This window comes from Streptococcus sp. CCH8-C6, assembly GCF_001557225.1.
GTDB lineage: Bacteria > Bacillota > Bacilli > Lactobacillales > Streptococcaceae > Streptococcus > Streptococcus sanguinis_C.
The window spans coordinates 1-57671 of sequence record NZ_LSJN01000081.1; the positions used below are offsets into that span (position 1 = coordinate 1).

Genomic DNA, 57671 nt, shown 5'->3' on the forward strand with positions numbered 1-57671 from the left:
ATCCAGTAACTGTTAAACGTGTGGATAAGAATGGCACACCAGTTACGGCGACTTATAGCCCAGAGTTTACTAAGGTGACTCCTACTGGTAATGATGCTTCTTCTGCAAATATTAAAGGTATGGTTCAAACTGGCACCCCAATCTTTGAAGCAGGACATCCATTAGTTCCAATCGATGAGACTGTCTTACCAACATTTGATGATGGTAGCGTTAAGAAGGTTATTCCTGGTGAAGGTGTGTATGAACTTGATGATAAGGGAGTTGTAACTTTCACTCCAGAGTCTGATTTTGTAGGTAAAGGGACTGGTGTAATCATTATTCGTAAGGATAAGAACGGAACTTCAGTAACGGCTACTTATCTTCCAACAGTTGTGGATCCATCTACTGGACGAGATAAAACCTCTACAGGAGCCAAAGGTCAAACACAAGTAGCAACGCCAGTGTTTGAAGGACATATCGATAGTACAGTTCCACCAACCTTTGAGGATGGTAATACGACACTGGTCGTTCCAGGTGAAGGAACCTATACTATTGATAAAGATGGTAAGATTACGTTTACACCAGAACCAGACTTTGTTGGAACTGCTAAAGGGGTAGTTATAAAACGTCTAGATATTTATGGAAATGTTGTTACTGCTATCTATACTCCAACAGTTATTGGACAAACACGAGTTGAGAATGCAACATCAGAAGGTCTCAAAGGTCAAACGCAGACTGGTAAGCCGATTTTTGATGGAGATATTGACTTATCAGTAGCTCCAACATTTGAAGACGGTTCCACTGAAAGAGTTGTTCCTGGAGAAGGAACCTACACTATTTCATCTGATGGTACTGTAACATTTGTTCCTGAATCCAATTTTGTAGGTCAGGCAAAAGGAGTAGTTGTAATTCGTAAGGATCGTAATGGTAACACCATTACTGCATCCTACGTTCCTACTGTGACAGAGCTTCCTGTTCCAGTACAGCCTGTACCACCTGTTCTCTCTAGACGTGAAGCATCTAAAACTCTTCCTAAGACTGGTACTGAGCAAACCTCATACTTGACTGCAAGTTTACTTGCTGGAGTATCTGGTTTAGGACTGTTTGGTTTATCGAAGAGAAAGAAAAAGTCTGAGGACTAACATAGGCTTGAAGAAATTCTATTAATGAACTAGAAGAATTTTGGAAGAGCGCAAAAACAGGTAGAACATAAGTTCTACCTGTTTTTTATAAAAAATTATTGGAGTTGATGGAGATAATAGACAGCTTCAGCTGGCTAATGGCCGTCATGCTCCTGAGTCTGTTTCATAGTTAAAAAGGATATTTTTACATCTTCATGCTTTTAATTTTCTCTTCATCTGGTGTGACGCGCAGGGTTTTCTGGCCTGTATAGGTTACAAATCCTGGCTTGCCACCAGTTGGTTTATTGAGTTTTCTAGTCTCAATCATATCTACTTGGACCAGATTGGAGAGTCTGGCCTTGGAGAAGTAGGCCGCTAGCTCGGCAGCGTCAGTCTTGACTTCATCGCTGGGCTGAAGATTGCCTGTGATGACCACATGACTACCTGGAATATCCTTGGCGTGAAACCAAAGCTCGTCCTTCTTGGCCATCTTAAACGTCAGCTCGTCATTTTGTAGATTGTTACGTCCAACCAGGATAATGGTTTGGCCATCTGTTGCCAAATATTTCTCCGGTTTCTGTCTTTTCTGGATTTTCTCTCTTTGGCGTCGGCGAATAAAGCCAGTCTGGATTAGTTCCTCCCGAATTTCCGCAATTTCAGTCAGGCTGGCCTGAGCAAGGGCTGTTTCCACGCTCTCTAGGTAGAGAATCGTAGCCCGAGTCTCCTCAATCAAGCTGGTCAGATGTTTGACGGCTTCCTTGAGCTTCTGGTAACGTTTGAAATAGCGCTGGGCATTTTGGTTGGGGGTTAGAGCCTTGTCAAGCGAGATGATAATCTTCTCACCTGTGTAGTAATTGTCCAGCTCTACCTGATCTTGGTCGTTTGGCACCTGATGGAGAAAGGTAGTCAAAAGTTCCCCTTTTTGACGGAATTCCTCTGCATTCTCCGTTGCTAGAAGTTCTTCCTCTTGCTTGACCAGCTTTTTTCGGTTCTTTTCCAACTCATTTTCTACTCGGCGAATCAGTTCGCTAGCCTGCTGGTTGACTCGATCTCGCTCAGCCTTGTCCTTATAGAAAGTGTCCAAAAGCTCGGATAGCGTGGACATTTGGGCCTTGCTATCGGAAAATAGCAGAGCAGAGAAGGATTTTTCGGTCAGGCTAGGCTGGGTCGGACTGGAAAAAAATGCACGGAAAGTTTTGAGCTTGTCAGCTGCCAGACGGCCACTGAGTTCAGTAGCTGTATCTCGACCCAATCCTTGAAAAATTTGCTGCAGGCGTTTGGGCTCTAAGTCTTCAGTATGTAAGATTTCAAAGAGCTTTTCATCACCCACAGTGAAAGGATTGAGGCTGCCTGTCTGAGGTGGTGCGACATAGGTTGAGCCAGGCAGGATCGTTCGATAGCTATTTTGTGAAAATCCGACATGTTTGATGGCCTCAATAATCTTGTCGCTAGCCTTGTCCAAGAGAATGATATTGCTGTGCTTGCCCATGATTTCGATGACTAGAGTCACAGCCACGCTATCTCCGATTTCGTTCTTATTGGAGACGCTGATTTCCAAAATCCGGTCATTCTCTACTTGCTGGATCGATTCAATGACGGCGCCTTGCAGGTATTTGCGCATGACCATGATAAAGGTATTGGGAACAGCTGGATTTTCAAACGTGGTATCTGTCAGCTGGACGCGCCCAAAGACCGAGTGGGCTGACAGGAGCAGCTTGTGGCTTTTACGGTTGCTGCGAATCTGTAAAACTAGCTCCTGTTCAAAGGGCTGATTAATTTTCTGAATGCGGCCGCCCAGCAATTCGCGGCGCAGCTCCTCTGTCATGTGGTGTAAAAAAAATCCGTCGAAAGACATGCTTTTCTCCTTGAAAGTTGCTACAGAAAATTATAACAAAAAACCAAGCTAAAAGCTTCTAAAGCCTCACAAAAAAGCAATTTAATTTTTTCCTAGAACTGCCTCTATAAATCAAATCCGAACATTTTATAAAAATTTTCAAAAAGGTCTTGACATCCTTTCAGGAAAAACTTAAAATATAGGAAATTAGAAAAGTAGTAGATGCATTTGTTTTTAGCGAGCTTGTGGTTGGTGGAAATGAGCAGCAAATCTTTACAAAATTGGGCTAATTGATAAAATGAATTTGAAACAATAAGAATTCGGTAGGCACACCTTACAGTGCAGCTTGTTTGATGACAAGACAGAGATATGGGGAATATTAGCTATTTTCCATAATTGAGGTGGCACCGCGATTTACGCCCTCACACAGAGTAGTTGTGTGAGGATTTTTTGTTGTTTATTATAAAAAATGAGGAGAATTGCCTATGTTTAAACGATGGCGTCCCTAGGGATTAAACAGAAAAAATATAAAACATAGAAATGGAGAAAGAACATGAAAAACAAACGATTAATCACTATCTTAGGCCTTCTGGCCGTTTTGGCAATCGGTGGGATTGTCTATTCCAGCTTGAACAGCAAAGGCAACACCACTAAGACTAGTGGTGACAGTCAGACAGTCAAGATCGGCGTTCTGCAGTATGTCAGCCACCCTTCGCTGGATTTGATTTACAAGGGGATTCAGGATGGTTTGGCTGAGGAAGGCTATAAGGGAGACAAGATTAAGATTGACTTTATGAATGCTGAGGGCGATCAGAGTAAGGTCTCTACTATGAGTAAGCAGCTAGTCTCCAATGACAATGATGTGCTGATTGGGATTGCGACTCCGTCTGCTCAAGGACTGGCTGCAGCTACTAAGGACAAGCCTATTGTCATGGGAGCTATCACAGATCCAGTCGGAGCAAACCTAGTGAAAAATCTGGACAAGCCAGGTGGCAATATCACTGGTGTCTCTGACCGCAATCCAGCTAAGCAACAGTTAGAGCTGATAAAAAAATTGACTCCAGATGTAAAAACTATCGGTGCGCTCTACTCTAGCAGTGAAGACAACTCCAAAGCTCAGGTAGAAGAGTTCAAAAAATTGGCTGAAGAAGCAGGCTACAAGGTAGAGGAATACTCTGTTCCTTCGACCAATGAAATTGCTTCAACCATGAATGTCATGACTGGCAAGGTTGATGCTATCTGGATTCCAATTGACAATACCATTGCGTCAGCTTTTGCGACAGTTGTGTCCAGCAATAAAGAATCTAAGAAACCGATTTATCCAAGTGCAACAGCCATGGTAGAAGAAGGTGGTCTTGCCTCTGTCGTTGTAGACCAGTATGACCTAGGTGTTGCGACTGGTAAAATGGCTGCTAAAGTCCTTAAAGGTGCTAAACCTGCTGATACTGCAGTAGATATTTTCGATACTGGTAAATCTGTTATCAATACCAAAAATGCGAAAGAACTTGGCATTACTGTGCCAGAAGATGTTTTGAAAGAAGCAGGACAAGTGATTAAATAGAAAGAAAGGGAGTCTGTTGTTTGACAGACTTCTTTTTCTCGATTGTCTCTTCTTGTAAATTCTTTAACTGAGCTTGCGAAATGTTTAGAAATCTGTTAGAATGAAATATAACTGAATAGCAATCCGCAAGACCAGTAACCTAGGGGAAGTTTAACAGGGAGGGGAGCCATCGACTGAAAGCTCTCTAGATGAAAGCTAGGCGAATTCACTTGCTCTAGGATTGATAAGTAAGGTCTGGCTTGCCAGATAAAAAACGGATGGTACCGCGTGTCAACGCTCCGCTTATGGAGATTGGCGCGCTTTTTATTTTGGAGGGAAAATGACGAAAACGATTGAAGAACAACTAAAAAGCCTGCGTGAAGAGACTCTATCTTCTCTCAAGCAGCTCAAGGCGGAGAATCAAAAGGAACTGCAGGACTTGCGTGTAGCTGTCTTGGGTAAGAAAGGTTCGCTGACTGAAGTCCTGAAAGGGATGAAGGATATTTCAGCTGAAATGCGGCCGATTATCGGGAAGCACGTCAATGAAGCGCGTGATATTCTGACAGCAGCCTTTGAAAAGACTGCTCAAGAGATGGAAGAGCAATTAGTAGCTCTGAAACTGGCTGAGGAATCCTTGGATGTGACCTTGCCAGGCCGTCAAATTCCAGTAGGGAACCGTCATATTCTTAGCCAGACTAGTGAAGAAATTGAAGATATTTTCATCGGAATGGGCTATCAGGTCGTTGACGGCTTTGAAGTGGAGAAGGACTATTACAACTTTGAGCGGATGAATCTGCCTAAGGACCACCCAGCACGGGATATGCAGGACACTTTCTACATTACAGAGGAAATCTTGCTCAGAACCCACACCAGTCCGGTACAGGCTCGAGCTATGGATGCTCATGACTTTTCTAAAGGGCCACTCAAGATGATCTCACCGGGGCGCGTTTTCCGACGGGATACCGATGATGCGACTCACTCCCATCAGTTCCATCAGATTGAAGGCTTGGTGGTTGGAGAAAATATTTCCATGGCAAACTTGCAAGGAACGCTGCAGCTGATTGTCCAAAAGATGTTCGGCCAAGACCGCAGTATCCGTCTGCGTCCGTCATACTTCCCATTCACAGAGCCGTCTGTTGAAGTGGATGTTTCCTGCTTCAAGTGTGGCGGTGCCGGCTGTAATGTCTGCAAGAAGACCGGCTGGATTGAGATTATGGGAGCGGGTATGGTGCATCCGCGCGTATTGGAAATGAGCGGTATTGATGCAGAGAAATACTCCGGATTTGCCTTTGGTCTTGGTCAAGAGCGGGTAGCTATGCTCCGCTACGGTATCAATGACATTCGTGGATTCTACCAAGGAGATATTCGTTTTTCTCAGCAGTTTAAGTAGAAACCTGTATTCATAGATGCAGCTTTTCTGAGAAAGGAGTGCAGTATGCTAGTCAGAGTCAAAAAAGAAGAAGCGAGTCTCTTACGAGAGTTGGAGGTCGCGACTTATCAAGAAACCTTTGGTCCATTTATCAAGGAAGCTGATATGGCTCATTATTTTGACAATGAGCTGTCGCTTGCGACCATCGAAAAGGAACTGACAGACTCTGAGTCAGAGACTTATTTTGTTGTCAAAGACGGTGAAATTGCTGGTTTTCTCAAGTTTAACTGGGGACATGCTCAAACGGAGCAAGAACTACCACAAGCCTTTGAGGTTCAGCGAATCTATGTTTTGAAAGCTTATCATGGTCAAGGTTTGGGCAAGGAAATGTTTGAATTCGCCTTAGATGAAGCCGAGAAACGAGGCTTTGACTGGGTCTGGCTGGGCGTCTGGGAAAAGAATTTTAGAGCCCAAGATTTTTACTTCAAATACGGCTTTGAAAAATTCAGCCAGCACGACTATATCACTGGTGAGACAGTAGACACAGACTGGCTGCTGCGCAAGAAATTAAAATAAACAAGAAAATTTAAAGAGAGGAAATGAATACGATCTAAAAGCTCGAAATTTAGATGATTTGTCTCAGGAATCAGGATTTCAGACAAATCCCTAAAATTTGGTCGGTCAAGTTCCTTAGCGATAGAATAGAGAAAGGAATTGAACCAGGGCTAAAAACTCGGAAAAAAGATAGGTTTGTGATCGTTCGTCGAATGTTTAGCAAATCTCCTATTTTTCAGTCGTTTTTGACGCCCTTGGTATCTTAAATATGCTAGTAAGTTATAAGTGGTTAAAAGAGTTAGTAAACATTGATGTTGCGAGCGCTGAGCTAGCTGAGAAAATGTCTACGACAGGAATTGAAGTGGAAGGTGTGACATCACCAGCTGCTGGCCTGTCTAAAATTGTTGTTGGTGAGGTGGTATCGTGTGAGGACATTCCTGATACCCACCTGAATGTTTGTCAAGTCAATGTCGGAGAAGAGGAGAACCGTCAGATTGTCTGCGGTGCTCCAAATGTTCGCGCCGGCATCAAGGTCATGGTGGCTCTGCCAGGTGCTCGCATTGCGGATAATTATAAGATTAAAAAAGGGAAAATCCGTGGCTTGGAGTCACTGGGCATGATTTGCTCTCTTGGTGAGCTGGGCATTTCTGATTCTGTGGTACCAAAGGAATTTGCGGATGGCATTCAAATCCTGCCTGAAGAAGCAGTGCTAGGTGAGGAAGTCTTCTCTTATCTGGACTTGGACGATGAGATTATCGAGCTTTCTATCACACCAAACCGGGCAGATGCTCTGTCTATGCGTGGGGTGGCTCATGAAGTGGCTGCCATCTATGACAAGTCAGTACAGTTCAAGGATTTCCCGTTGGAGGAAAATGAAAAGCAGGCAGCTGACAGCCTTTCAGTAGTCCTTGAGACAGAGAAAGCCCCTTATTACGCGGCTCGTATCTTGGAAAATGTCACCGTCTCCCCAAGTCCTCAGTGGCTGCAAAATCTCCTCATGAACGAAGGAATCCGTCCGATTAACAATGTAGTGGACGTGACCAACTACATCCTGCTCTACTTTGGTCAGCCTATGCATGCCTTTGATCTGGATACTTTTGAGGGTGACCAGATTGTTGTGCGGGAAGCGCGTGCAGGTGAAAAACTGGTGACGCTGGACGGAGAAGAGCGGGAGCTTGAAGTTAGCGACCTAGTCATCACTGTGGCGGATAAGCCAGTTGCACTGGCTGGTGTTATGGGTGGTCAAGCAACAGAAATCTCTGGCCAGTCCACTCGTGTTGTTCTGGAGGCAGCTGTTTTTGATGGAAAATCAATTCGCAAGACCAGCGGTCGCCTTAACCTGCGCTCAGAATCATCTTCCCGCTTTGAAAAAGGTATCAATGTGGCAACTGTTAATGAAGCTTTGGATGCAGCAGCAAGCATGATTGCGGACTTGGCAGGTGCAACTGTTCAGGCTGATATCGTATCCGCTGGTAGCTTAGACACTAGTGATGTAGAAGTAGTGTCTAGTCTCGCGGATGTCAACCGAGTTTTGGGAACAGACTTGCTTTATACTGATATTGTGGATGTCTTCCGCAGACTTGGCTTTGGCTTGTCAGGAAGTGCTGAACAGTTCACTGTCAGTGTCCCTCGCCGTCGCTGGGATATTTCAATCGAAGCGGATCTCTATGAAGAAATTGCTCGTATTTATGGCTATGACAAATTGCCAGCTAGCCTGCCAAAAGATGACGGGACTGCTGGTGAATTGACTGCAACGCAGCAACTGCGCCGTCAAGTACGGACCTTAGCAGAGGGAGCTGGACTGACAGAAATCATCACCTACGCTTTGACGACTCCAGAAAAGGCGATTGAGTTCACTCTCAATCCTAGCAACTTGACTGAGCTCATGTGGCCAATGACAGTGGAGCGCTCTGTTCTTCGTCAGAACATGGTTTCTGGCATTTTGGACTCCCTAGCCTACAATGTAGCTCGTAAAAATAAGAATCTAGCCCTCTATGAGATTGGCAAAATTTTTGAGCAAACCGGCAATCCTAAGGAAGAGCTGCCAAATGAAATCAATAGTTTTGCCTTTGCTTTGACAGGTTTGGTTAATGAAAAAGATTTCCAGACCAAGCCAGTGGCAGTTGATTTCTTCTATGCTAAGGGTGTAGTGGAAGCACTCTTTGCTAAGTTGGGCTTGACAGCTGAATACGCGGCTAGCAGCCAGATTAAGAGTTTGCATCCTGGTCGGACTGCTTTGATCTCTATCAATGGCCAGCCTGTCGGCTTTGTCGGCCAAGTCCATCCTGCGACAGCCAAGGCTTACGATATTCCTGAAACTTATGTGGCTGAGCTCAATCTGTCTGCTATCGAAGAGCAGCTCCAGCCAGCACAGCCATTTACGGAAATCACTAAATTCCCAGCTGTCAGCCGGGATGTGGCCCTCTTGCTCAAAGCAGAAATCACTCACCAAGAGGTTCTTGATGCAATCCAAGCAGCTGGTATCAAGCGCTTGACCGATATTAAGCTCTTTGATATCTTCTCTGGTGACAAGCTGGGTGTCGGCCTCAAATCCATGGCCTACAGCCTGACTTTCCAAAATCCAGAAGCTAGCCTGACTGACGAGGAAGTGGCTAAATACATGGAAAAAATCGAAAAATCCCTGACCGAAAAACTCGGCGCAGAGGTGCGTTAATGAACTATTCCCCAGTCATGTGATTGGGGATTTTGATTAATACTCTTCGTAATCCTATTCCAATCATACTTGATTTGCTTTCTATCTTGGCAAACTTATTACTGGGATGCGATCAAAGATGTAGACGAAACGAGAAGTATTCGAAATTGAAAATCAGTAGGAAAAGTAATCATGGAAAATTCAAACCAAATCTCCCAATGTCAGACTCTTTGGCCTAGAAATAAATATCTGGTTCTCAGTCATTCCAGTAAGATCTATCTGGAAATCCGCCAATATCTAAAAAGCGACTCGGTGGAAGCAGCACATGTTCAAGGCTTGATTGATCAGGCGATAGCCCTGCCTGAAAATCGCGGTCAGGTCTGCAATGCCTTTCAGCATGTTTGGGGCTATTTTAAGAAGAAAGCCAGCTCAGCTGAAAAAGAAGATTTTATGCATCTTTTGCTTCGTTACCAATCCGGTCAGGCTGAGCAGAAAGACTTGGTAACAGCTGTAAGGAACCTGCTAGTCAAGTATCCTAATCCTTATCTGCAAAAATCGACTTTGTTATTTGGAGACGAGGCATGAAGCTCTGAAATCAAGGTGAAAAATTGTTACTTTAGTAGCTTTGAGGGGTGTAGATGATAAGAATAATTTGTTAGGCTCATAAACAATATTATTTTGATTAGTTTCGATAAAGGATCCACCTCGAGCAAAACGTGTCTTTAAGGTATGATTGGAGAAAAAATGTTTTTTACTTATCAGGGAAATAAATTATATTATAAAGTGATTGGTCAAGGAAAGCCAGTCTTGGCAATTCATGGTTTGGGCTGTTCATCTGAATTGATGGAAGGATGTTTGGAACCTATTTTTGAGAAACATGCTGACTATAAAAGGATTTATTTAGATTTACCTGGCATGGGTAGGTCTGATGCCAATCCTGCTTTTGCAAGTGCGGATGCGATTTTAGAGATGCTCTTGAACTTTATAGAGACTGTAATCGGCGGACACAGCTTTCTCTTAGCTGGAGAGTCTTATGGTGGCTATCTTGCTAGAGGAATTTTGGCTAAGAAAAGGTCAGAGATTGATGGTTTGCTGCTTATTTGTCCAGTAGTTGTACCCAATCCGCAAGAAAGAATTCTGCCAAAAGACAGCCTGCTAATTAGAGAGGTAGGTTTTGATATAGCAGGCAAAAGCGAAGCTTTCGTTGATTTAGCGATTTTACAGACTAAAGAAACTTATCAACGGTTTGAAAAAGAAATCCTAGTAGGGCTTCAGATGATGAATGCTCCCTTTGTCCAAAAGCTGCAAGAAAACTATTCTTTTTCGTTTGAAGTGGATCAAGAGATACTGGAAAAGGGCTATGACGAGCCCAGCCTTTTTATAGCAGGAAAGCAGGACCAAGTCGTGGGCTTCCAGCAGTTAGCGCAACTGTCTCGCTATTATCCAAGGGCAACTCATGCTGTAATGGATCTTGCTGGCCACAATGCACAGATAGATCAAGAGGCTCTCTTTACGGCCTTGGTCGAAAATTGGCTCAAGCGAATTGAAATTTCTTGATACTACAAGATTTAATATGTTGAACAGATGTAGATGAAACTGGAGTTCATCAAAGAAATCTAATTCAGCCCCAAATTGATTTTAAGAGCATAGAAAAAAGCGGTCACACCGCTTTTTTTTGCTTATTCTCCCCAGAATTTCTGGGCGATTTCTTGGCCTTGTTTGATTTTGGCCCACTGTTGCTCAATGGTGAGTTCGTTTCCAGAGTCACAAGAGGCGAAGCCGCATTGGTGGGAGAGCAGGAGACGCTCTTTCGGTAGAACTGTTGCTGCTTTCTCGAGGAGGTCTAGGACACGCTTTTCATCATCCAAGCCTGTCGTCTTACTAGAGAGCAGTCCTAAAACGACTTCTGCATCCTTGTCTTTCAAAGCTGCTAGGGCTGATATATCACCAGCTACATCGCTGTCCCATTCTAGGAAGTAGCGATCATAGTGTTGGTCGCGCAGGAATTTTTCCGCGATAGCTTCGTAGGTACCTTCAGCAGCAGAGCGGCTTTCGTAGTTACCACGGCAGTTGTGGGTCCAGACAGTCAGTCCAAGCTCATGAGCGTAGTCTACGACTTTGTTATTAATAGCGACAAACTCGTCTGCCAGGTCAGCCAGACTAGCATTGCCCTCCGCAAAGAAGCTAGCAGGATTGGATTCGTCAAAGAGTTCCCAGAGACAGTCGTCAAACTGGATAATCTGTCCGCCAGCAGCCTTATAGTCGTCCAAAAATTCCTTATAAGCTTGAATCAAGCCTTTTTTCAAATCTTCATTGGTCTCATAAATTTGTCCTGGTCCAGCCAAGCGGTCAAAGACAGCTAACTCAGTATAAGCATGGGCAGGTCCCCAGACAGTCAGCTTGGTATCTTCACCAGCAGCCTCTTCCTTGACTAGCTTATAAATCTCGATAAAGTGATGATTTTTTCCAGAGAGTGGCGCTGTGATGCGGATACCAATATCCTTACGGGTCTCGTATTGCCCGCCGTCGTGGTCCTTGAAGGTATAGCCGTGGTCAGCAATGTAACGCTCAATTCCCTTAAGTCCCCAGACAAAGTCCAGATGCCACATAGACTTGGAGTATTCTCCATCCGTCAGGATGTCAATACCCTTAGCCTTTTGCTCAGCGATAATCTCCTTGATGTCAGCTGTCTCCGTCTCATGGTAGCCTGGGAAGCTTTCGTAGAAGGGGTATTGAATATCATCGCGGTGCTCAATTTCTGTCTTATACTGGCGCAGATTTTCTGGGCGCAGAAGAGATCCAACCAGTTGAAATTTTGATTTTGTCATAAGATTTCTCACTTTCATTACCTATTACTATCTATTGTATCGAAAATTTCTCGGCAAATAAAATAGTTAATTCTGCTGGTAGGGTATATCCGAAAACTATTGCTAGCGCTTCCTAAAATTTGTCTTTCAAGATCAAAGTATCTTCTCCATCACTGTTTCCTGAGCCTGAAGCGCTAATCGCTCATAGAAACGCAGGGCTCCGACATTGTCGTTCCAAACATTGAGAGTCAGATTATAGCAGCCGATTTCCCGAGCATAGTCTTCCGCAAAGCGGTAAAGCTGCTCGCCAACCTTTTGCCCTCTGGCTTTCTCATCTACACATAAATCCTCGATAAAAAGTGTCTTGATGGGATTGAGTACAGGACTGACAGGTTCCTTGATGGAGCAGAAGAGGTGACCGAGGATTTCTCCGGATTCACTTTCAAAGACGAAAATAGGGGTGGACTCTTGTCCTAGAATCTTCTCTAATTCTTCATTGCTAAACTTGCTGCCCTTGGCCTTGAAAATGTCCGGCCGAGCTTGATGGTGGACAAGCAGGACTTGCTGAAGGAGTCCTTGTAATGTAGGAATATCACTGACTTGGGCTTTTCTGATTGACATAATTTTCTCCTTTTATCTTTTATAGAAATATTATACGACTGGGAACTATTTTGTCAAGAGAACTCGGGAAGACTTAGAGAACAAGCAGCGTCTGAATAGCAAAGTTCAGTCAGAGTGATTCATTTCCTTTAGATATATTTTCCTTATAATAAAAACTGCTTTTTCTTGACAAATGAAACAGACAAGTGTAGAATATAACTATAAACTACAAATGTAGAAAAAAGGAGAAAGCGATATGACTATTACAAAAAAAGCCTTTATCGGAATTCTATCTCTGACAGCAGCAGTCCTATTGGCTGCTTGCTCAGGCAATACCAACCAAGGAGGGAATACTAGTTCATCACAGAATACTCAAGGCCAAACATCACAATCTGCACAAAATCAGACTTCGCAGTCATCAGCTGCATCTTCCTCTAATCAGCCTTCGTCATCATCAAATGCAGGGCAGGCTACAAGTCTAGATGGGCGCTACCAAGCAACCGACCATGATGGTGACCAGCATGTCCTAGAAATCAATGGTACGACTGGTACTTGGACTGAGACCGAGGTAGATGGCAGTAAGGAAATCAAGCAGGTACAAGTTGATGCTGCTAACCAAAGACTGATTGTCGGTGATGATGCTAAAAGCTATCGTCAAAATGGCAATCAGCTGATTGTGGACGAATTGGATGATGATCCAGACACCCTGACCTTTACCAAGCAGTAAAGCGCTTCTCATTCTGCTCAGGACAACAGGATGAGCAGTGAGGGAATCAAACTAGGAAACTCTAAGAATGGAGTTTCCTTTTTTTATAAAAATTTTATCTTAAATGATGTCAAATATTTGACTTGAAGGGTGCTTTAAGTTGTATAATAGTTGCAATAAAGATATCAAAGGAGAAGAAACGATGAAATTGGCAGTTTATACAAAAGCGGGCCAAGTTGGGCTCGCTGACATTGATCGTCCGCAAATTATTGAGGAAGATGATGCCATTATTCGGATTGTTCGGACCTGTGTCTGTGGATCTGACTTATGGCGCTACCGCAGTCCAGATATTGAAGCAGGCCATCAAAATAGTGGGCATGAAGCGATTGGAATTGTCGAAGAAATCGGGGATGCAGTAACGACTGTTAAACCTGGCGATTTTGTTATTACTCCATTTACTCATGGATGCGGGCAATGTGATGCCTGTCGGGCAGGATTTGATGGCACTTGTGATTCTCATATTGGGAATAACTGGTCAAATGGGGTGCAAGCTGAATATATGCGCTTCGAATTTGCTAACTGGGCACTTATCAAAATTCCGGGTCAGCCTTCTGATTATACAGAAGGAATGCTCAAATCATTCTTGACACTGGCTGATGTCATGCCAACTGGCTACCATGCTGCGCGAGTGGCAGACGTCAAGCCTGGTGATAAAGTGGTCGTGATTGGTGATGGGGCTGTGGGACAATGCGCTGTTATCGCTGCTAAAATGCGTGGTGCTTCCCAAATCGTTCTTATGAGCCGTCACGAAGATCGACAAAAAATGGCCTTGGAATCCGGTGCAACAGCCGTTATTGCAGAACGTGGTGAAGAAGGAATTGCCAAAGTGCGTGAGATTCTAGGTGGCGGGGCAGATGCAGCTCTGGAATGTGTTGGAACAGAAGCTGCTGTTGATCAAGCTCTAGGAGTCCTTCACAACGGTGGCCGCTTGGGCTTTGTCGGTGTGCCTCACTATAATAACCGAGCTCTCGGTTCTACCTTTGCTCAAAATATTACAGTGGCAGGCGGAGCAGCCTCTGTCACAACTTACGACAAGCAAATCTTGCTCAAGGCAGTTCTTGATGGTGATATTAATCCAGGCAAGGTCTTTACTTCAAGCTACAAACTGGAAGATATTGATCAAGCTTATAAAGATATGGATGAACGCAAGACCATTAAGTCCATGATTGTCTTTGATTAGGTAAAGAAGAAAACAGTCTTGCTGAGGTCTCTTTAAGATGGCAGTAGGCTGTTTTTTGTGGAAGGAAATTCATTCTTTTTGCTCTCTGCACCAAGCTATCCACTTTGACCATTCGGCGGCAAGATGGAGCTGGTGTTCTTTGATAAGGCTGTCTGGACAAAGGCTGGGGAATTCAGCGCAGAATCGGGCTTCTAAGCCTTTTTCTGTGTCGCGAAACTGATGGCGAATACCACCGATATTGCAACCATTCGCTAGACTGGCGGCACCGACAGTTTGGAAGGGATAAGACGCATCTCGAGGCTCCTCTATCTCAGCTTCACCACCAAGGTTAAGAAAAAACTGTGTCGGCAGCGGGCTGTTTCCTGCAGTTTCAATGACTTCCAGTTTGCTGCCGTGCGGCTGCAAGGCATAATGGTCTGGACAGGCACCAAGATTGACTCGTTTACGAACATTTGTCTTTTCTAACATCAACTTTTCTAGAATTATACTGAAAGAAGCGGCAGTCAGTCCACTTGCAAAAATCGTTACAACAGCTCTTTTTCGTGGTTTCTTGGACCATTTGGCCGCCCATTTCATTAAATATTGGCTCCATTTGAGTTTGGTTCCAATTTTATGGATTAGCTCCTCGTATGTCAGCTTCATTTTTGCTTCCAGTAGGGCTTGGTCTAAAATCTCCGTGTTGTCAGTATTGGGTAGCTTTAGATTAAGTATCTTAGCTGCTTTATGGATTCTCTTCTTCCGCCATTGCTCAATTCTTTCTTGACTGACTTCCTTTTGACTGATAATAATCTTCATCTTTTAATCCTCCTGTTCTTGTCTTCTGCTTATATTTATTATATAGTGGGAGCTGGATGGCATACAAGCATCAATTTTAGAGAGACTGTTGCATTTTGAGGTGAATGGCATGTATGAGAAAAAAAGAAGAAAGACAGAAAAGCAGATAGAGGATAGCTTGCTACAGCTGATGAAGGAGCAGACTTTTGAGACTATCAGTATTCGTCAGCTGATTGATTTGGCAGAGGTAAATCGCAGTACTTTTTATCGGCATTATTTGGATAAATATGATCTGCTGGAGAAGATAGAAGACCGCTTGCTAGATGATTTGCAGTCCTATTATCAAGAGGCTCTGGAATCTGCCTGCTTGTTCAAGTTAGAAAAGGATTTTAAAGTGGAAGACTATATCCATGAGAAACAAAATCTTTTTCATTTTTTTGAGACTCACTTGGAAGACTTGGCCATTCTTTTAGGGCCGAATGGCAGTCCAACTAGTTCGCGTCGGTTGCAGGAAGCTTTGAGGGAGATTTTCTGGCAGAGTATTTCCTTGGCTGATCCACATTTAGAGGATATAGAAGCAGATTTGCTGCTGAATCATCAGATCGCGTCCTTTATGGGAACTCTGACTTACTGGCTGGCTCATCCTCGCTATCAGGTTCAGCAAATGAGTGATTTTCATGCTAGGGTGACCGCTGTTGGTTTAGCAGGTTTTGTCAGAGAGCATATGGAGGGGGATTGACAGGATAGTTTTTCCAGTTTGTTTCTTTATGGTATAATAGTCTCGAATATCTCAAAGGAGGACAGCTTTGTTTTTAGCTTTTAAAGAGATTGTCTACAGCCGCGGACGCTATCGTTTGGTGGTTGCTGTGGTCTTTCTCATTACCTATATGGTTTTCTTTTTATCCAGTCTTTCCGTTGGTTTGGCTAGGCTCAATCGCTTGGCTTTGGACCAATGGCAGGCTGAGTCAATCGTATTGTCGGAGTACGCCAATAAGAATCTAATAGCTTCGACTCTCAAGGAAGAGGAATACAGTCGCCTGCTTCAAGGGGACTCAATCGCTGCTTTGGGACAAACGTCAGCAGTGGCCAATTATGAAGATGGGACTGATAAACTCAATGCTCAGATTTTTGGTCTCTCTTGGGATAGTTTTCTAGCGCCTGACATTATTGAGGGACGTCCTGCTGAGAATGCTTATGAAGTTATTGCGGATAAGCGTTTGCAGCAAAAAGGTGTGAAACTAGGCGACCAGCTCCAGCTCAATGGCAGTGAGCGCCTCTATCAGGTTGTTGGTTTCACAGAGGATAATAGCTTCTTTACTCAACCTGTAATTTTTATGGATTTAGATGATTTCAGGGAATTAAAGTACGGCTCAAGTCAGGTTAAGAATATCAGTGCACTTGTGGTCAAGGATGGTCAGAAGATTGAAGAAGCAGGACTTAGTCAGCTCTCTATGAGTGATTTTATAGAAAATATCCCTGGTTATCAGCCTCAGGTACTGACTTTTTCCTTTATGATTGGAGCCATGGTTCTGATTACATTTTTGGTATTGGGAATTTTTATGTACATCATTACCATCCAAAAGACGCATCTTTACGGTATTATGCGCGCTCAAGGAATTGCCAGTGGGAAGATTATTGCTTCTATTTTCTGGCAGATTTTCATCCTATCCACTCTGGGAATCAGCTTAGCTGTCTTGGCTCTCTTGGGAACTCAGCTAGTCTTGCCGGCTTCTATGCCTTTTTACAGTGACTGGAGAGCTTATGCTGGATTGATTGTCCTGATTGTTTTCATGTCACTGGCTGGCGGGCTCTTGTCCATTCACCGGGTTCTGAAAATTGACCCTATCACAGCGATTGGAGGTGAGTAAATGTCAATCATAGAACTAAAAGGGGTTACAAAAGAATATGGCCAGGGACATACGCTGGTTCAAGCCCTGAAACCAACTGATTTCCAACTGGAAGCGGGGCAGTTTGTAGCTATTATTGGGCCGTCAGGATCGGGTAAAACAACCCTTCTGACCTTGCTGGGGCATTTACAAACACCCTCAAAAGGACAGATTCTCCTGCATGGGAAAGATACTTCCCAGCTCAAGGAAAAGGAACGGGCAGCCCTGCGTTTCAATGATTTCGGCTTTATTTTGCAGGCTTCCAATCTCATTCCTTTTTTGAAAATCGAAGACCAGTTCCAGCTGATTGACCGCTTATCTAAAAAGGAAAGAATGGATCTAGACAGTCTGATTGAGTTGCTAGATCTTAAAGGAACTCTCAAGCAGTATCCGAAAGAATTGTCTGGCGGGGAACGGCAGAGAGCTGCTATAGCCCGAGCACTTTACAACAGTCCTGATATTATCTTGGCTGATGAGCCGACAGCTAGTCTGGATACAGAGCGGGCTAAGCGCGTGGTCCATTTGCTCAAAGAGGTGACCCAGAAATTCCATAAGAGCGTGGTCATGATTACCCATGATACCCGCCTGCTGGACGAGGTTGATAAGGTCTATGAGATGCAAGATGGAGTGCTGACTCAAGTTCGATAAAGCTTTAGAATGGTTTAGGCAAACAAACAGAGAAAAAACAAGGAGAGGACTATGATTCATTATAAAATAAATCCTCAGCTAGATTTTGCGGCAGTACTAGACCTCTATGCTTCAGTTGGTTGGAGCAATTACACTAATCGACCTCAGCAGTTAGAGCAGGCCTTCCATCAGTCCTTGTTTGTGATGGCAGCTTATGACGATGAGGAGTTGGTTGGTTTGATCCGAGTTGTCGGGGATGGACTTACCATTATCTTCATTCAGGATTTGCTGGTGTATCCACACTACCAGCGTCAGGGGATTGGCCGAAGCCTTCTTCAGCAGACGTTGGAAAGTTTTAAGGATGTTTACCAAATCCAGCTGGCAACGGAGCAGTCAGATAAAAATCTAGCTTTTTATCGAGAGCTCGGCTTTCGCCGACAGGAAGATTTCGACTGTACTGGCATGATTTATGCCCCTAATAAAAAGTAAAATTCTAGAGGAGCTTGTTCACAAGCTCCTTTTGTCATGTTTACAAGAGGAAAAGGAATAGAACTAGACTGATGAAAATATTTATCGGTCTTTTTTTGTTTTTCCTTGACAGTTAAATTGTCAGAATTTATAATAAAATAAGAAAGGCGATAACGGTGTTATCGAATTGAAACCATGAAAAAAGAAACAGATGAGTTAAACGAAAAAATCTTGGAAAGCGCGAGGAGTGAGTTCTTAGCTTATGGCTATCAGAATGCTTCACTGCGGAGAATTTGTCGCGCTGCAGGCTTGACGACTGGGGCTCTTTATAAGCGCTATGAGAGTAAGGACAGTCTCTTTGTTGCCCTGCTTGAGCCTACTTTGACAGCCTTAGACCAGTATGGACAAGAGCAGAAGCGACGTGACTATGCTTTCCTAGAAGAGGGACACCTGTCTGATATGTGGGCCCATCGCTTGGAGGATCTCCAGTCCCTGATGCGGATTCTCTATGAACATAAGGATATTATGCAGCTCTTGCTCTTTAAATCTCAGGGATCTTCGCAAGCGGACTTCAGGATGCGTCTGCCTCATTTGGCTGCAGACGAGACTTATCGCTATTTGGAGCTGGCATACAAAGAGGGTAAGATCAATCATTTGGTCAAACATGAGTTTCTGCGATCGTGCATGACAGCTTATTACACTGCTGTATTTGAGCCCTTGGCTCAAGACTGGCCCCAAGAGCAGGCGCTGGAATTTTGCCATTCCATCATGGACTTGTTTGACTGGGGAGGTTTGCTAGGTTTTTGATAGAAAGAAGGAAATTCTATGAAGAAAAAATCTGTCCTTGCTTGGATCTGGGACTTTGTTTCCCTTCATAAGATATATTTTGTGCTCAGTCTGATCTTTGCCTTTGCCTCTGTGATTTCAGGATTTCTGCCTTATTTCTTTATTGGTGGAATGATTAATCAGCTCTTGGCTGGCAATAAAAACTGGGATTTTTACCTGCAGCAGTCAGCGTGGGCAGGTCTGGCCTGGATTGGCTACTGGGGATTTCACGGTATTTCCACCATGCTGTCGCATACGGCTACTTTTAAGATTCTAGCGGAAATGCGGCATCGCCTGACAGACAAGCTAGCGAGGCTGCCTCTAGGTACAGTACTCAGTCAGTCATCAGGAAGTTATAAGAACATTATCGTTGAGCGGGTGGATGCGACCGAAACGACCTTGGCTCACCTGATTCCAGAGTTTACTGCTGGAATTTTTGGTCCGATTATTGTCCTCATTGCCATGCTGATCATTGATTGGCGGCTGACCTTGCTGTCTCTCCTGACTATTCCTATTGTGGTGCTGGCCTATGTTCGGATGGCTGCCAATAGCGAAGCGGACTATCAAAATACTCTGGTCAAGACCAAAAAGCTCAATGATACAGCGGTGGAATACATCAATGGGATTGAGGTTATCAAGGTCTTTGGCAAGGAAAAATTTTCTTATGATAAGTTTGTGACAGCTGCTAGAGAAGGAGCAGACTGCTTTATTGAGTGGATGCGCAAGTTCAATCTGGAGATGGGGATTGTGACTGCTTTTCTGCCATCAGGCTTGCTCTTTCTACTACCGGCTGGCTGTTATTTCTATCTGCAAGGCAGTTTGACTGCCAGCAATTTTATTCTGATGATTATTCTTTCGCTCAGTCTTCTGACTCCTCTGATTTTAGTGGCTAGCTATATGGACGATTTACGGAAAATCGGCACTATTTTTGGCCAAGTCATTGATATTTTGGAAAAGCCTGATTTGGAAAGGCCTCAGGAGCTGAGAGAACTTCCAAAAGGAAGGGAACTGGTCATGACGGATGTCAGCTTTGGCTATACAGATGAAGAGGAAGTACTCCATGGTATTTCGCTAGATATTAAGGCTGGCAGCATCAATGCTTTAGTTGGGCCATCAGGCTCGGGTAAGTCTACAATTGCCAAGCTTCTGGCTTCTTTCTGGGATGTCACTTCTGGTCAGATTACCTATGGTGGTTTGGATATTCGCCAGCTTTCGCTAGACTATTACAGTCGGCAGATTGCTTATGTGACCCAGGATAACTATCTCTTTGATGAGACTATTATGGAAAATATTCGGATGGGAAATCCAGCGGCTTCTGATGAAGAGGTCATCGAAATTGCCCGTCGCTGTGGCTGTTATGACTTTATCATGAACTTGGAAGATGGTTTTGAAACTCAGGTAGGCTCTGGCGGCAGTCATCTATCTGGTGGGGAGCGTCAGCGGATTGCTATCGCCCGTGCCATGCTCAAGGATGCGCCGATTCTTATCTTGGATGAAGCGACTGCTTATACAGATCTGGAAAATGAAGCACGGATCCAGTCCAGTCTAGCTCGTCTGATTGAGGGACGGACCTTGATTGTCATTGCCCACAGGCTGTCTACTATTATAAGTGCAGACCAGATAGTCTTGGTCAATGATGGTCGGATTGAAGCTAGAGGTCGGCATGAAGAATTGCTGGCAACCAGTCCGCTTTATGCTTCTATGTGGCAGGCCCATATTGCTACCAGAGATAGTGGTGAAATGGAAGGAGGGCTGACTCATGCTTAATATACTGAAGAAATTCTTTGATTTCTGTACGGCAGAGGACCGTAGGAAATTTTATCAATCCATTTATCTGGGCATCATCAAGTCCTTTATCATCGCTCTGCGTATTCCAGCAATCGGCCTAGTCGTTATGGGACTGATAGAGAAGAATCTCTCTATGCAGACTTTCTGGCTGGCTCTGGGTATCATGTTGGTATCCACTGTGCTAAACGTCTGGATTACCCTGAAAATCACTATGCTCCAGACGGAAGCGGGCTATCATACCTGTGCTCAGAAGCGGATTGAAATTGCCGAGCACATGCGCTATCTGCCCATGGGTTACTTTAATCAAAATAGCTTGGGCAAGATTACCAGTGTTACGACTAATACGCTGGAAGGGCTGTCTGATGTAGCTACGCGAGTGGTTATGATGACTGTGCAGGGCTTTCTGACGACCGGTCTCATCACCGTTTTGGTCTTTCTCTATGACTGGCGGGTTGGACTGGTTCTCTTGGTGGGTCTCGTCCTCTTTCTCTTGCCAAATACCCTCATGCGTTGGCAAGTTGGCAAGGTTTCTGATGACAAGTATCAGGCGGATATCGACCTAGTAGCCGTTGTTTTAGAGTACAGCCAAGGTATTGCTGAAGTTAAGAACTACAATCTGGTCAACCGTTCTGCCAAGAAGCTGTCCAAGGCTATTGAAGGCAAGAGTCAGCTAGATACTAAAATGACACTCGTGACCTCACCTTACATTGCCCTCCAGGGCATGGTGACCAAGCTGACGGGTCTCTTTATGGGGCTTTTCTCTATCTACTTTTATCTCAATGGCAGTATGGAGCTGCTGGTAACCATTATGATGATTGTCAGTGGCTTTATGATTTATGAAAATCTAGACGGCGTTGGCTCTTTCTCTTCTCTCCTGCGCATTGTTGATCTGTCGGTTGATATGGTCAATCAAGTTTTGGCTATCCAGCCGATGGACATCAGCGGTCAGGATATTGAGCCTAAGAGCAGCCGGATTGAGCTGAGAGATGTTAGCTTCTCTTATGAAAATAAGAAAATTATTGACCGGGTTTCCCTCACCATTCCCGAAAAAACAACAACTGCTCTGGTCGGACCTTCTGGATCAGGCAAAACAACGCTCTGCAACCTCATCGCCCGCTTCTGGGATGTGGATCAGGGAAGTATTAGTTTAGACGGACATGATGTTAGGGAATACAGCTATGACAGCCTGATTCGTAATTTCAGCTTTGTCTTTCAAAGCGTCTATCTCTTTGAGGATACCATTGCCAATAACATTCGTTTTGGCAAGCCGGAGGCCAGTCAGGAAGAAGTGATAGAAGCTGCCAAGAAAGCTGCCTGTCATGACTTTATCCTCTCACTGACTGATGGCTATGACACCAAGATTGGTGAAGGAGGTGCTAGTCTTTCTGGAGGTGAGCGCCAGCGCATTTCCATCGCTCGGGCTATTATCAAGGATGCACCTATTATCATTCTTGATGAAGCGACAGCCAATGTTGACCCAGAAAACGAAGAAGCCCTCATGCAGGCTATTCAGGCTTTGACTTGCGATAAGACCATTATCATGATTGCCCACCGACTCAAGACGGTTGAGCATGCAGACCAGATTTTGGTGCTGGAACAAGGCCGCATTGTCGAGCAAGGCAAACACCAAGACTTACTGGCCAAACAAGGTATCTACAGTAAATTTATCCAAGAAAGAAAAACAGCCGCCAGCTGGCGGATTGAGATAGGGGAGTGATAAACTAATACAGCAAGCTATTGGCTTGCTGTTTTTCATCTGAGAAAAGGATGGTATAATAAAACTATCTTTGTTAATTAAAATAAGAGGGGGACCCATGTTTAAATCGAAAAAGTGGATTTTTATTCTTTTCATTGTTATTGCCCTTCCGATTCTTATTATAAATCTACCATTTTTGACTAAGCCTCAATATAGTAACGATGGTAAGTTTATTCTTGAGCATCAAGATTCTATTAAAAAAGAGATAATTGAAAACTTGGATTTCGAAAAGAAACACATAAAATCTGTGACACTTTTGCCAGGTTCTGCTAGCGGAGAGTATGACAATGGCGGTGACGTGAGTGGGAATTATCATATCTATTTTTCAGCCTACGTCAATGATAATAAAGAACAATCATTAAGAACTGAATTGTCTTTTCCAGATGCTGGCATTGCACCCTTTACTTTTATCCATCCTAACCCTTATAAAGACAAAAGTCAGGATATGAGTACCTGGTATATGGGCGAGATTGAAATATCGGAAGATTCTTCTTGGGATTGGAAGCGAGAGCAGGATGAGGCAAAGGAAGCCTTGTATAATTTTTCGAATGCTCTTGCTGATTCAGGAGAGAATATCGTCTACCGAGTTCAAAAAGAAAGGGCGACTCGTTTCTTTAATGAATGGCTGCAAGTACATCAGGAAAATTTCAAATCAGCGATTCAATCAGAACTGTATAGGGAACTTCCAGAACTCGAACAATCATTGGGAAAGATTCAAAGTATTCGTCTGAGTGAACATCAAGCCTATTTTCCATCTTCTTCAAGAGAACTTAGTTTCGATATATCCTTTGAAAAATATCCTGAAGAAGTTGCAACCATAAAAGGAGTGGTTCGTTCTCAGAGTGAACAATCTATTTTTCAAGATTCTTCAGCGTCCGCATCTATAAGTTTTGACAATGGGCGTTTTGTCATTGATTCTGAATATGATTCAAAACTCTATTCCATTTTTAGTAAGAGTAGACTAGGAAGCAGTGCAGGGGATATATCTTATTACCTCCCAGAGGATCATGGACATAGCATTTTAATTCCGTGAAAATCAAGCAAGCCATTGGCTTGCTATTTTTCATTTATTGGCAGGAATGGTATAATAATTGATAGTCGTGAGAAGTAGATTAGTGAATTTGGGAGAATGTTGAAAAAAGAATAACAAATAATAAATGATAACGATATAATCTATCAGCTTGAAAAAGAAAAGTAATTAAGATTTTAACTTTATATGAAGAGGTACCCTATGAACGAAATCAAATGTCCCAACTGCGGGGAGATTTTTACGGTCAATGAGAGCCAGTACAGTGAGCTTTTGTCGCAGGTTCGGACTGCAGAGTTTGACAAGGAGATTCATGCTCGGATTGAGCAGGAACTGGCTTTAGCAGAGCAAAAATCCCAGAATGCCCAACAAGCTTTGCTATCGCAGAAAGAGCAGGAAATTAGCAATCTTCAAAGTCAGATTTCTCAGTTTGAGACCCAGCAGGAATTGGCAAAGAAAGAGGCGGAGCAGGCAGCTAGTCTTCAATTGCAGGAGAAGGATAAGGAAGTTCATCAATTGGAAAGTCAGCTGACAACTTTGCGCTTGGAGCATGAAAATCAACTTCAAAAAACCTTGTCAGCGCTGGAAAAAGAGCGAGACGAGGTTAAGAATCAGCTAGTCTTGCAAGAAAAGGAAGCAGCGCTGGCTCAGACCTCTCTCAAAGAGCGCTATGAGGTAGAGCTGCGTCAGAAGGATGAGACCATAGAGTTCTACAAGGATTTTAAAGCCAAGCAGTCCACTAAGATGATTGGCGAGAGTTTGGAACAGCACTGTGAGTACGAGTTTAACAAGAACCGTATGGCCATGTTTCCACGAGCGGAGTTTGGCAAGGACAATGATGCCAGAACAGGCAGCAAGGGTGACTACATTTACCGTGAGGTGGATGAAAATGGTGTAGAAATCCTCTCCATAATGTTTGAGATGAAAAATGAAGGCGATGAGACAGCGACCAAGAAGAAAAACGAGCATTTTTTCAAAGAGCTGGATAAGGACCGGCGGGAGAAAGGCTGTGAGTATGCCATTTTGGTGACACTTCTTGAGGCTGATAGCGAGCTCTACAATTCGGGTATTGTCGATGTGTCCTATGCCTATGAGAAGATGTATGTTATCCGGCCACAGTTCTTTTTGCCCATGATTACCCTCCTGCGTAATGCTGCGCTTAACTCGCTCCAGTACAAGCAGGAGCTGGCCTTGGTGCGGGAGCAGAACATTGATATTACGCATTTTGAGGAAGATTTGGATGCTTTTAAAGTAGCTTTCGCTAAGAACTATCAGTCTGCTTCGACCAACTTTGGCAAAGCTATCGAGGAGATTGACAAGGCTATCCGCCGGATGGAGGAAATCAAGAAATTCCTGACGACCTCTGAAAATCAGCTGCGCTTGGCAAACAACAAACTGGACGATGTCTCTGTCAAAAAATTGACGCGCAAAAATCCTACCATGAAAGCAAAGTTTGAAGCTTTGAAGGGTGACTAGGAGGATCCTATGCAGATACGAAAAGCAACCATGAAAGATGCTGAAGTCTTACTGTCTTTATACGAAGACTTGGGCTATCCAACGACCGCTTCTAAGCTGGCTCGACGTTTAGAAACGATTCTTTCTCAGCCGCATTATGGCTGTCTTTTAGCTGAAAGAAACGGAGAAATTTTAGGTTTCTTAGGTTATGCAAAGCTATTCTTTTTTGAAGCAGATGGATCTTACTATCGTATTTTAGCTTTGTCAGTTGCAAAAGAAGCAAGACGACAAGGAATTGCTAGTAGGCTAATCGATGAATTGAAAAAACAAGCGGTAAAAGAAGGAGTTAAGGCACTGACTCTAAATAGTGGATTAACTTCTGAACGAAATGCTGCACATCAGTTTTATCAGGCGGTTGGATTTGAAAAAGTGACTGCCGGCTTTGCACTGCATTTAAAAAGTCAACATGAATAAACATGATAAAATAGTAATGGAAACGAAGTAATGTCTTCAACAAAAGGGAAAACCTTATATTTTAACGATAAGAGCATGGATTATGTGACCTTTGGAAAAGGGAAGAAGCCGCTGCTCGTCATTCCAGGTCTAGGGGATGGTTTGGCGACTGTGAAGGGAATGGCGCAAATGCTTGCCCTATCTTATAGGAGCTTCGCAACAGCTTACCAGGTCTATGTTTTTAGCAGAATCAATGAGTTGCCAGAAAATTATACAACACGAGATATGGCGACTGATATTGCTGAAGCTATGGAGGTTTTAGGTCTGAAAACGGTAGCTGTCCTAGGAATTTCCCAAGGCGGTATGATTGCCCAATGGTTGGCATCAGATTTCCCAGAAAGAGTTGAAAAATTGATTTTGACAGTTACTACTGCGAAACTGAATAATCTTGGTAGGGAGAGGATTACTTGCTGGCTTGAGTTGAGTCAGACGGGATCCTATAAGGAACTGATGTTGGATATTGCAAGTCACTCTTATACACCTAAATCCTTTGGAAAGTTTAAATACCTTTATCGAATAATGGGAATCTTAGGTCGCATTAAAGATAAACATCGGATTGCTATTCAGGCCATATCTTGCTTAAGACATGATAGTATGGCAGTCCTGGAAAAGATCAACTGTCCTACACTAGTCATCGGAGCAGAAGAAGATGACGTTCTAGGTGTAGAAGCTTCGCTCGAATTTCATCACCATATCAAAGATAGCCAGCTCACTATTTTGCCAGACTGTGGCCACGCACTCTATGAAAAGCATAAGGATTTCCAAAAAAGAGTTTTAGTATTTTTAGAAAGTTAATCAATGAACGGAATTATCAACCTAAGAAAAGAAGCGGGGATGACCTCGCACGATGCGGTTTTTAAGCTGCGCAAGATTTTAAAAACCAAGAAAATCGGTCATGGGGGAACCTTGGATCCAGATGTAGTAGGGGTGCTTCCGATTGCTGTGGGCAAAGCGACGCGCTTGGTCGAGTTTATGCAGGAGGAAGGCAAGGTCTACGAGGGGGAGATTACTCTAGGCTGCTCAACGACGACAGAGGATGCCAGCGGAGACATCTTAGAGCGGACGCCGGTGACAGAGCTTTTAGAAGAAGCTCTCATTGATGAAGCGATGGAGTCTATGACTGGTGAGATTCGCCAGATTCCACCCATGTATTCAGCAGTCAAGGTCAATGGCCGCAAGCTTTATGAGTATGCAAGAGCGGGTCAAGAAGTGGAGCGGCCAGAGCGGCAGGTGACCATCTATAGTTTTGAGCGCACCAGTCCGATTTCCTATGAAGATGAGCAAGCTCGTTTTCGTTTTCGAGTGAAATGCAGCAAGGGGACCTATGTTCGAACCCTGTCTGTTGATTTGGGATCCAAGCTTGGCTTTGCCAGTCACATGTCCCAGCTGACACGGACTTCCTCAGCAGGTATGAGCTTAGATGATGCCTTGACCTTGGATGAAATAGCAGAGCGAGTAGAAGTAGATGATTTCTCCTTCCTCCAACCACTCGAATTAGGAATCGGAGATTTAGTGAAGGTTGAGCTTTCTGACGAGCAAGTTGAGGACGTGAGGAACGGCCGTTTTATAAGCTTGATGTCAGAAGAAGCTGAGCTAGCTGGCTTTTATAAAGAGAAGTTAGTAGCCATTTTGGAAAAGCGGGAAGCTGCCTACAAGCCCCGCAAGGTCTTCCTTTAATATCCGCAGTAGAATTGTCAAAAGATTGTTACTCTTTTGTAATATGAAATGTGCGCTTGCATGTTATAATAATTTCATTAAACCTCACAAAAGGACAGCAACTGCACAACTGCTGTCCTTTTGTTTTGCTTTTTTCAGTTTTTGACAAACGCCCTGACTAAGGCAGTAAAAATCTTTTTGAATATTTTGCGTTTTCGAGCAGAACGGATATTGTAAAAATAGCAAATGCGTAGTAAAATAGAGGAATGATGATAACCAAGAGAATTATAGATGAAAAAGGGATTGATCAGACAGAAGATACGGTCCTTGTTCTAGGCTATTTTGATGGGCTGCATAAGGGGCATCAGGCACTCTTTGAGAAGGCGAGAGAGATTGCTGCGGAGCAAGGTCTCAAGATTGCCGTGATGACCTTCCCAGAGTCTCCTAAACTGGCCTTTGTCCGCTATCAGCCTGAACTCATGCTGCATCTAGCTAGTCCTGAAGAACGGATGGCGCAACTGGAAAGTCTAGGTGTTGACTATCTTTACCTGATTGATTTTACTAGCCATTTTGCGGGCAATACAGCCCGAGACTTTTTTGAGAAGTACGTGTCTCGTTTGCGCGCCAAGGCTGTGGTAGCTGGCTTTGACTATCATTTTGGCTCAGACCGCAAAGAGTCACATGAGCTGAGAGATTTTTTTAATGGCAAGATTGTTATCGTTCCGTCGGTTAATCTGGATAATCGGAAAATTTCTTCCACTCGGATTCGGGAGACGATTGCAGCTGGAGATATGCTGAAAACTCAAGAATTGCTGGGCTATCCTTTGTCCACTCGCGGTATCGTGGTTCATGGCAATGCCAGAGGACGGACGATTGGCTATCCAACAGCCAATCTAGCTCCCTTAGATCGAGTCCATCTCCCAGGAGATGGCGTCTATGTCGCGGATGTTGAGCACAATGGTCAGCGCTATCGTGGTATGGCTAGTGTTGGGAAAAATGTAACTTTTGACGGTGATGAACTCCGTTTTGAGGTTAATATCTTTGATTTTTCTCAGGATATCTATGGCGATACTATTCGGATTTTCTGGCTGCATAAGATTCGCGAGATGGTTAAGTTTGATGGTATTGACAGCTTGATTGCTCAGCTGCAGAGCGATGAACGGATTGCTAGAAGTTGGACTGGTTATCGAAATAGTTGAAAAATTTATATTTTCATGACATTCGGCAGTAATTTTCAAAAAAATATAGTCAAGCCAAATAAAATTTAGTATAATAGAGGTAGTTATTATACAGAATTAGAAGAGAAATGCATGATTACATTATTTTTATCGCCGAGTTGTACTTCTTGCCGTAAGGCGCGTGCTTGGCTGCTAAATCATGAAGTGCCCTTTCAGGAACATAATATCATGACGAGCCCTCTGTCAGCTCCCGAATTGCAACACATTCTTTCTCTGACAGAGAACGGTACAGACGACATTATTTCAACTCGCTCAAAAATTTTTCAGAAATTAGATTTGGATGTGGAGGATTTGTCCATTTCAACCTTGATTCAGTTGATTGAGGAAAATCCCAGTCTTTTGCGACGCCCAATTATTTTAGACGGCAAAAGGATGCAAATCGGCTTTAACGAGGATGAAATTCGTGCTTTCCTGCCTCGTAGTTATCGTAAGGAAGAGTTAAGATCCGCAACTATGCGGGCAGATATTCAGTAAAGATGAACAAAAATTATAGTTACCCACTAGATTTATCGTGGAGCACTGAAGAGCTTGCTTCGGTGCTCTCTTTTTTTAATGATGTAGAAGCAGCTTATGAACAGAAAGTCCAAGCAGAAAAACTCTTGAAGTCCTATGCGGCTTTCAAGCAAGTTGTTCCGAGCAAGGGCCAAGAGAAGCGAATCGGCCGTGACTTTGAAAACGTCAGCGGTTATTCGCTTTATCGTGCTGTTCAAGAGGCAAAAAGTAAAGGTAAAGGAAGCATTTCTCTTGGAAAATAAATTTCATTTTACTAAAGAAATCATCTACCAAGCTGGTGCTTTTTTGAGAGAACATCTCTATGATGATTTGGATGTGAGTCAAAAGACCAGTGCCACTGACTTAGTCACCCAGATGGACCGGAAGGTTCAGGATGACTTGGTGGCTAAGATTCTAGCCCGCTATCCCCAGGATGCTATTTTAGCGGAGGAAAATGGACTCCGACATAATATTGCTGATGGCAATGTCTGGGTGATTGATCCGATTGACGGAACCACCAACTTTATCACTCAGAAGGCTGATTTTGCCGTTATGATTGCCTATTTTGAAAAGGGAATTGGTCGATTTGGCTTGATCTATGACGTGACCAGAGACCAGCTCTATCATGGCGGCGGTGACTTTGACGTCTATTGTAACGACCGGAAACTTCCTTCTTTTAAGGACCGGCCTTTTCAAGATTTTCTCATGGCTTCTAATGCCGGTATGCTGCAAGCTAATGATTGGGGCTTGGCAGACTTGGCTCGGGAGTGTTTAGGGGTTCGGGTTTATGGCAGTGCTGGGATTAGCTTTAGCAAGGTACTGTCTGGTGGCCTCTTGGCTTATTTCTCCTACAACTGGCCTTGGGATTATGCGGCGGCTTCGATTATGGCGGAAAAGCTAGGCTTTATCGTCCAGACCTTGGATGGCAGTCAGCTAAATTTCCAGACTCGGCAGCCTGTCATGATGGTGCCTAAGTGCAAACTATCAGCTCTGAAGCCTTATTTAGAAAAGGGGAAGCAGTAGATGGACTTTCCTAAAGGTTTTAAAGAAAAATATGAGCAGATTTTAGGCACAGAAGCGGCAGAATTTTTTGCGACCTTTGATGAGGAACCAATCTCGGCTTTTCGCAGCAATCCTCTAAAAGAAGGCCAGCAGAATTTCTCAGATGCCATTCCTCAGACAGACTGGGGCTTTTATGGCAAGGTGTCTGGCAAGTCTGCTGAGCATGTGACTGGTCTGGTTTATTCGCAGGAGCCAGCAGCTCAGATGGTGGCTCAGATAGCAGCACCATCTAAGGGTATGAAGGTCCTAGATTTGGCGGCGGCTCCAGGTGGCAAGTCCACCCATCTTTTATCTTTTTTAGATAATACTGGCTTATTGGTTTCCAATGAAATCAATAGTAAACGCTCTAAAATCTTAGTGGAGAACATTGAGCGCTTTGGTGCCAGAAATGTGATGGTTACCAATGAATCTGCTGACCGTTTGGCTCAGGTTTTCGAAGGATATTTTGATTTGATTGTGCTGGATGCCCCTTGTTCGGGCGAGGGCATGTTTCGTAAGCAGCAGGATGCTACCCAGTATTGGACACCGGATTACCCAGCCCAGTGCGCCCAGCTCCAGCGAGAGATTTTAACAGCTGCCATGAGCATGCTTGCTAAGGACGGTCGGCTAGTTTATTCGACCTGTACGTGGGCACCTGAAGAAAATGAAGACGTCGTTACTTGGTTACTGGAAGAATTTCCACTTGAACTGATTGATATTCCTAAGATAAACGGGATGACTGAAGGAATTGGCTTTCCTGAGACAGTTCGGATGTATCCGCATCGCTTCAAAGGTGAAGGTCAGTTTGCAGCTCACTTTCGTTTTACTGGTGAGAATAGCAGTAAGAAGATTAAATCAAGTAAGAATCGTTTGACGAGCGAGCAAAGAAAGCTATGGCAGGACTTTGAGAGCAAGCATTTAAAAACAGTCTTGACTGGAGACCTGCAGACCTTTGGGGACAATCTTTATTTGTTGCCAGCTGGATTGCCAGACCTGTCCAAGCTAAAGATTGCTCGTAATGGTTTGCATCTAGGAACGTTTAAGAAGAATCGCTTTGAGCCTAGCTTTGCCCTAGGCTTGGCTATGAAGCCCAGCGAAGTTCTGAATCGAGTTGAAATCAATAATCAGGACTTCAAGAAATATGCTGCAGGCGAGACGATTGAACTGGCAGAAACGAAGCCAAACGGCTGGTACCAAATAGTCCTTGGCGGGAACGGCCTGGGCTTTGCAAAAGTCACTGGAAAAACCCTGAAAAATTATTTCCCAAAAGGCCTGAGATTTAGATAAAATATTAGGAAAAGCTGGTATTATATGATATAGTTGAAGATGTGAATGTATTGAAAAAGCTTCTTTCTGCTAAGTAAGAAATACTAAAGATACTTCCCATCCTCTTGATTTTATTAAAGGAGAAATCTTTTGAACAAATTGAAAAAATTTGCTTTAGCGCTGACGGCTCTGGGCTTAGGACTCACCTTATCAGCTTGTTCATCATGGATTGACCGTGGTGAATCTATGACAGCAGTAGGGTCAACTGCTTTGCAGCCTTTAGTTGAAGCGGCAGCTGATGACTTTGGCTCTAACAACATCGGTAAAACAGTCAATGTTCAGGGTGGTGGATCTGGTACAGGTCTGTCTCAAGTGCAGTCAGGAGCTGTTGAAATCGGGAACTCGGATGTTTTCGCTGAAGAGAAGGAAGGAATCAAAGCGTCTGACTTGGTGGACCATAAGGTCGCCGTGGCTGGGATTGCTGTGATTGTCAATAAAGAAGTTGACGTGGATAATCTAACGTCCGAACAGCTGCAGAAAATTTTCACTGGTGAAATCACCAACTGGAAAGAGCTGGGCGGTAAGGACTTGGAGATTTCGATTATCAATCGTGCGGCTAGTTCTGGTTCCCGCGCAACCTTTGACAGTGTCATCATGGATGGGAAATCAGCTGTGCAGACTCAGGAGCAAGATTCCAACGGTATGGTCAAAAATATCGTTTCTCAAACTCCCGGCGCGATTTCTTACCTGGCTTTTTCCTATGTTGACGAGTCTGTAAAAACCTTGAAACTTAATAACTACGAGCCAACAGCAGAAAATGTTGCTACCAATAATTGGTCGCTCTGGTCTTATGAGCATATGTATACACTAGGCAAGCCGACTGGTCTGGCTGCTGAGTTTCTTGAATACATGCTGTCAGATGATGTTCAAAAAGGGGTTGTTACAAGAATGGGCTATATCTCAATCAACGATATGAAAGTTAGCAAGGACGCTGATGGGAATGTCACAGCAATAGAAGGAGATTCAAAATGAAAAATCAGGAATTAACCAAAAAGTTGTTATCGCCTTCTAAAAATTCTCGCTTGGAGAAGTTTGGTCGCTATCTGACTTTTGCCTGTCTGTCACTGATTGTGGTGATTGTGGCTATGATTCTAATCTTCGTTGCTCAGAAAGGTCTATCTACTTTCTTTGTCAACGGCGTTAATGTTTTTGATTTTCTTTTTGGTGGTGTCTGGAATCCTTCTGGTAAGGAATTCGGTGCCCTGCCAATGATTTTAGGCTCCTTTATCGTTACCATTTTGTCAGCCCTGATAGCAACTCCCTTTGCGATTGGTGCAGCTGTCTTTATGACAGAAGTTTCTCCAAAAGGAGCAAAGATACTGCAACCGGCTATTGAACTTTTAGTTGGTATTCCATCTGTTGTTTATGGATTTATCGGTCTGCAAATCGTAGTACCTTTTGTCCGTACAGTCTTTGGCGGTACGGGTTTTGGAATTTTGTCTGGTATTTTTGTGCTCTTTGTCATGATTTTACCGACTGTAACCTTTATGACGACGGACAGTCTGCGTGCTGTGCCACGTCACTACCGTGAAGCTAGTCTGGCTATGGGCGCTACACGCTGGCAGACCATTTGGCGGGTAACACTCAAGGCTGCTCGCTCAGGTATTTTTACAGCTGTGGTCTTTGGAATGGCGCGTGCCTTCGGTGAAGCCCTAGCTATCCAGATGGTCGTTGGTAACTCTGCGGTGATTCCAACCTCTTTGACAACACCAGCAGCTACACTGACTTCTGTCTTGACCATGGGAATCGGAAATACCGTTATGGGAACAGTGGACAATAACGTTCTCTGGTCTCTGGCTCTGGTGCTCTTGATGATGAGTTTAGCCTTTAATAGTGTGATTAAACTAATTACAAAAGAAAGAGGTAAGAAAAACTATGCACGCTAAGAAATTAGATAAATTGGCGACTGGTGTTCTCTACACAATAGCGAGTATCATTGTTGCCATCCTTGCCTCTCTCATCCTCTATATCTTAGTTAGAGGTTTGCCGCATGTTTCCTGGTCTTTCTTGACAGGGAAATCCTCTTCTTACCAAGCTGGCGGTGGTATTGGGATTCAGCTATACAATTCCTTCTTCCTGCTGGTGATTACTCTGATTATCTCTGTTCCTCTTTCTATGGGGGCTGGGGTTTATCTGTCAGAGTATGCTAAGAAAGGCCCAGTAACCAACTTTGTCCGCACCTGTATTGAAATTCTGTCTTCACTGCCTTCGGTAGTAGTTGGACTCTTTGGTTATTTGATCTTTGTTGTCCAGTTTGAGTATGGCTTCTCAATCATTTCTGGTGCCTTGGCCCTGACGGTCTTTAATCTGCCACAGATGACTCGCAATGTCGAAGACAGTCTGCGCCATGTCCATCATACCCAGCGTGAAGCTGGTTTGGCCTTGGGAATTTCCCGATGGGAAACGGTCCTGCATGTGGTCATCCCAGAAGCTTTGCCTAGTATTGTGACAGGGATTGTACTAGCTTCCGGTCGTATCTTTGGTGAGGCAGCAGCCTTGATTTATACAGCAGGTCAGTCAGCGCCGGCTCTTGACTGGTCCAACTGGAATATTTTCAGTGTCACCAGTCCTATCTCAATCTTCCGTCAGGCTGAAACCTTGGCCGTCCATATCTGGAAGGTCAACAGTGAGGGAACAATTCCTGATGGAACGGCTGTTTCTGCAGGTTCAGCAGCAGTTCTCCTGATCTTCATTTTGATTTTCAATCTGGGAGCCCGCAAACTGGGCAGCTATCTACATAAGAAATTAACCTCTGCTTAAAGGAGAAGAAATGACAGAATATAATTGGAATGAAAAACATATCATTACTTTTCCTGAAGAAAAGGTAGCCCTGTCGACCAAGGATTTGCATGTTTACTATGGTAAAAAGGAATCCATCAAGGGCATTGATATGCAGTTTGAAAAAAACAAAATCACTGCTTTGATCGGCCCGTCTGGCTCAGGTAAGTCAACCTATCTCCGAAGCCTCAACCGCATGAACGATACTATTGATATTGCCAATGTGACTGGAGAGATTCTCTACGAGGGGATTGATGTCAACCGCCCTGAAATCAATGTTTATGAAATGCGCAAGCATATCGGCATGGTTTTCCAGCGGCCAAATCCTTTTGCCAAGTCCATCTATCGAAATATCACCTTTGCTCATGAACGGGCTGGTGTCAGAGATAGAAAGGTTCTAGATGAAATTGTGGAGACCTCGCTTAAGCAAGCGGCCCTTTGGGACCAGGTCAAAGATGATTTGCACAAATCAGCCCTGACTCTCTCCGGCGGTCAGCAGCAGCGGCTCTGCATTGCCCGTGCTATCTCGGTCAAGCCAAACATTCTGCTCATGGATGAGCCAGCGTCAGCCTTGGATCCGATTGCGACCATGCAGCTGGAAGAAACCATGTTCGAACTTAAGAATAACTATACCATTATCATTGTGACCCACAATATGCAGCAGGCTGCCCGTGCTAGTGACTACACTGGATTCTTCTATCTGGGCGACTTGATTGAGTATGATAAGACGGCTAATATTTTCCAAAACGCTAAGCTTCAGTCCACCAATGACTATGTTTCAGGTCACTTTGGTTAAGCAGCTGTCTGTATTCATCACGATTCAACAAGCTTAGTCTTTGGTTGAATGTAAAATAAAATGAAGGAAAAACGTATGACAGAACCTATTTTGCAAGTCAAGGACTTGTCGGTTTATTATAATAAAAAGAAAGCCCTTAATAGCGTTTCACTTGATTTCATGCCAAATGAGATTACGGCTTTGATTGGACCGTCAGGCTCAGGTAAGTCAACCTTGCTTAAGGCCATCAACCGAATGGGCGACCTGAATCCAGAAGTAACGACTACAGGAACGGTCATTTATAACAGTCACAATATCTATGGTCCGAGGACAGATACGGTAGAGCTTCGCAAAGAAATCGGAATGGTTTTCCAGCAGCCTAATCCCTTCCCTATGACTATCTATGAAAATGTGGTCTATGGACTTCGGATTAATGGTGTTAAGGACAAGGCCGTCTTGGACGAAGCAGTAGAACGTTCCCTTATTGGCGCTTCTATCTGGGATGAGGTCAAGGACCGTCTGCATGATTCCGCTATCGGTCTTTCCGGTGGTCAGCAGCAACGGGTTTGTGTGGCTCGCGTGCTAGCTACTAGTCCTAAGATCATTCTCTTGGACGAGCCGACATCAGCCTTGGATCCAATCTCAGCTGGGAAAATCGAGGAAACTCTCTACAGTCTGAAAGACAAATATACCATGCTTTTGGTCACTCGCTCCATGCAGCAGGCATCTCGGATTTCTGAAAAAACAGGCTTCTTCCTTGGTGGAGACTTGATTGAATTTAATGAAACCAAGAAGATGTTCCTCAATCCAGCCCACAAAGAGACCGAAGACTACATTACTGGTAAATTCGGATAACAGAAAGGAATCTTATGCTTAGAGTACAATTTGAAGAAGATTTAGAAAAACTTCATAATCAATTCTACGCGATGGGAAACGAAGTACTATCGCAGATTAACCGAACGGTTCGTGCCTTTGTCACGCATGACCGTGAACTGGCTCGTCAGGTCATTGAAGACGATGCTGAAGTCAATGAATACGAGGTGAAACTGGAGAAGAAATCTCTAGAAATCATAGCCCTGCAGCAGCCTGTGTCTCAGGATTTGCGGACCGTTATTACCGTGTTGAAAGCCAGCAGTGATTTGGAACGCATGGGTGACCACGCCGTATCTATCGCCAAAGCTACTGTTCGGATGAAGGGAGAAGTTCGCATTGAGTCCGTAGAAGATGCCATCAGCAAGATGGGGCGCGATGTTAAGAATTTCGTCGAAGAAACCCTGAACGTCTACCTCAATGGAAATGTAGACCAAGCCTATGCTGTAGCAGCTATGGATGAGAAAATCAACCAATACTTTGATGATATTCGCGATCTTGCTACAGAGGAAATCAAACAAAATCCAGAACTGATTGTGACTGGCCGCGACTATTTCCAAGTTATCTCTTACTTGGAACGAATCGGCGATTATGCCAAGAATATCTGTGAATGGGTTGTCTACTTTGAAACAGGTAAAATTATTGAGTTGTGATGATAAAAAAGGTACGATTTATTTCGTGTCTTTTTTGTATATTCATGACTATGCTGAAGTATCCTGTTTTTCATTGGAACTTGAGACCGACTATGTTACACTATAAGAATATAAAGGATGTAATGCATTTTCATAGTGAAGAATTTAGGAGAAAATGATGAAGAAAAAACTTTTTATGACACTTGCTCTTATTCTTGTCTTGGCATCTGGTAGCATCTTTGTCTATAAAAAACTAACCAAACCTAACCTAAGCCCCAAAACAACCAAGCTCTATCAGAGAGGCTTTCGACTTCTGGAAGAGCAACTAGGAACTTATATAAAAGAGCATTACTCAGGGGTTGAAAAGATTGAGTTTTCCCCAATCTACATTACTGAGGAAGGGTCAACTTTCTCAAATGCCTATGTACGTCCGACGATTTATGATAAATATGGGAATAAAGCGACTTTGGGACTATCTGTAAAAAAATTCATTCCATTAAGTTATGGTTTAAGTTCAGATATCATTCTTGATTTTGACGAGAGTGGTGACGAAGTTATTGAGTTAATGGATTCAGAAGACAGACTAGTGGATGTTTCAAATGCAAAACATTTGCCAGATGAAGCAAAGCTTACGAAGGCTAGAAGTACAGATGAAAATATTTCTTTATTGGTTCAAGATGGTCAGTTAAAAGATGTTGTCAAGGATGAAAAAGGAAGCCCAGAAGCTGAAATCATTTACAATGTTAAGCTAAGTAAAGAGGAAGGATGATGTGGCACTAACTGGGGAATGTGATAGTTTTCCTAGTCATTTGAATGGGAACCTTTCTTCTATTATTATAAAGCCAAACGGTCAGGTACTACCTGTCTTTTTGTTTGCATTTATTCTGCAACGAAATTTTCTAAATATGATACAATAATAACAGATTATAAGTGGACAAGGGTAGCAGTGTAATTTTGCAACGTTGTTCGCTAGATGAGGAGAAGCTGATGCAAGCAGTTAAACATTTTATTGAAACTTTTGTTCCTGAGCACTATGATCTCTTTTTGGATCTGAATCGTGCCGACAAGACTTTTTCAGGCAAGGTGACCATTACTGGGGAAGCTAAGACGAGTAAGATTTCCCTACATCAAAAAGATTTGACAGTTGAAGTTGTAGAGGTGGCTGGCCAAGCTCGTCCTTTCACTCTTGATAAGGACAATGAAGCTCTTTATATTGAGCTAGAAGCGGCTGGGCCTGTAGTGGTGACCATAACTTATACTGGTAAAATTACGGACAATATGACGGGGATTTACCCATCTTACTACACGGTAGATGGTGTGAAAAAAGAGATCATTTCTACGCAGTTTGAGAGTCACTTTGCCCGTGAAGCCTTTCCGAGTGTGGATGAGCCAGAGGCTAAGGCAACTTTTGATTTGGCCTTGAAATTTGACCAAGCAGAGGGTGAGTTGGCTCTGTCTAATATGCCGGAAATTGATGTTGAAAATCGCAAAGCGACTGGCGTTTGGAAGTTTGAAACGACTCCACGTATGTCTTCCTATCTCTTGGCTTTTGCTGCTGGTGATATGCAAGGAATTACTGCTAAAACCAAGAATGGAACCTTGGTAGGAGTTTATGCGACAAAGGCCCACCCAGCCAGCAATCTAGAGTTTGCTTTGGACATTGCGGTTCGCTGTATTGAATTTTACGAAGAATACTATGGAGTCAAGTATCCTATTCCTCAGTCACTCCATGTGGCCCTGCCTGACTTTTCTGCTGGAGCCATGGAAAACTGGGGCTTGGTAACCTATAGGGAAATCTATCTGCTGGTGGATGAAAATTCAACAGCCTTAAGCCGCCAGACAGTTGCCTTGGTTGTTGCACACGAACTAGCTCACCAATGGTTCGGAAATCTAGTGACCATGAAGTGGTGGGACGACCTCTGGCTCAATGAAAGCTTTGCCAATATGATGGAGTATGTCTCAGTTGATGCGATTGAGCCTAGCTGGAAGATTTTTGAAGATTTCCAGACCAGCGGAGCTCCTTATGCCCTCAAGCGTGACGCGACAGATGGCGTTCAGTCGGTCCATGTAGAGGTCAAGCACCCAGATGAAATCAATACTCTTTTTGATGGAGCGATTGTCTATGCCAAGGGTAGTCGTCTCATGCACATGCTGCGCCGTTGGCTGGGAGATGATGCTTTCCGTAAGGGGCTAGGTGCCTACTTTGAGAAGCATCAGTATGGCAATACTATCGGTCGTGATCTTTGGGACGCTCTTTCTCAAGCTTCTGGCCGTGATGTAGCTGCCTTTATGGATGCTTGGCTGGAGCAGCCGGGTTATCCAGTTGTCACTGCTAAGGTCGAAAACGACTGCTTGATTTTGACGCAGAAGCAGTTCTTCATTGGGGAGCACGAAGAAAAAGGCCGCCTCTGGCCAGTACCGCTCAATAGTAACTGGCAAGGACTCCCTGATACACTGACGACAGAAAGACTGGAAATTCCTAATTATGCAGACTTGGCAGCGCAAAATGAAGGCGCCCTGCGTCTCAATACAGAAAACACTGCCCACTATATTACAGATTATCAGGGTGAGTTGCTGGATGCTCTTCTGAATAATCTTAGCTCTTTGGACAATATCAGTAAACTGCAAATCGTGCAGGAGCGCCGACTTCTAGCAGAGTCAGGTAAGATTTCCTATGCGGACCTGCTGCCAGTTATCAGCAAGCTGGCGAACGAAACTTCTTATGTGGTAGTTTCAGCTGTTTCCCAAGTGCTGGAAGGCTTGAACCGCTTTGTGGATGAAGGCAGTCAGACAGAAGAAGATTACAAAGCCCTGTTGAAAGTTCTCAGTCAAAGTAATTTTGACCGCCTTGGTTTTGAAAAGCAGGAAGGTGAAAGCGATGAGGATGAGATGGTTCGTCAGCTGATTGTGGGCAATATGATTAAGGCCGACAACGAGACAGCTAAAGCTCAAGCTAGCCAGATTTTTGACCGCTATCGTGATAATTTGGAAAAACTCCCTGCGGCTATTCGCCTGCAGGTGCTGGTCAACCAAATCAAGCATCATGAAAGCAAGGAGCTGACTAAGCTTTATCTGGACCTATATGTCGCTTCAAATGACGGAAGCTTCAAAAATGCTCTTTCTACAGCCCTTTCTTATACGAAGAACAAGGAAACCTTGGATGAACTGTTAGCGACTTGGAAGGATAAATTTACTGTGAAACCGCAGGATTTGTCAGCTTGGTATGCCCGTTTCCTCAGCCGTGATTTTACTCAAGAAGCAGTGTGGACTTGGGCGCGTGAGAATTGGGACTGGATTAAGGCAGCGCTAGGTGGTGACATGAGCTTTGATAGCTTTGTCATTAGCCCGGCAGTGGTCTTCAAGACAGAGAAGAGATTGGCAGAGTACAAAGCCTTCTTTGAACCGCAGTTGGACGATATGGCGATTAGCCGAAACATCAGCATGGGAATCAAGGAAATCGCTGCGCGTGTTGAACTGGTGAAGCGTGAGAAAGAAGCAGTAGAAAAAGCAATTCGAGCTGCTATCTGATAGATTTAATTAAAATGACTAGAAAGTCTGAGATATTATCCTATCTCAGGCTTTTTTGTGTTATAAAATTTCGAAAAAGAAAGTTCAATTTATTGCTTTATATGATTGACAATAAACAACCTTATATTCATTTTCTCGCATTTTTAGGCTTTTTTAAGAAAAAATTCAGTCCTGTTTAAGTAAAAATCTATATGATAATGCTATTCAAGTGAAAGGATGTGTATGGGATGACTTGTAAACTGCATTAGCTTCTTGTTTGATAGAAACAGATAGAAAATTTACAAAAGAAAGAAGGAACGTATTAAATGGATATGGAAAAAATGATTGTTGTAGAAAAAAGTACTAAATGGTGGCTGGCGGTTGCGACGGGTGGTGCTCTAGCAGTCGGACTTCTAAGTGGCTATGGTCTTGCGACAGCTATTCACACTACAAACAATCAGCAATCAGCTATTCAACAGACAGCTACTATGCCTGGAGCACCGGCACCGGCACAGGGGCAGAATAGTCAGAATGCAGGAAATGGAATGCCACCACAACCAGGTCAGAATAGTCAAAATGGTGGACCAGGCAATGGAATGCCGCCACAGGATGGTGGTACAGGACAGAACGGTCAAGACCAAGGAATGCCACCTCAAGACGGCCAACAGTCTGACAATGACAAGAGCAAGAATTCTTCTGCTCAGCAAAATGACAACGGGAAGAAAAATAAGAAAAAGTCTTCAACGAACACAAATGAACAATCGGACAAGAATAATAAGTCTACAAAAGAAAATAAAACGTCGCAGTCGTAGAAAAAACTTACTGATTTTGACCCAAGCCATGATATAATAAGAATAGCAAATAAAACAAAAACCAAAAGACATAATCTTGGAAAGTTTTATTGGAGGAAAGAAAAATGATTAAAATTCTATTGGTAGAAGATGATCTTGGACTGTCAAACTCAGTTTTTGATTTCTTAGATGATTTTGCTGATGTAATGCAAGTTTTTGATGGCGAAGAAGGTCTTTATGAAGCAGAAAGCGGTGTTTATGACCTCATCTTACTGGATCTCATGTTGCCTGAAAAGGATGGTTTCCAAGTGCTTAAAGATCTTCGAGCCAAAGGAGTCGCAACACCTGTTCTTATCATGACAGCTAAGGAAAGCTTAGATGACAAAGGGCATGGCTTTGAACTTGGGGCTGATGACTATCTGACAAAACCTTTTTATTTAGAAGAACTGAAAATGCGGATCCAAGCTCTCTTGAAACGCGCTGGTAAATTCAACGAGAATACTCTTTCTTATGGTGAAGTTTCTGTTAATTTATCTACTAATTCTACCTTAGTAGCAGATAAAGAAGTGGAATTGTTGGGTAAAGAGTTTGATCTCTTAGTTTATTTCCTACAAAATCAAAATGTAATCTTGCCTAAGGCCCAAATTTTTGACCGTTTGTGGGGGTTTGACAGCGATACCACTGTTTCTGTTGTTGAAGTGTACGTTTCTAAGATACGTAAAAAACTGAAAGGAACGGCATTTGCGAAAAATTTGCATACGCTTCGTAGTGTCGGTTACATTTTAAAAGATGTTGAATAAAATCAAGAAGACCTTTTATGCGGATGATTTCTCTTATTTCATTCGCTATTTTGGGTTGTTCACATTAATCTTCTCGGCCATGACCTTGATTATTATTCAAGTCATGCGCTCCAGTCTTTATACAACGGTCGATGATAATTTAAGAATGTTGGGTAAGAGTCCTAGCTCAGTTGCTGACATCGCTTATAGAACAACGGGGCAGCAGTCTAATCCATCGAATAAGCCAAATAGTAGGAATGGTAAAAATGATTCTGGAGAACCAGAGCACGATAAAGAACCTGTCAATCCTGAGCTAGCTAATGTAAGTTCGAATACTTTTGCCTTACTCTTGGATGATGATTATAAGAATATTTCAACTAGTAAGAGCGATGGTTTTTTAGATTTTAACTCGCTAGAATTTAATAAATCCTATTTGAACAAAATTAAAGAAATTTCAATAAGCAATAGTTTTGGTCAGTCAGAAAGTTATCGAGCATATTTATTTGATATTGATCCTGATGATGAATATCCTGATATAAAATATGCAGTAGTTATGACTAGTACTAGTCAATTAGAGCAAACTAGTGAGAAGCACGAAAAATTAATTGCCATGGTTATGGTCAGCTTTTGGGGGATTTCTCTGATCGCTAGTATTTATCTAGCTCGGATGAGTGTCAAGCCTCTACTTGAGAGTATTAAGAAGCAGAAAGCTTTTGTAGAAAATGCCAGCCACGAACTAAGAACCCCTTTGGCCGTTCTGCAGAGCCGCTTAGAGACACTTTTTCGTAAGCCTGAAGCCACAATTATGCAGAGTAGTGAACATATTGCATCTAGCTTGGACGAAGTGCGCAATATGCGTTTGCTGACGACAAATCTGCTCAACCTAGCTCGTCGCGATGATGGAATCAATCCACAATATGGAGAGGTTGAACCAGAATTTTTTGATACAACTTTTGCTAATTATCGCTTGATTGCGGAGGAAAATCAAAAGGTCTTTCATTCAGAAAATATGGTTCAGCGCCCGGTTATAACAGATCAGATTTTACTCAAGCAATTACTGACTATTTTATTTGACAATGCTATAAAATACACAGAAGCTGATGGAGAAATTAGTGTAACAGCTTCTTCAAATGAGCGCAATCTTGTTTTACGTGTGGAGGACAATGGTCCTGGTATCAGTAACGATGATAAAAAGAAAATTTTTGATCGCTTTTATCGGGTAGATAAGGCTCGGACCCGTCAAAAAGGTGGCTTTGGTCTGGGACTTTCTCTGGCCAAGCAGATTGTAGATGCTTTCAAGGGCACTATTTATGTCAAGGACAACAAACCAAAAGGTACGGTCTTTGAAGTTAAACTGCTACTGAAAGAAACGAAAAAGCGTTCTCTTAAATAGCGGGAGAGTGATTTTCATTGACAAATTATTTGAAAAACAATTCTTAGCAGGCCTTAATGGCTTGCTTTTTATCTGCTTTTATTTACTTTTTTAAAAATTTAATATAAGTTTTGCCCAAAATAGGGTATAATAATAAACAAGAAAGAATGAGGTGAAATTATGGCATCAAAAATGTTACATACTTGTTTGCGTGTGGAGAATTTGGAAGCGTCTATCGCTTTTTATGCAGAGGCTTTTGGCTTTAAAGAGCTGCGCCGAAAGGATTTTCCAGATTATCAGTTTACTATCGTTTATCTAGGTTTGGAAGGCGATGATTATGAGCTGGAACTGACCTATAACTATGATCATGGTCCATATGTGATTGGGGACGGTTTTGCTCATGTGGCACTTAGCACGCCAGACTTGGAAGGTCTGCACGCTGAGCACAAGGCTAAAGGCTACGAAGTGACAGATCCAAAGGGTCTTCCCGGCAACCCGCCTAATTACTATTTTGTAAAAGATCCTGATGGCTACAAGGTGGAAGTCATTCGTGAGAAGAGTCTCTAACATCTAGCTGCAGTTAATTTTGCAAGATAAATGATGATTTTTATTCATTTAGGACAGGTGTATGAAAAGACAAAATAACAAGAAACACGGCAAGAAAACACTCATTGTTCTCAGCTTACTAGGCTTAGCTTTTGTTGCTGCTCTATTTCTGGGTGCTGTAAAAATTTACGCTATTTTCCAAGAAAAGGAACTGCAAGAGAAAGTTAGTGTGTTGATTGCTCAAGAAGAGACCTACCACGCTGAAAATACTGAAAAGCAGAGCAAGATGATTGGCAGCCACTATGTAGAGGCCTTTTATCCTCTGCTAGATGGTCAGGTTATGGCAAGCGTCAAGGAGCAGATAGACGCAGATAGCCAGACGATTAAGGATAATCAGAAGAAGGGCGATAAGATTGAGGAATTGACCTTCTACTATGCTGAGGAAAAAGAAACGAGCCTGAAGGATGTCAAAGAAGTACTGGTGCATCGCAAGGACTATCATGTCAAAGAGATGAAAATCAGTAAAGGAGAAGAGCGGGAAGTTGCTGACAGCTACCTCGGTGCAGATGGCAGCCCTTTCACTCTGGATAAGCTCTTTCAGGATCCAGATGCAGCTAAGGAAATCTTCATCAACGAGATATCCAGCCAGCTGACCTTTAGACAGGCCGATGAGGCGGTGCAGACGGAAATTCTCAATAACCTTAATGGAACGGAGTTGAGTCAGTGGTCCTTCCGTTATGAATACAGCCATTTTTCTATTAAATTGAGCAAGGAAGTGCAAGGCTTAACCAGCATTGATGTTCCTTTGTCTAGCTTTTATGACCAGATCAATGCGGACTATCTGACTGGCGATGACTTGGCAGCTTATCAGAATTTTGAAGCTAAGAAGCATGTGAAAATGGTTGCTCTGACCTTTGATGATGGTCCAGATCCTAAGACAACACCGCAGGCTCTGGATATCCTCAAGAAATACAGTGCCAAGGCGACCTTCTTTATGGTTGGGCAAAACATTGCTGGTAATGAAGCGATTGTCAAGCGCGTGCACAATGAAGGTCATCAGATTGGGATTCATACATGGGACCATCCAGTCTTAACTAAACTTCCTCTGGAGACAGCCCAAAAAGAAATCCTTGATACCCAGACTGCTATTAACAATGTCATAGGCATCAAGCCAACGATTACGCGGCCTCCTTATGGAGCTATTAATGCTACAATCCAAAATTCGGTTGACCAGTCCTTTATCATGTGGAATGTGGACAGTCTAGACTGGAAGACACGCAATACTAAAGCTATTATGCAAGAGATTGCCAAAACCCAGCCAGGCTCGATTATTCTCATGCATGATATTCACCAGACCAGTATTGACGCTCTGCCAAGTGTCCTCGAGTATCTGAAGAGTAACGGATATACTTTGGTAACGGTTGATAAGCTGCTGGAAGGTCAGCTTGAGCCCCATCGTATTTATTACGGCAGAGACTAAGATGATTCTTGGGGTTAGATTTTTGAGGTCATTGTTGGTAATCAGTAAAAGCAAAAAGCTTTGGAAACATTAGATTTCCAAAGCTTTTTTAGCTTAACTCGTTACATAAAGTTCTTGATTTTTTAATACAATTTCTCGGACGGTGGCGTATTTTTTCAATGTTTTCAGCTCTTCTGGATGGCTGATGAAGGTAATCACATAGCCTTCCTTGCCCATGCGGCCGGTTCGTCCAGAGCGGTGGGTATAGGTTTCTAAATCGCGCGGAAGCTCATAATTGACGACGCATTCTAGGGAGTCAATATCAATACCGCGAGCAACCAAGTCAGTGGCTAGCAAGAGAGTAATCTGGTGTTCTTTGAACTTATCCAAAATCACCTTGCGGAACTTAACGTTGACATCGCTGGCCAGAGAAACGGCGTTGGCTTCACGATACTGGAGTTTTTCTTCGGCACTGCCCAGGTCTGACAGAGCGTTGAAGAAGACCAGTCCACGGAAATCTTCAACATTGGATAATTTGCGGAGCAAGTCCACCTTATCACGTTTTTCGACTTGCATGTAAAAATGCTGGATGTTGTCTAAAACTTGGTCGTCAATGCTGATTTCTAGAGTATTTTCAGCAATCTTATCGTGGTCGAACTTAGCGGTAGCGCTCATATATACCAGCTGGTGGTCACGAGGCGCATAGTGGGTGATTTTATCTACAAAGTGATACTGAGAATCGCTGAGCAGCTGGTCAAATTCGTCCAAAATGATGGTTTCGACATTCATCATCTTGATTTTCTTGAGCTTGACCAACTCGAAAATCCGCCCAGGCGTTCCAATGATAATCTCCGGACCTTTCTTAAGGCGCTCGATTTGTCGCTTCTGACTGGAACCGGAGAGCAGGAGTTGAGCTGTCAGACCTAAAGGCTCCGCCCAAGTCTTGCAGACCTCAAAGATTTGTCCAGCTAACTCAGTATTAGGAGCTAAAATCAAGAGTTGTTGGGCTTTTTTAGGTGTCAGTTTGAGCAGACTGGGAAAGAGATAGGCCAGAGTTTTACCAGTACCAGTCGGACTGATTCCCAGCACCGTATCGCCTGCAGAAATAGGCTCAAACATCTTCTCCTGAATAGCTGTCAAATCTTCAAAGCCTAGCTGAGCCAGCTGATTTTGCCAGCTCGGGGGAAATTGTTCCTTAATCATCATCAACCTCAAATCTAATGCCAGCGTCCTTGCGCATGGCAAATAAGCTTTCATGAACAGCCGCTGCCGCATTCAACCATTTCTCATAATCCGCATCCTGTCCGCCCTTGAGCACTCGCACGAAAGCTTGAGCTTCTTCCAGCATGGTGTGGGAAGCACGCTGGATAGTCAGCACCTCCTCTTGACCGTCCAGACTTTGCCAAATAGCAGAGCTGATAAATTCAATCCCATCTAAAGTCAGAGTTCCCTGATCCGTGTAAATCTCTCCAGGTAGATTGCTGTTTATATTTTTACCGGCCTGAATCTGAACTTGAAAATCTGGATAGATGAGACAGCCGGCTCCATTTAAATCAATCGTATTGGCTAGCTGCTGGGCGCTGTAGCGAGCGAAGCGAGGATGGCCGAAGAGTCTGATAGCCGCATAGACAGGATAGACACCCAAGTCCATCAAAGCACCGCCAGAAAACTTAGCTGAGAAAACATTGGGCTGCTCTCCTGCAAGCAGAGCTTGCATTTTTGAAGAATACTTGGCGTAGGTAAAGTTAGCTCCTAAGACAGTCTTGTCCTTGAGGAAATCACTGATCGTATCAAAGGCCTGCTCAAGATAGTTGCGGGCAGCTTCAAAGAGATAGACTTGGTGCTCGTCAGCCAGTTTGACTAATTCCCGCCATTCTTTGGGACGAGAAACCGCTGGCTTTTCGACAATGACGTGTTTACGAGCCAGAATAGCTACCTTGGCATGATTGAAATGCAGGCTGTTGGGACTGGCGATATAAACAACATCGATATCAGACGACAGAAAGTCCAGCATTTCAGTAAAGATGGCTGTATTTTCATAGTTTTGCACAAAGCGCTCAGCAGAAGCCAGAGTCCGAGAGTAGACAGCTGCCAGCTGATAGTCGCCTGTTGAGTGAGCAGCCTTGATGAACTCATGAGAAATAGAACCTGTTCCGATGATTCCAAGTTTGAACATAAAAACCTCCTTTTTTCTATTTTTAAGCATGTACTTTTTTTATTTTAGCTCTTTCATTATAACATGAATTGCGGTAAAATAGATAAGATAACAAGAGATGGAGCTTATAATGCAAAATAGACCTATTATTATTGGTGTGACTGGTGGTTCCGGAGGCGGAAAGACCAGTGTTTCTCGAGCAATTTTGGCTAATTTTCCCAATGAAAATATTGCCATGATTGAGCATGACTCCTACTATAAGGATCAGACGCATCTGACTTTTGAGGAGCGGGTGAAAACCAACTATGACCATCCTTTTGCTTTTGATACGGACCTGATGATTGAGCAAATCAAGGAGCTCTTGGCTGGTCGGCCAGTGGATATTCCCACTTATGACTATACGGAGCATACCCGCAGCAAAAAGACCTATCGTCAGGTGCCTCAGGATGTCTTCATCGTTGAGGGGATTTTGGTCTTAGAGGACCAGCGCCTGCGGGATTTGATGGATATTAAAATCTTTGTGGACACAGATGATGATGTTCGGATTATACGCCGAATTAAGCGGGATATGGAAGAGCGCGGACGCAGTTTGGATAGTGTTATTGAGCAGTATTTGGGTGTCGTTAAGCCTATGTACCATCAGTTTATCGAGCCGACCAAGCGATATGCGGATGTCATCATTCCAGAGGGAGCTTCTAACAAGGTGGCTATTGACCTGATTACGACCAAGATTGAAAAAATCCTTAAGGAAGCCAGAGAAGGCTAGGAAAAACAGCTTTCTAGTTCTTTCATTTGAGGAAATATAAGTTTGTGAATCTGGTGAATCGCAGTAGCTGAAAGATTTTTGAAATGTAATCTAGCAAGGGGAAGTGGACGGACTGAAATCTATGATTTTCGGAGTCTGGTCACTCCCTTATTTTGTAGGTAGTTTATGAAACAATTTGTAAAAAGAGAGTTTCACTCTCGTTCAAAATTTTTTGCCTGTCTCTTGACCTTTTGTGCAGGATTTATCGATGCCTATACCTTTATTGAGAGGGGTGGTACCTTGGTGGCAGGTCAGACTGGAAACGTCGTTTTCCTTTCGGTTGAGCTCATCAATCAAGAGACAAGAGGAATTGAAGTAAAATTGGCAACTATGCTAGCCTTTATGCTGGGTATTTTTCTGATGACCGTTTTTCAGTATCACTTTGAGCATTCTTGGCGCAGGCTGTCCAGTGTTTTCCCTTTGATATTGACGACAGCTGTCGCTGGATTTTTACCAGCAAATATCCCCCATCTCTATATCGTGCCGCCACTAGCTTTCTGCATGGGCCTGGTCGCGACGGCTTTTGGCGAGGTGGATGGCATTGTCTATAACAATTCTTTTATGACGGGGAATATTAAGAAAACCATGGTAGCTTTTGGCAACTATGCTCGAAACAAGAAAGGGAAAGATTTGAATGAAGGCCTTTTCTTTGTTGCTCTATTGGCAAGCTTTGTAGTCGGAGCCATCATCTCTACCTATCTGATTCAATTTTACCTTCTGAAGACCATCTGGCTTGTTTCCCTGATTCTAACAGCCTTTCTCCTTTTCCGAGGTGTTCAGTATGTGAGGAGATGAATAAAGTGGAATTAAACTATGTTGCGATTGCTGAAAAAATAGAAGAAGCGAGACCTACCTTGCTTCTTTTTCTTTTTTTGCTAATAAACTCCAAAAATAATCCAGCATATTAAAAATTTTCAGAAAATATCGACTTTTTCTTGACAGGTTTATGATACTGTGTTAAAATACTAAACAATAAGAAACCATCTCAAAAAGGAGTTAGTCAAACATGAAGTCAACCCAATCTTCAAACTTTGCTTTGTTGTTGCGTTACTCGGGCTAGTGCAAAAGCATTAGTCCTGTTTGGCTTACCAAGCGGGAGTAAATCAACATCTCGCTTGTTCCTCAAGTGAGATGTTTTTTATTTCACCTATCTTACCTCAAATTCTGATGAGGAAGAAATGGTTTCTAAAGGAACGACGGGAGTGAGAATACATCTTGATTTTTCTGAAATCAATTTGTCTCATACTGTCTCAGTCATTGAACATGACCTAGAAGTTGGGAAAGAGTTTTTCCTAAATGGTCTATGTATTTTAGAAAAGGAGTTGTCTATGACACGCAAAGTTGAGTTTTTTGATACCAGCCTCCGGGATGGTGAGCAGACACCAGGAGTGAATTTCTCTATCAAGGAAAAGGTTGCTATTGCCAAGCAGTTAGAGAAGTGGGGGATTTCAGTCATTGAAGCCGGTTTTCCTGCTGCGAGTCCAGATTCTTTTGCGGCGGTGCAGGAGATTGCTAAAGTCATCACAAAAGCCTCTGTTACTGGGCTGGCGCGTTCGGTCAAGTCCGATATTGATGCCTGCTATGAAGCGCTCAAGGATGCCAAGCATCCACAGATTCATGTCTTCATTGCGACCAGTCCTATTCACAGAGAGTTCAAGCTGAAAAAGTCCAAGGAAGAGATTTTAGAAGCTGTGAAAGAGCATGTCTCCTACGCGCGCTCCAAGTTCGATATAGTCGAGTTTTCACCAGAGGATGCGACACGAACAGAGCTGGATTTCCTTTTTCAGGTGGTACAAACAGCAGTGGATGCAGGTGCGACTTATATCAATATTCCAGATACAGTCGGCTTTACCACGCCAGAAGAGTTTGCAAATATTTTCGACTACCTAGTGGCAAATGTGACTTCTGATCATAAGGTGGTATTTGGTGTTCATTGCCATGATGACCTTGGCATGGCAACGGCCAATACTTTGACGGCTATCAAGCACGGTGCTGGTCGTGTTCAGGGAACTATCAATGGAATCGGTGAGCGGGCTGGAAATGTAGCATTGGAAGAAGTAGCAGTTGCCTTAGAGATTCGTCAGGACTATTACCAAGTTGAGTCGGATATCGTCCTTAATGAAACCATCAACACTTCTGAGCTGGTGTCCCGCTTCTCAGGTATTCCAGTGCCTAAGAACAAGGCGGTCGTTGGTGGCAATGCCTTCTCTCATGAGTCCGGTATCCATCAGGATGGCGTTCTTAAGAATCCACTGACCTATGAAATCATTACACCTGAGCTGGTTGGAGTTAAGAGCAATTCGCTGCCGCTTGGCAAGCTGTCTGGCCGCCATGCCTTTGTCGAAAAACTCAAAGAATTGGCTCTGGACTTTGCAGAATCTGAAATCAATGATCTCTTTGCTAAGTTTAAGGTCTTGGCTGATAAGAAAAATGAAGTCACTGACGCTGATATTCGAGCCTTGATTGCCGGAACGACGGTCGAAAATCCTGAAGGCTTCCACTTTGATGATCTGCAGTTGACGACCAATGACGACCGTACCATCACTGCGGATGTGCAGCTGGTAAATGGCGACGGTGAGACGGTCAGCTGTGTGGCAGAAGGCAAGGGAAGCGTCGAAGCAATCTTTAATGCCATTGACCAATTCTTTAACCAGTCTGTCCAGCTCTTGTCTTATAACATCGAAGCGGTAACGGATGGTATTGACTCTCAGGCTCGTGTTTTGGTAGCTGTTGAAAATACAGATACAGATACGATTTTCAACTCTTCTGGTATTGACTTTGATGTTCTTAAGGCCAGCGCCATTGCCTATATCCATGCCAACACCTTTGTGCAAAAGGAAAATGCTGGTGAAATCGGCCATCAGGTATCCTACCGCGATCTGCCTACAAATAATTAGAAGGAAGCGACTATGACAAAAGAAATTGTAGCTCTGGCGGGTGACGGTATCGGCCCAGAAATCATGGAAGCTGGTCTCCAAGTACTGGCTGCTGTTGCGGGCAAGTTCGGTTTTACTTATCATGTTACTGAGAAGGCTTTTGGGGGGGCTGGTATTGATGCGGAAGGTCATCCTCTGCCTCAGTCAACTCTAGAAGCGGCCAAGGAGGCGGATGCTATTCTCTTGGCTGCTATCGGCAGCCCCCAGTATGATAATGCACCGGTTCGGCCGGAGCAAGGCTTGCTGGCTCTGCGCAAGGAGCTTGAGCTCTATGCCAATATCCGCCCGGTTAAGATTTTCGATGCTCTTAAGCATTTGTCGCCTTTGAAGGCAGAGCGTATTGCTGGTGTGGACTTCGTGGTTGTGCGCGAGCTGACTGGTGGGATTTACTTTGGTGAGCATATTTTGGAGGATAAATCTGCGCGTGATATCAACGACTACAGCTATGAAGAGGTGGAGCGAATTGTCCGTAAGGCCTTTGATATTGCGCGTGGTCGCAGAAAGCGCGTGACCAGTATTGACAAGCAAAATGTGCTAGCGACATCCAAACTCTGGCGCAGAGTAGCAGATGAGGTGGCCAAGGATTATCCAGATGTGACCTTGGAGCACCAACTGGTGGACAGCGCTGCGATGCTCATGATTACCAATCCTGCTAAGTTTGACGTTGTGGTAACGGAAAATCTCTTCGGCGATATTCTCTCAGACGAGTCCAGTGTCTTGTCAGGGACGCTGGGAGTTATGCCATCGGCCAGTCATTCGGCTGCAGGACCCAGTCTTTACGAGCCTATCCATGGTTCAGCTCCTGATATTGCAGGGCAAGGCATTGCCAATCCTATCAGCATGATTCTTTCTGTAGCCATGATGCTGCGGGATAGTTTTGCAGAGCTTAAAGCTGCAGAAACGATTGAAGCAGCAGTGGAGAAGACTTTGGCTCAGGGTATCTTAACCCGAGATTTGGGTGGTCAGGCAGGGACAGCTCAAATGATGGAGTCAATTATTAATAATTTATGAAATGGATATTAACAGGTATTTGCCTACTTTGGAACCTTATCGTTTTCCTGCTTTATGGCTGGGATAAGCGAAAGGCTAAGAAAAATCACTACCGCATTCCAGAGAAGACTTTGCTCCTGGCAGCATTGGCAGCCGGAGGTTTGGGCGCTTTATTAGGCGGTCGACTCTTTCACCACAAGACCAGAAAATGGTATTTCTGGCTGGCTTGGATTTGTGGAATAATAGTGGAAATTGGAATTTTATATTACATATGGAGAAGCTAGTATGGCTGGAAAATCGATTTTTGATAAGCTGTGGGAAAGGCATCTGATAACTGGTGAAGAAGGCCAGCCCCAGCTTATGTATGTGGATCAGCATTATATTCATGAAGTAACCAGCCCTCAGGCTTTTCAAGGCCTTCGAGATGCAGGGCGCAAAGTTAGACGGCCGGACTTGACCTTTGGAACCTTTGATCATAATGTTCCTACGGTCAATATCTATGATATCCGGGATGTGATTTCCAAGGCTCAGATTGATAAACTTTCTGAGAATGTCAAGGATTTTGGCATTGAACACGCGGCTCACGGATCGGAACTGCAGGGGATTGTCCATATGGTTGGACCGGAAACGGGCAAGACCCAGCCGGGCAAATTTATCGTCTGCGGTGACAGTCACACGGCCACTCACGGAGCTTTTGGAGCTATTGCTTTTGGAATTGGTACTTCGGAGGTAGAGCACGTCTTTGCGACGCAGACCATTTGGCAGGTCAAGCCTAAGAAAATGCTGGTCAAATTTACTGGGGTGCCACCTAAAGGTGTCTATTCCAAGGACTTTATCCTCGCTCTGATTGCCCGATATGGTGTGGCTGCAGGTGTCGGTCATGTGGTCGAGTATGCTGGTGATGCGATTGACCATCTGACCATGGAAGAGCGTATGACCATCTGCAATATGTCCATTGAGTTTGGCTCTAAGATGGGCATTATGAACCCCGACCAGAAGACTTATGATTATGTTCAAGGGCGGCTGGGGGCTCCAAAGGACTTTGAGGCGGCGGTAGCCGATTGGAAGACTCTGGTCAGTGATCCTGATGCTGTCTATGATAAGGTCATTGAGATTGATGTCTCCCAGCTTGCACCTATGGTGACTTGGGGAACCAATCCTTCTATGGGAGTAGAGTTTGGCGCGGCTTTCCCAGAAATTCGCGATATGAACGACGAGCGGGCTTACAATTACATGGACCTCTCACCGGGTAAGAAAGCAGAAGATATTGACCTAGGTTATATCTTTATCGGCTCCTGCACCAATGCCAGACTCAGCGATTTGCAGCTGGCAGCTAAGTTTGTCGCTGGTAAGCATATTGCTCCCAATCTAACAGCTATCGTCGTACCGGGCTCTCGTCCGGTCAAGCGGGCTGCTGAAAAGATGGGACTGGATAAAATTTTCATGGATGCAGGCTTTGAGTGGCGCGATCCGGGCTGTTCCATGTGCCTGGGAATGAATCCAGATAAGGTGCCAGACGGAGTCCACTGTGCCTCGACCAGTAATCGGAACTTTGAGGATCGGCAGGGATTTGGAGCAAAGACCCATCTTTGCAGTCCAGCCATGGCAGCAGCGGCAGCCATTGCTGGGCGATTTGTAGACGTCCGCCAGCTACCGGAGGTCCAGTAAGGAAAGTTTATGGAAAAATTTACAATCTACACGGGGACAACAGTTCCCCTCATGAACGATAATATTGATACAGACCAAATTTTGCCCAAGCAGTTTCTCAAGTTGATTGATAAAAAAGGCTTTGGTAAGTACCTCATGTACGCATGGCGCTATCTGGACAATCAATACACCGAAGATCCTGATTTCGTCTTTAATAGACCGGAGTACCGCAAGGCGACTATTCTGATTACAGGGGACAATTTCGGAGCGGGTTCCTCTCGGGAGCACGCTGCCTGGGCCTTGGCTGACTATGGCTTTAAGGTAGTTATTGCCGGATCTTTCGGGGATATTCACTACAATAACGAGCTTAATAACGGTATGCTGCCTATTGTCCAGCCGCTCGAAGTACGGCAAGCCTTGGCTAATCTGAAGCCGACGGATCAAGTGACGGTGGATTTGGAGCAGCAGAAGATTTTTTCACCGGTGGGAGAATTCTCCTTTGAAATTGATGGAGAATGGAAGCACAAGCTCCTCAACGGTCTGGATGACATTGGCATTACACTGCAGTATGAGGATTTGATTGCAGAATATGAAAAAAATCGTCCATCTTATTGGCAGTAACCTTATTTTTTTCTATATTGAGAAAATTCTGAAAAAATCTTGTCTCCGATAAAAATATATGGTAAAATAAATCTTAATTTAATAGAAAAGGAAGAAACTTATGACAAAACACATTCAATGGAACGGACAGCTTTCACAAGAAGGTTATGACATCTTGAAAGGCGATGGCGGCTGTATCGTTTGCCCGACCAAGGTGGGGTACATCATCATGACCAGCGATAAAGCTGGCTTGGAGCGTAAGTTCGAAGCTAAGGCTCGTAACCGTAATAAGCCAGGTGTTGTCCTCTGTGGCAGTATGGATGAGCTCCGTGCTTTGGCTCAGCTGAATCCGGAAATTGAAGCTTTTTATCAAAAGCATTGGGATGAAGACATCCTCTTAGGTTGTATCCTCCCATGGAAGCCAGAAGCTTTTGAAAAGCTCAAGGCCTTTGGCGACGGTCGGGAAGAGCTGATGACAGATGTTCGTGGCACTAGCTGTTTTGTTATTAAGTTTGGTAAGGCGGGCGAGCAGCTGGCAGCTAAGCTTTGGGAAGAAGGCAAGATGGTTTATGCTTCCTCAGCCAACCCATCTGGTAAAGGAAACCGTGGCAAGGTTGAAGGAATTGGCGAGCGTATCGAAAATGCTGTTGACTTAGTCATTGAAGCAGATGACTATGTAGCCTCTATCCAGCCAGACAAGACCATTGAAACTCGCTACGAGCAAGGTGTTATGGTCTCTATGGTTGACAAGGATGGAAAACTGATTCCAGAACAAGGTGGTCAACGTTCCATCTCACCAGCGCCTGTGGTTATCCGCAAAGGCTTGGATATCGATAAAATCATGATGCACCTGTCCGATACTTTCAACTCATGGGATTACCGTCAGGGTGAATATTACTAAGATAAAAAAAGAAGCTCAGTGTGTGGGGGGGATATTTCCTCTTTACACTGGGCTTTTTTGCTTATAATTTCTTTTATTTTTCCTATAATTATGCTATGATATATGAGATTATATATTAATAGGATATAAAGGGGTGGCTAACTTATAAAAAAGTATTTATATGTCACGATTAGATGAATGATTATATGACTATAAAGATGAAGAAAGGGAGATAAAGTTTAAATGATAAAAAAAGCAGATTTTTTAGAAAGAATAAAAGCAGAGTTTCCAGATGCGGTTGAAAATAGAACAAAAAGCTATGTTTCTTTTCAGGTTGAGAATCAGAAAGGAAAATTACAAAACTTCATTGAGGTTAGTTTTCAGAGTAAAAGAATAAAAATTGCTATTTTATCAAAAAGTCTTCAAGAATCAGATGTTTTTTTATTTGATAAGAAACCAGATTCGTTTGGATGGACGCTTGATGCTGAGTATATTATTGATAGTGATGACTCATTGAATGAGGTTTTACCTTTTATAGACAAATCGTATGAGTTTGTAAAAGGAGGGACGGATATAGAGTGTTACACAGCTTTCAGAGAATTTTTATCAAAATTTGTTAATCAAGCAAATCTCTATAATTCAAAAGATATTAGGATTAAACGTTCTCAGAAGTTTGATGGTGCTAAGGCTATCTATCCTGCGGTTATTATTGATAATATTCCATACAAAGTTGAAATGCTTAACACAGGTCATTTTGGTCCAAAGAGTGGTAATGGATATATTAAATCACCTTACTTTGGTTATCGACTGAGTGATATTGATAACTCATGGATAAATATAAGATGTGGTTTCCAGAGTTTTGAACTTACAGAATTTAAAATAGTAAAATGGTATAGTGATAATCGAGATGAAGAATTAGGTCATAAATACTTTGTTAAAGATTTAGAGTTGGAATCAACTGGTAAACCTAGCGATACTTTAAAAGAGTTTTATGACTATTTTACTAGTTTTTATAGAGAATTAAAAAAGAAAGATATAAATATGTTAGAAAATATTAACAAATATAAAAATGTTTTACTTTCATCCAAAAACCTCATCCTCCGTGGTGCGCCTGGTACTGGGAAGACTTATCTTGCCAGACAAATTGCCAATGAGTTGACTGGAGGAAATGAGGAACAAATCGATTTTGTTCAATTCCATCCCTCTTATGACTATACAGATTTTGTAGAGGGGTTGCGACCTGTTTCTAATGATAATAGCCAGATAAGTTTTGAGTTACAAGATGGAATTTTTAAGAAGTTTTGTCAGAAGGCTAGAGACGCTCAGAAGACTGGAGGACAAGATAATTTTGAAGAGACTTGGACTAAGCTAACCGATGCTATCAATGAGAAACAGGGGCAATATTTGTTCCCTCGTAGTTCGGTTCCAGCCAGTTTAAACAGTCAAGGGAATGTGAAGTTTGATTCTCCCGTTGCCACCAAAGAAAAAGTATATCTTTTATATAAGGGTGAGGAGACTAAGTTAAAGTACGAAACTTATCAAAAAATTGTTTTGGATCACATGAAAGAAAGTTATGGATTATCTGATTATGTATCCCCAACGATTGACACAGACAAGAAATTCGTCTTCATCATCGATGAAATCAATCGTGGTGAGATTTCTAAGATTTTTGGGGAACTTTTTTTCTCCATTGATCCGGGCTATCGTGGTAAGGATGGAGAGGTTTCGACCCAATATGCTAATTTACATGAAACTAATGAGAAGTTTTATATTCCTGAAAATGTCTACATCATCGGAACGATGAATGATATTGACCGTTCGGTGGATACCTTTGATTTTGCTATGCGCCGTCGTTTTCGTTTTGTAGAAATCACAGCTGAAAGTCAGCTTGGAATGCTTGATGAACCTCTTGGAGATGGAGCTGAAGAAGCGAAAATGCGTCTAAGAAACTTGAATGCTGCCATAGAAAAAGTAGAAGAGCTCAATAGTCATTACCATGTTGGACCAAGTTATTTCCTTAAGTTGCAGGAAATAGACTTTGACTATGAGTTGCTCTGGTCTGATTATATTAAGCCACTCCTAGAAGACTACTTGCGAGGTTTTTATGATGAGGTTGAAACTTTGGAAACTTTGAAAAAAGCATTTGGTAAGACAAGCAACGAGCAAACCAATCAGTCAACGGCTGGTAACAATGAAAGCGATGAAAATGACGATACGGATAACAGATAATCAGCAGCTGATAAAAAAAGAGGATTTCGTTGAAATCTATCCAAAAATTGGTCAAGTACTTTTAGATAGAAATTTAGAAAGTCTTTCTCAAGAGGATGGTATTTTCATTTTTCCAAATGACTTGAAAAATACTTCTGACTTGGACAAGGATCATAAAATTTTTGAAACTGTAAATCAGAACATTAAGACAGGAAATGTGATTGGTTTTCTGGGTTACGGTCAGGAAAGATTAACGATTTCCTCTCGTTTTTCAAATGCTAATAACGACCATTTTTTACATTATCTCTTACAAAAGGTTCTCAATATCAATCTCACTAATTTGGATGTTGGTTTATCTAGCGAAGATAAACTCTATCAACTACTAGTTTACCTCTTTCCAAAATATCTGCAAGCGGCTTTGAGAAAAGGACTTTATAAGGAATACCAGAGGTTTTTCCATAATGATAGCCATGTGAAAGGAGCGATTGATGTAGGAAATCATCTTAAGAAAAATGTTCCTTTTATGGGAAATATTTCCTACACTACTAGAGAGTTTGCTTATGATAATCCATTGATGCAGCTGGTTCGACACACCATTGAGTATATTAAGAATCAGAAAACAATTGGATGTGGAGTGTTTAATGCTAATCGTGAAAATATGACAG

At 43.3% G+C, this 57671-nt stretch carries 55 protein-coding genes (1 of these 55 running past the window's edge); 49 read left to right on the plus strand and 6 right to left on the minus strand.

The window, feature by feature from the left end; all coding sequences use genetic code 11:
- On the plus strand, positions 1-1121 hold a 1121-nt coding region (locus tag AX677_RS08125), incomplete at its 5' end, for an LPXTG cell wall anchor domain-containing protein (protein ID WP_156446002.1).
- 184 nt (positions 1122-1305) lie between these two features.
- Here AX677_RS08125 and fbpA read toward each other — a convergent pair.
- A complete protein-coding gene (gene fbpA, locus AX677_RS08130) occupies positions 1306-2955 on the minus strand; it encodes an Rqc2 family fibronectin-binding protein FbpA (RefSeq protein WP_060976766.1) in 1650 nt (549 codons plus the stop codon).
- A gap of 532 nt (positions 2956-3487) precedes the next feature.
- Here fbpA and trpX point away from each other — a divergent pair.
- The 6 genes from trpX (at position 3488) to AX677_RS08165 (ending at position 10608) form a co-directional block, all read left to right on the plus strand.
- Complete coding sequence (trpX, locus tag AX677_RS08135; RefSeq protein ID WP_060976767.1) at positions 3488-4495, plus strand: tryptophan ABC transporter substrate-binding protein; 1008 nt, start codon at positions 3488-3490, stop codon at positions 4493-4495.
- 319 nt (positions 4496-4814) lie between these two features.
- Positions 4815-5864, plus strand: a complete 1050-nt coding sequence (gene pheS / locus AX677_RS08140; protein ID WP_060976768.1) for a phenylalanine--tRNA ligase subunit alpha — start codon at positions 4815-4817, stop codon at positions 5862-5864.
- A 45-nt stretch (positions 5865-5909) separates the two neighbouring features.
- The gene (locus tag AX677_RS08145; RefSeq protein WP_060976769.1) at positions 5910-6419 is read left to right on the plus strand and encodes a GNAT family N-acetyltransferase; all 510 of its coding nucleotides are present in this window, start codon (positions 5910-5912) and stop codon (positions 6417-6419) included.
- A gap of 247 nt (positions 6420-6666) precedes the next feature.
- Complete coding sequence (gene pheT / locus AX677_RS08155; protein ID WP_060976771.1) at positions 6667-9072, plus strand: phenylalanine--tRNA ligase subunit beta; 2406 nt, start codon at positions 6667-6669, stop codon at positions 9070-9072.
- 171 nt (positions 9073-9243) lie between these two features.
- A complete protein-coding gene (locus tag AX677_RS08160; RefSeq protein WP_060976772.1) occupies positions 9244-9636 on the plus strand; it encodes a YbgA family protein in 393 nt (130 codons plus the stop codon).
- A gap of 144 nt (positions 9637-9780) precedes the next feature.
- Positions 9781-10608: an alpha/beta fold hydrolase gene (locus tag AX677_RS08165; RefSeq protein WP_060976773.1), complete on the plus strand. Its 828-nt coding sequence runs from the start codon at positions 9781-9783 to the stop codon at positions 10606-10608.
- Between the two features lie 122 nt (positions 10609-10730).
- Here AX677_RS08165 and AX677_RS08170 read toward each other — a convergent pair whose 3' ends face one another.
- On the minus strand, positions 10731-11879 hold the full coding sequence (locus AX677_RS08170) for a cobalamin-independent methionine synthase II family protein (RefSeq protein ID WP_060976774.1): 1149 nt from the start codon (positions 11877-11879) through the stop codon (positions 10731-10733).
- A gap of 132 nt (positions 11880-12011) precedes the next feature.
- Entirely contained in the window at positions 12012-12479 is a 468-nt protein-coding gene (locus AX677_RS08175; protein WP_002910002.1) for a GNAT family N-acetyltransferase, read from the minus strand.
- 235 nt (positions 12480-12714) lie between these two features.
- On the opposite strand from AX677_RS08175, the gene AX677_RS08180 reads away from it, so the two are divergent.
- Both AX677_RS08180 and AX677_RS08185 read left to right on the plus strand, forming a co-directional pair.
- A complete protein-coding gene (locus AX677_RS08180) occupies positions 12715-13185 on the plus strand; it encodes an SP_0198 family lipoprotein (protein ID WP_060976775.1) in 471 nt (156 codons plus the stop codon).
- Positions 13186-13366: 181 nt separating this feature from the next.
- Entirely contained in the window at positions 13367-14404 is a 1038-nt protein-coding gene (locus AX677_RS08185) for an alcohol dehydrogenase catalytic domain-containing protein (RefSeq protein ID WP_060976776.1), read from the plus strand.
- A gap of 69 nt (positions 14405-14473) precedes the next feature.
- Here the strand turns inward: AX677_RS08185 and AX677_RS08190 are convergent, their stop codons facing one another.
- Entirely contained in the window at positions 14474-15199 is a 726-nt protein-coding gene (locus AX677_RS08190; protein WP_004187317.1) for a hypothetical protein, read from the minus strand.
- Between the two features lie 109 nt (positions 15200-15308).
- Here AX677_RS08190 and AX677_RS08195 point away from each other — a divergent pair, with 109 nt between their 5' ends.
- The 30 genes from AX677_RS08195 to AX677_RS08340 all read left to right on the plus strand — a co-directional run bounded on the left by AX677_RS08195 (position 15309) and on the right by AX677_RS08340 (position 44806).
- On the plus strand, positions 15309-15917 hold the full coding sequence (locus AX677_RS08195) for a TetR/AcrR family transcriptional regulator (protein ID WP_060976777.1): 609 nt from the start codon (positions 15309-15311) through the stop codon (positions 15915-15917).
- A gap of 67 nt (positions 15918-15984) precedes the next feature.
- The gene (locus tag AX677_RS08200) at positions 15985-17046 is read left to right on the plus strand and encodes an ABC transporter permease (protein ID WP_060976778.1); all 1062 of its coding nucleotides are present in this window, start codon (positions 15985-15987) and stop codon (positions 17044-17046) included.
- On the plus strand, positions 17047-17712 hold the full coding sequence (locus AX677_RS08205; protein WP_060976779.1) for an ABC transporter ATP-binding protein: 666 nt from the start codon (positions 17047-17049) through the stop codon (positions 17710-17712).
- A 51-nt stretch (positions 17713-17763) separates the two neighbouring features.
- A complete protein-coding gene (locus AX677_RS08210) occupies positions 17764-18180 on the plus strand; it encodes a GNAT family N-acetyltransferase (RefSeq protein ID WP_060976780.1) in 417 nt (138 codons plus the stop codon).
- 174 nt (positions 18181-18354) lie between these two features.
- On the plus strand, positions 18355-18966 hold the full coding sequence (locus AX677_RS08215; protein WP_002906803.1) for a TetR/AcrR family transcriptional regulator: 612 nt from the start codon (positions 18355-18357) through the stop codon (positions 18964-18966).
- A gap of 18 nt (positions 18967-18984) precedes the next feature.
- The gene (locus tag AX677_RS08220; RefSeq protein ID WP_060976781.1) at positions 18985-20751 is read left to right on the plus strand and encodes an ABC transporter ATP-binding protein; all 1767 of its coding nucleotides are present in this window, start codon (positions 18985-18987) and stop codon (positions 20749-20751) included.
- Positions 20744-22489: an ABC transporter ATP-binding protein gene (locus AX677_RS08225; RefSeq protein ID WP_060976782.1), complete on the plus strand. Its 1746-nt coding sequence runs from the start codon at positions 20744-20746 to the stop codon at positions 22487-22489. Before AX677_RS08220 ends, AX677_RS08225 begins: the two co-directional genes overlap by 8 nt.
- A gap of 97 nt (positions 22490-22586) precedes the next feature.
- Positions 22587-23561, plus strand: a complete 975-nt coding sequence (locus AX677_RS08230) for a hypothetical protein (RefSeq protein ID WP_060976783.1) — start codon at positions 22587-22589, stop codon at positions 23559-23561.
- A gap of 198 nt (positions 23562-23759) precedes the next feature.
- Entirely contained in the window at positions 23760-25031 is a 1272-nt protein-coding gene (locus AX677_RS08235) for a DUF2130 domain-containing protein (protein ID WP_060976784.1), read from the plus strand.
- A 9-nt stretch (positions 25032-25040) separates the two neighbouring features.
- A complete protein-coding gene (locus tag AX677_RS08240) occupies positions 25041-25484 on the plus strand; it encodes a GNAT family N-acetyltransferase (RefSeq protein WP_004187301.1) in 444 nt (147 codons plus the stop codon).
- A gap of 30 nt (positions 25485-25514) precedes the next feature.
- On the plus strand, positions 25515-26318 hold the full coding sequence (locus tag AX677_RS08245; protein WP_060976785.1) for an alpha/beta fold hydrolase: 804 nt from the start codon (positions 25515-25517) through the stop codon (positions 26316-26318).
- A 3-nt stretch (positions 26319-26321) separates the two neighbouring features.
- A complete protein-coding gene (gene truB / locus AX677_RS08250) occupies positions 26322-27200 on the plus strand; it encodes a tRNA pseudouridine(55) synthase TruB (protein WP_060976786.1) in 879 nt (292 codons plus the stop codon).
- Positions 27201-27448: 248 nt separating this feature from the next.
- The gene (locus AX677_RS08255; RefSeq protein WP_331709074.1) at positions 27449-28378 is read left to right on the plus strand and encodes a bifunctional riboflavin kinase/FAD synthetase; all 930 of its coding nucleotides are present in this window, start codon (positions 27449-27451) and stop codon (positions 28376-28378) included.
- Positions 28379-28489: 111 nt separating this feature from the next.
- Positions 28490-28891 (plus strand): Spx/MgsR family RNA polymerase-binding regulatory protein, encoded by a 402-nt coding sequence (locus tag AX677_RS08260; protein ID WP_002906786.1) that lies wholly within the window; start codon positions 28490-28492, stop codon positions 28889-28891.
- Positions 28892-28893: 2 nt separating this feature from the next.
- Positions 28894-29172: a UPF0223 family protein gene (locus tag AX677_RS08265; RefSeq protein ID WP_002915437.1), complete on the plus strand. Its 279-nt coding sequence runs from the start codon at positions 28894-28896 to the stop codon at positions 29170-29172.
- A complete protein-coding gene (locus AX677_RS08270; RefSeq protein ID WP_060976788.1) occupies positions 29162-29932 on the plus strand; it encodes an inositol monophosphatase family protein in 771 nt (256 codons plus the stop codon). Before AX677_RS08265 ends, AX677_RS08270 begins: the two co-directional genes overlap by 11 nt.
- Positions 29933-31237, plus strand: coding sequence for an RsmF rRNA methyltransferase first C-terminal domain-containing protein (locus tag AX677_RS08275; RefSeq protein WP_060976789.1), 1305 nt, complete (start codon positions 29933-29935; stop codon positions 31235-31237).
- Positions 31238-31366: 129 nt separating this feature from the next.
- Complete coding sequence (locus AX677_RS08280) at positions 31367-32248, plus strand: phosphate ABC transporter substrate-binding protein PstS family protein (RefSeq protein ID WP_060976790.1); 882 nt, start codon at positions 31367-31369, stop codon at positions 32246-32248.
- Positions 32245-33162 (plus strand): phosphate ABC transporter permease subunit PstC, encoded by a 918-nt coding sequence (pstC, locus tag AX677_RS08285; protein WP_060976791.1) that lies wholly within the window; start codon positions 32245-32247, stop codon positions 33160-33162. Before AX677_RS08280 ends, pstC begins: the two co-directional genes overlap by 4 nt.
- Positions 33152-34036 carry a phosphate ABC transporter permease PstA gene (gene pstA / locus AX677_RS08290; protein ID WP_002895770.1) on the plus strand — a complete coding sequence of 295 codons (885 nt, stop codon included), beginning with the start codon at positions 33152-33154 and terminating at the stop codon, positions 34034-34036. Before pstC ends, pstA begins: the two co-directional genes overlap by 11 nt.
- A 10-nt stretch (positions 34037-34046) precedes the next feature.
- Positions 34047-34850, plus strand: coding sequence for a phosphate ABC transporter ATP-binding protein PstB (gene pstB / locus AX677_RS08295; RefSeq protein WP_002895769.1), 804 nt, complete (start codon positions 34047-34049; stop codon positions 34848-34850).
- 75 nt (positions 34851-34925) lie between these two features.
- Positions 34926-35684, plus strand: a complete 759-nt coding sequence (pstB, locus tag AX677_RS08300) for a phosphate ABC transporter ATP-binding protein PstB (RefSeq protein WP_009660526.1) — start codon at positions 34926-34928, stop codon at positions 35682-35684.
- Positions 35685-35698: 14 nt separating this feature from the next.
- Entirely contained in the window at positions 35699-36352 is a 654-nt protein-coding gene (phoU, locus tag AX677_RS08305) for a phosphate signaling complex protein PhoU (protein ID WP_002895767.1), read from the plus strand.
- 154 nt (positions 36353-36506) lie between these two features.
- A complete protein-coding gene (locus AX677_RS08310) occupies positions 36507-37100 on the plus strand; it encodes a hypothetical protein (protein WP_060976792.1) in 594 nt (197 codons plus the stop codon).
- Between the two features lie 218 nt (positions 37101-37318).
- Positions 37319-39859: a M1 family metallopeptidase gene (locus AX677_RS08315; protein WP_060976793.1), complete on the plus strand. Its 2541-nt coding sequence runs from the start codon at positions 37319-37321 to the stop codon at positions 39857-39859.
- A gap of 305 nt (positions 39860-40164) precedes the next feature.
- Positions 40165-40650, plus strand: coding sequence for a hypothetical protein (locus tag AX677_RS08320; protein WP_060976794.1), 486 nt, complete (start codon positions 40165-40167; stop codon positions 40648-40650).
- Positions 40651-40754: 104 nt separating this feature from the next.
- Positions 40755-41429 (plus strand): response regulator transcription factor, encoded by a 675-nt coding sequence (locus AX677_RS08325; protein WP_060976795.1) that lies wholly within the window; start codon positions 40755-40757, stop codon positions 41427-41429.
- Positions 41419-42801: a cell wall metabolism sensor histidine kinase WalK gene (locus AX677_RS08330; RefSeq protein WP_060976796.1), complete on the plus strand. Its 1383-nt coding sequence runs from the start codon at positions 41419-41421 to the stop codon at positions 42799-42801. Before AX677_RS08325 ends, AX677_RS08330 begins: the two co-directional genes overlap by 11 nt.
- Positions 42802-42960: 159 nt before the next feature.
- Positions 42961-43347, plus strand: a complete 387-nt coding sequence (locus AX677_RS08335) for a VOC family protein (protein ID WP_002895748.1) — start codon at positions 42961-42963, stop codon at positions 43345-43347.
- A 61-nt stretch (positions 43348-43408) separates the two neighbouring features.
- Positions 43409-44806, plus strand: coding sequence for a polysaccharide deacetylase family protein (locus tag AX677_RS08340; protein WP_060976797.1), 1398 nt, complete (start codon positions 43409-43411; stop codon positions 44804-44806).
- 93 nt (positions 44807-44899) lie between these two features.
- Here the strand turns inward: AX677_RS08340 and AX677_RS08345 are convergent, their stop codons facing one another.
- Entirely contained in the window at positions 44900-45991 is a 1092-nt protein-coding gene (locus AX677_RS08345) for a DEAD/DEAH box helicase (protein WP_060976798.1), read from the minus strand.
- Positions 45981-46991: a Gfo/Idh/MocA family protein gene (locus AX677_RS08350; RefSeq protein ID WP_082730281.1), complete on the minus strand. Its 1011-nt coding sequence runs from the start codon at positions 46989-46991 to the stop codon at positions 45981-45983. The genes AX677_RS08345 and AX677_RS08350 overlap by 11 nt, the downstream gene beginning before the upstream one ends.
- A gap of 79 nt (positions 46992-47070) precedes the next feature.
- Between AX677_RS08350 and udk the strand changes: the two genes are divergently transcribed.
- The 10 genes from udk to AX677_RS08400 form a co-directional block, all read left to right on the plus strand.
- A complete protein-coding gene (gene udk / locus AX677_RS08355) occupies positions 47071-47706 on the plus strand; it encodes a uridine kinase (RefSeq protein WP_060976800.1) in 636 nt (211 codons plus the stop codon).
- Positions 47707-47871: 165 nt separating this feature from the next.
- Positions 47872-48540 (plus strand): YoaK family protein, encoded by a 669-nt coding sequence (locus tag AX677_RS08360; RefSeq protein ID WP_060976801.1) that lies wholly within the window; start codon positions 47872-47874, stop codon positions 48538-48540.
- A gap of 533 nt (positions 48541-49073) precedes the next feature.
- On the plus strand, positions 49074-50642 hold the full coding sequence (locus AX677_RS08365; protein WP_060976824.1) for a 2-isopropylmalate synthase: 1569 nt from the start codon (positions 49074-49076) through the stop codon (positions 50640-50642).
- A 12-nt stretch (positions 50643-50654) separates the two neighbouring features.
- Entirely contained in the window at positions 50655-51692 is a 1038-nt protein-coding gene (leuB, locus tag AX677_RS08370) for a 3-isopropylmalate dehydrogenase (RefSeq protein WP_060976802.1), read from the plus strand.
- Positions 51689-51955, plus strand: a complete 267-nt coding sequence (locus AX677_RS08375) for a DUF1294 domain-containing protein (RefSeq protein ID WP_060976803.1) — start codon at positions 51689-51691, stop codon at positions 51953-51955. The genes leuB and AX677_RS08375 overlap by 4 nt, the downstream gene beginning before the upstream one ends.
- Position 51956: 1 nt before the next feature.
- A complete protein-coding gene (gene leuC / locus AX677_RS08380; protein WP_060976804.1) occupies positions 51957-53339 on the plus strand; it encodes a 3-isopropylmalate dehydratase large subunit in 1383 nt (460 codons plus the stop codon).
- Positions 53340-53348: 9 nt separating this feature from the next.
- Positions 53349-53939, plus strand: coding sequence for a 3-isopropylmalate dehydratase small subunit (leuD, locus tag AX677_RS08385; RefSeq protein ID WP_060976805.1), 591 nt, complete (start codon positions 53349-53351; stop codon positions 53937-53939).
- Between the two features lie 100 nt (positions 53940-54039).
- Positions 54040-54819, plus strand: coding sequence for an L-threonylcarbamoyladenylate synthase (locus AX677_RS08390; protein WP_002897734.1), 780 nt, complete (start codon positions 54040-54042; stop codon positions 54817-54819).
- Positions 54820-55041: 222 nt separating this feature from the next.
- Positions 55042-57027 carry an McrB family protein gene (locus AX677_RS08395; protein WP_060976806.1) on the plus strand — a complete coding sequence of 662 codons (1986 nt, stop codon included), beginning with the start codon at positions 55042-55044 and terminating at the stop codon, positions 57025-57027.
- A protein-coding gene (locus AX677_RS08400; protein WP_060976807.1) for an McrC family protein crosses the window boundary here: on the plus strand, positions 56990-57671 show its 5' portion. 623 nt of this gene lie beyond the right edge of the window; 682 of the gene's 1305 nt are visible here — the first part of the coding sequence; it begins with the start codon at positions 56990-56992; its stop codon lies beyond the right edge, outside the window. The genes AX677_RS08395 and AX677_RS08400 overlap by 38 nt, the downstream gene beginning before the upstream one ends.

What these genes read in the sequence shown, in the direction of transcription:
- AX677_RS08185 (WP_060976776.1), top strand. Translation starts at nt 13,367, where the DNA reads ATGAAATTGGCAGTTTATACAAAAGCGGGCCAAGTTGGGCTCGCTGAC.
- AX677_RS08345 (WP_060976798.1), bottom strand. Translation starts at nt 45,991, where the DNA reads ATGATGATTAAGGAACAATTTCCCCCGAGCTGGCAAAATCAGCTGGCT.
- pstB (WP_002895769.1), top strand. Translation starts at nt 34,047, where the DNA reads ATGACAGAATATAATTGGAATGAAAAACATATCATTACTTTTCCTGAA.
- AX677_RS08235 (WP_060976784.1), top strand. Translation starts at nt 23,760, where the DNA reads ATGAACGAAATCAAATGTCCCAACTGCGGGGAGATTTTTACGGTCAAT.
- AX677_RS08240 (WP_004187301.1), top strand. Translation starts at nt 25,041, where the DNA reads ATGCAGATACGAAAAGCAACCATGAAAGATGCTGAAGTCTTACTGTCT.
- AX677_RS08350 (WP_082730281.1), bottom strand. Translation starts at nt 46,991, where the DNA reads ATGCTTAAAAATAGAAAAAAGGAGGTTTTTATGTTCAAACTTGGAATC.
- AX677_RS08265 (WP_002915437.1), top strand. Translation starts at nt 28,894, where the DNA reads ATGAACAAAAATTATAGTTACCCACTAGATTTATCGTGGAGCACTGAA.
- fbpA (WP_060976766.1), bottom strand. Translation starts at nt 2,955, where the DNA reads ATGTCTTTCGACGGATTTTTTTTACACCACATGACAGAGGAGCTGCGC.
- AX677_RS08165 (WP_060976773.1), top strand. Translation starts at nt 9,781, where the DNA reads ATGATTGGAGAAAAAATGTTTTTTACTTATCAGGGAAATAAATTATAT.
- AX677_RS08330 (WP_060976796.1), top strand. Translation starts at nt 41,419, where the DNA reads ATGTTGAATAAAATCAAGAAGACCTTTTATGCGGATGATTTCTCTTAT.
- AX677_RS08210 (WP_060976780.1), top strand. Translation starts at nt 17,764, where the DNA reads ATGATTCATTATAAAATAAATCCTCAGCTAGATTTTGCGGCAGTACTA.
- AX677_RS08335 (WP_002895748.1), top strand. Translation starts at nt 42,961, where the DNA reads ATGGCATCAAAAATGTTACATACTTGTTTGCGTGTGGAGAATTTGGAA.
- AX677_RS08180 (WP_060976775.1), top strand. Translation starts at nt 12,715, where the DNA reads ATGACTATTACAAAAAAAGCCTTTATCGGAATTCTATCTCTGACAGCA.
- udk (WP_060976800.1), top strand. Translation starts at nt 47,071, where the DNA reads ATGCAAAATAGACCTATTATTATTGGTGTGACTGGTGGTTCCGGAGGC.
- phoU (WP_002895767.1), top strand. Translation starts at nt 35,699, where the DNA reads ATGCTTAGAGTACAATTTGAAGAAGATTTAGAAAAACTTCATAATCAA.
- pheS (WP_060976768.1), top strand. Translation starts at nt 4,815, where the DNA reads ATGACGAAAACGATTGAAGAACAACTAAAAAGCCTGCGTGAAGAGACT.
- pstC (WP_060976791.1), top strand. Translation starts at nt 32,245, where the DNA reads ATGAAAAATCAGGAATTAACCAAAAAGTTGTTATCGCCTTCTAAAAAT.
- AX677_RS08190 (WP_004187317.1), bottom strand. Translation starts at nt 15,199, where the DNA reads ATGAAGATTATTATCAGTCAAAAGGAAGTCAGTCAAGAAAGAATTGAG.
- leuB (WP_060976802.1), top strand. Translation starts at nt 50,655, where the DNA reads ATGACAAAAGAAATTGTAGCTCTGGCGGGTGACGGTATCGGCCCAGAA.
- AX677_RS08390 (WP_002897734.1), top strand. Translation starts at nt 54,040, where the DNA reads ATGACAAAACACATTCAATGGAACGGACAGCTTTCACAAGAAGGTTAT.
- AX677_RS08310 (WP_060976792.1), top strand. Translation starts at nt 36,507, where the DNA reads ATGATGAAGAAAAAACTTTTTATGACACTTGCTCTTATTCTTGTCTTG.
- pstA (WP_002895770.1), top strand. Translation starts at nt 33,152, where the DNA reads ATGCACGCTAAGAAATTAGATAAATTGGCGACTGGTGTTCTCTACACA.
- AX677_RS08195 (WP_060976777.1), top strand. Translation starts at nt 15,309, where the DNA reads ATGTATGAGAAAAAAAGAAGAAAGACAGAAAAGCAGATAGAGGATAGC.
- truB (WP_060976786.1), top strand. Translation starts at nt 26,322, where the DNA reads ATGAACGGAATTATCAACCTAAGAAAAGAAGCGGGGATGACCTCGCAC.
- AX677_RS08375 (WP_060976803.1), top strand. Translation starts at nt 51,689, where the DNA reads ATGAAATGGATATTAACAGGTATTTGCCTACTTTGGAACCTTATCGTT.
- leuC (WP_060976804.1), top strand. Translation starts at nt 51,957, where the DNA reads ATGGCTGGAAAATCGATTTTTGATAAGCTGTGGGAAAGGCATCTGATA.
- AX677_RS08145 (WP_060976769.1), top strand. Translation starts at nt 5,910, where the DNA reads ATGCTAGTCAGAGTCAAAAAAGAAGAAGCGAGTCTCTTACGAGAGTTG.
- AX677_RS08360 (WP_060976801.1), top strand. Translation starts at nt 47,872, where the DNA reads ATGAAACAATTTGTAAAAAGAGAGTTTCACTCTCGTTCAAAATTTTTT.
- AX677_RS08230 (WP_060976783.1), top strand. Translation starts at nt 22,587, where the DNA reads ATGTTTAAATCGAAAAAGTGGATTTTTATTCTTTTCATTGTTATTGCC.
- AX677_RS08225 (WP_060976782.1), top strand. Translation starts at nt 20,744, where the DNA reads ATGCTTAATATACTGAAGAAATTCTTTGATTTCTGTACGGCAGAGGAC.
- AX677_RS08160 (WP_060976772.1), top strand. Translation starts at nt 9,244, where the DNA reads ATGGAAAATTCAAACCAAATCTCCCAATGTCAGACTCTTTGGCCTAGA.
- AX677_RS08365 (WP_060976824.1), top strand. Translation starts at nt 49,074, where the DNA reads ATGACACGCAAAGTTGAGTTTTTTGATACCAGCCTCCGGGATGGTGAG.
- trpX (WP_060976767.1), top strand. Translation starts at nt 3,488, where the DNA reads ATGAAAAACAAACGATTAATCACTATCTTAGGCCTTCTGGCCGTTTTG.
- AX677_RS08325 (WP_060976795.1), top strand. Translation starts at nt 40,755, where the DNA reads ATGATTAAAATTCTATTGGTAGAAGATGATCTTGGACTGTCAAACTCA.
- AX677_RS08275 (WP_060976789.1), top strand. Translation starts at nt 29,933, where the DNA reads ATGGACTTTCCTAAAGGTTTTAAAGAAAAATATGAGCAGATTTTAGGC.
- AX677_RS08395 (WP_060976806.1), top strand. Translation starts at nt 55,042, where the DNA reads ATGATAAAAAAAGCAGATTTTTTAGAAAGAATAAAAGCAGAGTTTCCA.
- AX677_RS08175 (WP_002910002.1), bottom strand. Translation starts at nt 12,479, where the DNA reads ATGTCAATCAGAAAAGCCCAAGTCAGTGATATTCCTACATTACAAGGA.
- AX677_RS08340 (WP_060976797.1), top strand. Translation starts at nt 43,409, where the DNA reads ATGAAAAGACAAAATAACAAGAAACACGGCAAGAAAACACTCATTGTT.
- AX677_RS08315 (WP_060976793.1), top strand. Translation starts at nt 37,319, where the DNA reads ATGCAAGCAGTTAAACATTTTATTGAAACTTTTGTTCCTGAGCACTAT.
- AX677_RS08205 (WP_060976779.1), top strand. Translation starts at nt 17,047, where the DNA reads ATGTCAATCATAGAACTAAAAGGGGTTACAAAAGAATATGGCCAGGGA.
- pstB (WP_009660526.1), top strand. Translation starts at nt 34,926, where the DNA reads ATGACAGAACCTATTTTGCAAGTCAAGGACTTGTCGGTTTATTATAAT.
- AX677_RS08320 (WP_060976794.1), top strand. Translation starts at nt 40,165, where the DNA reads ATGGATATGGAAAAAATGATTGTTGTAGAAAAAAGTACTAAATGGTGG.
- AX677_RS08215 (WP_002906803.1), top strand. Translation starts at nt 18,355, where the DNA reads ATGAAAAAAGAAACAGATGAGTTAAACGAAAAAATCTTGGAAAGCGCG.
- AX677_RS08255 (WP_331709074.1), top strand. Translation starts at nt 27,449, where the DNA reads ATGATAACCAAGAGAATTATAGATGAAAAAGGGATTGATCAGACAGAA.
- leuD (WP_060976805.1), top strand. Translation starts at nt 53,349, where the DNA reads ATGGAAAAATTTACAATCTACACGGGGACAACAGTTCCCCTCATGAAC.
- AX677_RS08245 (WP_060976785.1), top strand. Translation starts at nt 25,515, where the DNA reads ATGTCTTCAACAAAAGGGAAAACCTTATATTTTAACGATAAGAGCATG.
- AX677_RS08220 (WP_060976781.1), top strand. Translation starts at nt 18,985, where the DNA reads ATGAAGAAAAAATCTGTCCTTGCTTGGATCTGGGACTTTGTTTCCCTT.
- pheT (WP_060976771.1), top strand. Translation starts at nt 6,667, where the DNA reads ATGCTAGTAAGTTATAAGTGGTTAAAAGAGTTAGTAAACATTGATGTT.
- AX677_RS08260 (WP_002906786.1), top strand. Translation starts at nt 28,490, where the DNA reads ATGATTACATTATTTTTATCGCCGAGTTGTACTTCTTGCCGTAAGGCG.
- AX677_RS08170 (WP_060976774.1), bottom strand. Translation starts at nt 11,879, where the DNA reads ATGACAAAATCAAAATTTCAACTGGTTGGATCTCTTCTGCGCCCAGAA.